The following is a 55,975-nucleotide window of genomic DNA, read 5'->3' as shown; positions in this document are numbered from 1 at the left end:
GGCGTGAACGGCGTCGACGAGAGCAACGTCGCGGCGCACGTCTTGCGTCATACCGCGAATAATCCGCACGATCAGGTGTTCACGCTGCACGCCGAGCTCGAAGGCCAGAAGCTCGCGCCGGTATTCGAGCAGCTGCTCGCGGGCTGGCGCGCGCAGGGACACAGCTTCGCCACGATGGGCGACTATCATGCGACGCTCGACCGCGCGAGCTTGCCGTCTTATCCGGTGACGTGGGGCGAGATCCCGGGCCGCGCAGGCGAGCTGATCGTGCAGCCGGGCTGAGACGCCGTTTTGCATCGGCGATACACAGCGAACACAAGACAACAACAGGAGAAACCTTCGTGCCAGTCGCAGTCGACCAGCCCGTTCCCGACTTCACCGCGCCCGCCACGGGCGGCGAGTTCACGCTTTCCAGCCTGCGCGGCCAGAAAGTCGTGCTCTTCTTCTATCCGAAGGACAACACGCCGGGCTGCACCACGGAGAGTCTGCAATTTCGCGACCACTACGACCAGTTCAAGGCGGCCGGCGCGGAAATCGTCGGCATCTCGCGTGACAGCGTGAAGTCGCACGACAACTTCAAGGCCAAGCTGGAGCTGCCCTACACGCTCGTCTCCGACGCCGACGAAGCCATTTGCTCGCTGTTCGACGTCATCAAGATGAAGAAGATGTACGGCAAGGAAGTGCGCGGCATCGAGCGCTCGACCTTTCTGCTCGACGCCGACGGCGTGCTGCGGCGCGAGTTTCGCGGCATCAAGGTGCCGGGGCACGTGGAGGCCATCGTCGAGGCTGTACAAGCCATTTGAGGCACGTTATATTGATTCGCAATGAGCGCCTGTCCACCCCATTCCTCAAGCCTTTGCGCGAGCCGCCGCATGCCGTTTGGCGCGGTCGGCATGGACCCGGGCTATGTGGAACGGGCACGGCGCAGGCGCTCTGAAAGAGAAGTCAGCCGCTGGTTCCGGTAGCCGGAACGGCGGCTTTTTTATTGGTGTCGCGCGCTTCCTCGCTTTTGTCGTGGGCGCGACGCAACCTCAAGGAGCAGATCGAAACCTAGGCGAACCGGCGTTTTCGACAACGAAGCGCGCCACCGGGCGCAAACTGCGGCACACGTAGCTTACGGGCGGACGAGCAGGATGCGACAGGCGGCGCACGATACACGACCCGATTCCTTTCGAGGGAACACCATGCCTTTGCCTACCGCCCCGGCCAAGCTCGGCCATCTCCTTCCGGCCGAAGAGTACAAGGCCAAAGCCCGGCCTTCGAAGCAGCCGAAAAAACAGGCTGCGGCGAGCGACGACGACGCCATCGGCTCGGTCGAGACCGTCGCCGCCGAGCGTCCCGCAGCTGCGAATGCGGCCACCACGCTGCGCTCCATCGCCAGTGACGTGCTCGCGCAGGCGCCGCAGGACGCATCCGCCGAGACGCCCGCCGCTGCCGCGCCGGGCGCGCCCGTTGCGCGCGGCCGTCGCACGAAGCAGACTGCCGCTCTCTTGCAGCCGGTGCCCGCTGCGCGCCAGAAAGAGGAAGAGACGAGCGAGGAAGCCCGTCCCGTCAAGCGCGAGGCGCGCGCGGACGCGCCTGCCGCGACGCCGGCCCCGAGCGCCGCGCCCGCCAAGGACGCGCGCACGCAGAACAAGCGCCGCCAGCGCGGCGCGGTCGAGGAAGAACTGCGCAAGCTCTTCGTGCTCGACACCAACGTGCTGATGCACGACCCGAGCTCGCTTTTCCGCTTCGAGGAACACGACGTCTATCTGCCGATGATGACGTTGGAAGAGCTCGACAATCACAAGAAGGGCATGTCGGAAGTGGCGCGCAATGCGCGTCAGGTGAGCCGCACGCTCGACGCGCTTGTCGCGCACGCGGGCCAGATGTCGGAGGGCATTCCGCTTGCCGCGCAGGGCAACCGCGACGCGCTCGGCCGCCTGTATTTCCAGACGACGCTGACCGATATCGAGCCGGTCGAAGGCCTGCCTATCGGCAAGGCGGACAACCAGATTCTCGGCGTCGTGCGCGCGCTGCAGAAGGAGCGGCCGGATCGGCAGGTCGTGCTGGTGTCGAAAGACATCAACATGCGCATCAAGGCGCACGCGCTCGGCCTGCCCGCCGAGGACTACTTCAACGATCAGGTGCTTGAAGACAAGGACCTGCTCTATTCCGGCGTGCGCGCGCTGCCCCAGGATTTCTGGACGAAGCACGCGAAGGGCATGGAAAGCTGGCAGGACACCAAGACCGGCACCACGTATTACCGCGTGACCGGGCCGCTCTGCCCGTCCATGCTCGTCAACGAGTTCGTCTATCTCGAGCCGCAGAACGGCGAGCCATCGTTCCACGCGGTCGTGCGCGAACTCAACGGCAAGACGGCGCTGCTTCAGACGCTGCGCGACTACGGGCATCACAAGAACAATGTGTGGGGCATCACGGCGCGCAATCGCGAGCAGAACTTCGCGCTGAATCTCTTGATGAATCCGGAAGTCGATTTCGTCACGCTGCTCGGTCAGGCGGGCACCGGCAAGACGCTGATGGCGCTCGCGGCCGGCCTCGCGCAAGTGCTCGACGACAAGCGCTACAACGAAATTATCGTGACGCGCGCGACGGTGCCGGTCGGCGAGGACATCGGCTTCCTGCCGGGCACCGAGGAAGAAAAGATGCAGCCGTGGATGGGCGCGTTCGACGACAACCTCGAAGTCCTCCAGAAAACCGACGATGCCGCCGGCGAATGGGGCCGCGCAGCCACGCAGGAATTGATCCGCTCGCGGCTTAAGGTCAAGAGCATGAACTTCATGCGCGGGCGGACGTTCGTCGATAAATACGTGATCATCGACGAGGCGCAGAACCTGACGCCCAAGCAGATGAAAACGCTCGTCACGCGCGCCGGTCCGGGTACGAAGATCGTGTGCCTCGGCAACATCGCGCAGATCGACACGCCGTATCTGACCGAAGGGAGTTCGGGGCTGACTTACGTCGTCGACCGCTTCAAGGGCTGGACGCACAGCGGCCATGTGACGCTGGCGCGCGGCGAGCGTTCGCGACTGGCGGACTACGCTTCGGACATTCTGTAAAGCACGCGCACTTCAATGCGACGGCCCGGCGGAGCGATCCGCCGGGCTTTTCTTTGTCCGCGCGTTCCGCTCTCGCAACACTTATCGCACAAAGTTAAAGTGAAACCTCACGATGTCTTGCCGCACGGCCGTGCGGCGGGCTAGTATCGGCGGACTGTCTTCTCTTCGGCGAGCGCGCTCGCTCGGCTTCAATGCGTCGAATCTGGCTACCGCTTTTCGTGTCCGTCCTGCTTGCCGCGTGCGGAAGCGCGCCGCAACAGGCGGCGCGCAAGCCCGCGGTCTCGGCCGGCACGACGCCGCGCGCGTATAAGCCGCCGTCGGGCTTCCCGAACTTCGTCGATCACAGCGTCGGGCGCGAGGAAATTTCCATTCAGGCGATGTCGCTCGTCGGCGTGCCGTATCGATGGGGCGGCAATACGCCGGAGGCAGGTTTCGATTGCAGCGGGCTCGTGCGCTATGTCGTTGATCGCGCCGCGTCCGTGAATCTGCCGCGCACGACCGCCGAAATGAGCGGGCGCGGAGAATCCATCGAGCCGGACGAAGTCGCGCCCGGCGACCTGATCTTCTTCAACACGACCGGGCGGCCGCATTCGCATGTGGGCATTTATGTCGGCAAGCTGCGTTTCGTGAATGCGCCGTCGACGGGCGGCACCGTGCGGCTCGATTACCTGACGAATCCTTATTGGGCGAAGCGGTTTGACGGCATTCGCCGCGTCGCGCCGCCGAAGACGGCGCCGACGCCGTTCGATGCGCCGACGTATGTGGCGTCGCGCGGGGCGGATTCTGGGGAGCCGGCGTATGCGCGTCAGCCGATGCCGGCAACGGCCAGTGTCGCTGCCGTCGAGCGACCGTCGACGTCGATCGGCGCGGCGCAGCTGCAAACGTCTATGGCTTCGGCATATGCGAGCCGGGCGCCTGTCTCAGCGACGACGGCTGGTGCTTCCGTCGCCTCGGCCAATGTCCGCCAGAAGCCGGCCGCAATCACCGGCGCGGACTCTTTCGAGCCGCCGCCGGCGTCGGTGAACGCTGCGCAGCGGCAGTGGTCGGCTGGGGCTTCGGCTTACGCCCGCCAGACGCCCGCAGCACCCGCTGGCGCCGATGCCTTTGAGCCGCCGCCTACATCGTTGAGCGCTGCGCGACGGCAATCGTCTACTGGGGCTTCGACTTACGCCCGCCGAACGCCCGCAGCACTCGCTAGCGCCGATGCGTTCGAACCGCCGCCTGCATCGTTGAGCGCCGAGCAGAGGCAATCGTCGGCGACGGCTTCGGCCTACGCGCAGAAAGCGCCCGCAGTGGCCACTAGCGGCGACGCCTTCGAACCACTGCCCGCATCGTTGACCGCCGCGCAGAGGCAGGCGTCTGCTGCGCCTTCGGCCTACACGCGGCAAGCGCCTACCGCAGCCGCCAGCGCGGACGCCTTCGAGCCGCCGCCTGCATCATTGACCGCCGCGCAACGGCAATCGTCCGCTGCGGCTTCGGCCTACGCGCGTCAAACGCCCGCAGCATCAGCCAATGCCGATTCCTTCGAACCGCCACCCGCTTCGTCGAGCGCGGCGCAGCGGCAATCGTCTGCAGCGGCTTCGGCCTACGCACGTCAAGCGCCTGCGGCATCGGCCAATGCCGATGCCTTCGAACCGCCGCCCGCTTCGTTGAGCGCTGGGCAGCGGCAATCGTCCGCTGCGGCTTCGGCTTACGCGCGTCGAACGCCTGGCGCAGCCGCCAGCGCGGACGCTTTCGAACCGCCGCCCGCTTCGTCGAGCGCGGCGCAGCGGCAATCGTCTGCAGCGGCTTCGGCCTTCGCCCGTCAAACATCTGCCGCCGGCGCTGACCCATACGAACCACCGCCCGCATCGTTGAGCGCCGCACAGCGCCAGTCGCAGACAGCCAGCAGAAGAACAATCGCGCCCGCGAGCCAGGCACCCGATCCGATCCAGGCCGCCGCCGATGCCTACGAGCCTCCACCGCCACTCTCACGCGCCGCGCGGCAGCAAGCGCAAGCGGCCATGGCGTCGCAGCCCGCCGAACCGCCCGTGCGCGCGATGCGGGCGTCGACGGGCTCGCTTACTCCGCCGCGCGCCGCATCGAACGACGACCCCATCGCCCGGTTCGCAACAGGCGCCGACTGACGCGACGCCAAGCCGCGCAATGCGACACTCACGCCGTCCTCTGCTATCGTGTCCGATACTTCCTCGACAGCGGCATCAAAGAACCGATAGGAGCGCAAGATCATGGATCTGGGACTGGCCGGCAAGGTCGTGTTGATCACGGGCGGCAGCAAGGGAATCGGCTTTGCGTGCGCGAAGGCGTTTGCGAGCGAAGGCGCGAAAGTCGCCATCGTGTCGCGCGATGCCGCGAATCTCGCCCGTGCGCGCGAACAACTGGCGGCCGACGGTCATCACGTCCACCTCGCGCGCGCCGATCTGCACGAGGCGCATAGCGCGGAAGACGTGGTCGAAGAAGCGAGCGCGGCGCTCGGTCCCATCGATATTCTGATCAACAGCGCAGGCGCCGCCCGCCGCTACGACCCCGATACGCTCGACGCCGCCGCCTACAAGGCCGCGATGGACGCGAAGTACTTCTCGTACGTCTATCCGCAACAGGTCGTGCTCAAGCGCATGGCCGAGCGCCTGCGCAGCGATCCCGGCGCGGAGCCGGGCGCGATCGTCAACATCGTGGGCATGGGCGGCAAGATCGCGACGGACATTCACATCGCGGGCGGCGCGGCCAACGCGGCGCTGATGCTCAACACCGTCGGACTCGCGCATCACTACGCGAAGCTCGGCATTCGCATCAACGCGATCAATCCGGGCGCGACGCTCACCGAACGCGTCGAGGAAGCGCTGCAACTGGAGGCGCAACGACAAGGCGTCACGCGCGATCAGGTGCTCGCCGAAAGTCAGGCCAAGGTGCCGCTCGGGCGTTACGCGAAACCGGAGGAAATCGCCGACGTCGCCCTCTTTCTGGCGAGCCGCCGCGCGAGTTATGTGTCGGGCGCGATCATTCCGATGGACGGGGTGTCGTCGCCGATCATCTGATGCGCCGCGGCCCGCTTTCTAACGCGGGCCGCAGGCCAAAGTTGACTGCTTACAGGAAGCGGTGCCCGAGCCACCAGCCGGCCGCGGCGAGCGCCGAGGAAGCTGGGATCGTCAAAATCCACGCCCACACGATATTGCCCGCGACGCCCCAGCGCACCGCGCTGAACTTCTGCGTCGCGCCCACGCCGACGATCGCGCCGGTGATGGTGTGCGTCGTGGAAACGGGAATGCCGAGGAACGACGCGACGAAGAGCGTGATCGCCCCGCCCGTCTCCGCGCAAAAGCCGCCGACGGGTTTGAGCTTGGTGATCTTCTGGCCCATCGTGCGCACGATGCGCCATCCGCCAAACAGCGTGCCGAGCCCCATCGACAGATAACAGAGCCCGATCACCCAGATCGGCGGCGCGTCAGAGCCCACGGAAGCGTAGCCGGTTGCGATCAGCAGCATCCAGATGATGCCGATGGTCTTCTGCGCGTCGTTGCCGCCGTGCCCGAGCGAATACAGCCCGGCCGAGAGCAATTGCAGCCGCCGGAAACGCCGGTCCACTTTCGACGGCGGCGTGCGGAAATACAGCCACGACACCAGCAGCATGAAGAACGAGCCGAGCACGAAGCCGAGCAGCGGCGAGATGAAGATGAACGCGACCGTCTTCAGGAGCCCGTCCCAGTTCAGCGAGCCCCAGCCCGACTTTGCGAGCGCGGCGCCGACGAGCCCGCCGATCAGCGCGTGCGACGAGCTCGACGGAATGCCGTACACCCACGTGACGATGTTCCAGCCGATCGCGCCCACGAGCGCGCCGAAGATGACGTAGTGATCGACGATGTCGGGGTCGATCGTGCCCCTGCCGACCGTCGCGGCGACTTTCAGGTGAAAGATGAAATACGCGATGACGTTGAACGCCGCGGCGAACGCGACGGCTTGCTGCGGCTTCAGCACGCCGGTTGAAACGACCGTCGCGATGGAGTTGGCGGCGTCGTGGAAGCCGTTCATGAAGTCGAACACGAGTGCGACCATGACGAGCGTAGCGACTGCCCAGATAGCGAGTTGAATCGAATGCATCAGTTGGTGTGGTATTGACCGGCGCTGTACTGACGGCCGGTCTGTGTCGTCATCGCCCGCCGCATCCGATGAGTCCTGCGCGAACGGGCTCGGGCGGCATGATCAGGCGTTTTCCAGCACGATGCCTTCGATGATGTTCGCGACATCCTCGCACTTGTCGGTGATCGTCTCCAGAAGCTCGTAGATCGCCTTGAGCTTGATGAGCGTCTTCACGTCGTCTTCCTCGCGGAAGAGCTTCGACATGGCCGAGCGCAGGACGCGGTCCGCGTCCGACTCCAGGCGGTCGATTTCTTCGCAGATCTTGAGAATTTCACTTGCGCGTTTCATGTCTTCGAGCAGACTCACGGCCTGCTGCACGCGCAGACACGTGGCCGTGCAGATATGCGCGAGCTGGCTCGCTTCCGACGTCACCGCGCGCACGTCGTACAGCGAAATGGCTGTGGCGACGTCCTCCATCAGGTCGAGGATGTCGTCCATCGTCGTGATGAGCTTGTGGATTTCGTCGCGATCGAGCGGCGTGATGAACGTCTTGTGCAGCAGATCGATGGTTTCGTGCGTGAGCTTGTCGGCACGCTTTTCGTTGGTCTGGACGTTCTGCTTGTGAACCTCGGCTTCGTCGAGGTTGTCGATCAGCAGTTCGAGCTCGCGGCTTGCATCGACCATGCATTTCGCGTGCGCGTTAAAAATCTCGAAGAATTTGCCCTCTGTGGGCATGAAACGACCGAACATGAAAGTCCCGATAGATGGGTCAATGAGGCTGACATCAAACCGACATATTGTACCTGCGCCCAGCACCCCGCGCACCGCGCTCGGACGCCGCGTGCATGGGGCTCTGATCGAAGGCTTGACAGTCTTGCGTGAACGAGGCTATTCGCCGCCGTAGAAGCTCTGAACGCCGGCGAAGTTGTCGAACTTCGTGTATTGGCCGTGGAACGTCAGGCGAACCGGTCCGATGGGACCGTTACGCTGCTTGCCGATGATGATTTCCGCGGTGCCTTTGTCCGGACTGTCAGGGTTATACACCTCGTCGCGGTAGATGAAGAGGATCACGTCCGCGTCCTGCTCGATAGCGCCGGACTCGCGCAGGTCGGACATGATCGGCCGCTTGTTCGGACGCTGCTCGAGACCGCGATTGAGCTGCGACAGCGCGATTACCGGCACGTCGAGTTCCTTCGCGAGCCCCTTCAGCGAACGCGAGATCTCGGAGATCTCGGTTGCGCGGTTCTCGCCGCCGCCGGAGCCTGACATCAGCTGCAAATAGTCGACGATGATCAGCCCGAGCTTGCCGCACTGGCGCGACAGGCGCCGCGCCCGCGAGCGCAATTCCATCGGATTGAGGCCACCGGTTTCGTCGATGAAAAGCTGCGCCTCGCTCATTTTCTGCACGGCATGCGTGAGCTTCGGCCAGTCTTCGTCGGTGAGACGGCCCGTGCGCATGCGGTGCTGATCGAGCCGGCCGACCGAGCCGAGCATACGCATGGTCAACTGCGTGCCGGGCATTTCCATCGAGAACACGGCAACGGGTAAGCCGTACTCGACGGCCACGTATTCGCCGATGTTCATCGAAAACGCCGTCTTACCCATCGAGGGGCGCCCCGCCACGATAATCAGTTCGCCGCCGTGCATGCCCGAGGTCATGCGGTCGAGATCGACGAAGCCAGTCGGCGTGCCGGTGACGTCGCTCGGATTCGCCGTGTGGTAAAGCGTGTCGATGCGCTCGACGACCTGCGTCAGCAGCGGTCCGATTTCGAGGAAGCCCTGCGTGCCGCGCGCGCCGTCTTCGGCGATCGAGAACACGCGCGCTTCGGCTTCGTCCAGAATCTGCCGGACTTCCTTGCCTTGCGGATTGAATGCGTCGGCGGAGATTTCATCCGCCACGGACACGAGACGGCGCAGCACCGCGCGGTCGCGCACGATTTCCGCATAGCGGCGGATATTCGCCGCGCTCGGCGTGTTCTGCGCGAGCGCGTTCAGATACGCGAGGCCGCCCACTTCCTCGGCCTTGCCGGCCATCGTCAGCGATTCGTAGACGGTGATCACGTCAGCCGGCCGCGTCGCGGCGATCAGCTTGCCGATGTGCTCGTAGATGATGCGATGGTCGTAGCGATAGAAGTCGCTCTGCGACATCACGTCGGCGATGCGGTCCCATGCCGCGTTATCCAGCAGCAAGCCGCCGATCACCGATTGCTCGGCTTCGATCGAGTGCGGCGGAACCTTCAGCGCGTCGAGTTGCGGATCTTTGGACGGTGCGTTCATGGGGTGGAATTATCGACGAAATCGGCCATGCGGTGTATTGATCGGACAAACAAAAAAGGCAGGAACCCGCGAAGGTTCCTGCCCTTTCTTACTGCTCGCGAAGCCGAAGCCTCGCGTGAAACTTAGGCGTGTTCGCCAAGCACCGACACCGTGACGTCGACCACGACGTCCGTGTGCAGCGCCACTTGAACCGGATGGTCGCCGACCATCTTCAGCGGGCCTTGCGGCAGACGCACTTGCGCCTTTTCCACTTCCGCGAAGCCTTGCGACTTCAGTGCTTCGGCGATGTCCGCGTTCGTGACCGAACCGAACAGACGGCCGTCGACGCCAGCCTTCTGCGAGATCTGAACCGTGAAGCCGTTCAGCTTGTCGCCTTGAGCTTGCGCTGCAGCCAGCTTTTCAGCGGCGTTCTTTTCGAGTTCGGCGCGGCGAACTTCGAATTCGGCGATCGCGTCCTTGGTCGCGCGGCGAGCCTTCTTGCCGGGGATCAGGAAGTTACGTGCGTAGCCGTCCTTGACCTTGACGATGTCGCCCAGGTTGCCCAGGTTGACGACCTTTTCCAAAAGAATGATTTGCATTTTTGGCTATTCCTTATGCGTCGTCTGATTAGGCCTTGTGCAGGTCGGTGTACGGCAGGAGCGCGAGGAAACGCGCGCGCTTGATTGCCGTGTCGAGCTGGCGCTGATAGTGCGCCTTGGTGCCAGTCAGACGAGCCGGCGTGATCTTGCCGTTTTCGCCGATGAAGTCCTTCAGCGTTTCCGTGTCCTTGTAGTCGATGTACTCGACGCCGGCTGCCGTGAAGCGGCAGAACTTCTTGCGCTTGAAGAGCGGGTTTTGTTGCTGACGACGCTTGTCGAATTTCTTACCAGTCGGGCGGGGCATGTTCAGTCCTTTCCAATGTCCTGCAATTCTGTGATGTGAAACACCAGGGTTCGGGAGTTACGGCCTTTCTTCGCCAGAAAGCCGGTGAAGCGCGTTTCGACGCCCATCGGACAGCTTTCCAGCCTGCCGCTCGCTTCTCCGGCGGCGACCGCGGGCAGTGTCAGTTCGATCTTCCGGGCGATGCCCGCTTCGACGACTTCCGCCGCGTGTTGCAACGTGCAGCTTGCGATCGGAATGCCGGCGGGCGTGTATCGCACCGGTTCGCGTTCCACGACGCTCGCTGTCAGTTGCAGCCGGTTCACGAGTGAGTTTCGGTTCCCTGGTGGCTTGACAGTGCTGAACTGTCCTTAAGCCTGCGCTTCGGACGGCTGGCTGGCCGCCTTCTTGGCTTCTTCGCGCTGCACTTCCTTCATCATCGGCGACGGGCCGGTTTCGGCCTTCTTCATCTTGACGATGAGGTGGCGCAGAACGGCATCGTTGAACTTGAACGCGTGTTCCAGTTCTTCGAGCGTCGCCTGGTCGCATTCGATGTTCATGCAGACGTAGTGAGCCTTCGCGAGTTTCTCGATCATGTAGGCCAGTTGGCGGCGGCCCCAGTCCTCGATACGGTGGATCTGGCCACCGTGCGACGTGATCGTGCTCTTGTAACGCTCGATCATCGCGGGCACTTGCTCGCTTTGATCGGGATGCACGATAAAGACGATTTCGTAATGACGCATATTCACTCCTTGTGGCTACTTGTGGATTGAAGCCGCCCGAGCGTCGGACCGGTGCGGCAAGTGAGAAGCCAGCGAGTATATAACGTTTGGCGGTCGGACGGCAAGCCAAACCGGAGTTTTCCGACTGACTTTCGCCGCTTTTTCAATCATTTAGCGCGCGTGCATCCGTCTGCCGATGCGCTTCGCCGGGCGGCTCGACCGCGCGGCTCCAATAACCCGGCTGCGCATAGATTTCCTTAAGATAATCAATGAAGTAGCGCACGCGCGCCGGCACGTAGCGTTGTTGCGGATAGACGGCGAGGATGTCGTAGTCGGGCAACTCGTACTCGTCCAGCACGGTTTCCAGTTCGCCCGCCGCCAGTTGGCGCTGAATCTCCCACGTCGAGCGCCAGCCGAGCCCGAGCCCTTCCGACACCCAGCGATGCAGCAATTCCCCGTCGTTGCAGTCGAGGTTGCCGCTCACGCGTACGGTCGCGAGTTTGCCGTTGCGCCGGAAGTACCAGCCGCGGTTCTGCCCGCCTTGCAGGTTGAACGCGAGGCAGTTGTGATTCGGCAGATCGTCGAGCGATTTCGGCTTGCCGTGCTTGCGGAAATACGCGGGCGTGCCGCACACCACGCGCCGGTTGCTCGCCAGCTTCACCGCGACGAAGTTCGGATCGACCGTGCCGCCGATGCGAATCGACAAATCGTAGCCCTCGCGCACCAGATCCACGACGCGGTCGGTCAGATTGAACGACATCTGCAATTCCGGCTTGTCGGCAAGGAACGCCGGCGCGTGCGGCGCGACGTGCATACGCCCGAACGCCGCCGGCGCCGACACGATCAGATGCCCGCCGACCGCGCGCCGCCCCGCCGCAAGTTCGTTTTCCGCCTGATCCCACTCGGCGAGCAGATTCTTGCAGCGGTCGAGGAACGCCGCGCCCTCTTCGCTGACGACGAGCCGCCGCGTCGAGCGGTACATCAGCTTGACGCCGAGACGCTTTTCGAGCGCGTCGATCCGCCGTCCGAGAATGACCGGCGACACGCCCTCTTCCAGCGCCGCGGCCGCGAGGCTGCCGGCTTCCGCAACGCGCACGAATGTCTCGATCTGCTTGAAGCGGTCCATTTCCTTGTCTCCTGTGCCAAGCCGCGCCGCTGCGTCATTCGAAACTTTTTGTTTGGGAAAAAGCGACTCCGACTGATCTTATCAAACCTTTTTCACAATCTTAAAGTGCAACGGAACCCTGCTTCGATGCAGACAGCGATAACGGAAAGAGACTGAAGGAAGGAGACAATCATGGCCAAGATGAGAGCCGTCGACGCAGCCGTCCTCGTGCTGGAAAAGGAAGGTATCGATACCGCGTTCGGCGTGCCGGGCGCCGCCATCAACCCGTTCTACTCGGCGATGAAAAAGTCGGGCAGCATCAGCCACGTGCTCGCGCGCCACGTCGAAGGCGCGTCGCACATGGCCGAAGGTTATACGCGCGCCGCGCCCGGCAACATCGGGGTATGCATCGGCACGTCGGGGCCGGCGGGCACGGACATGATCACCGGCCTCTACTCCGCTTCCGCCGACTCGATTCCGATTCTCGCGATCACCGGGCAGGCGCCGCGCGCACGGCTCTACAAGGAAGACTTTCAGGCGGTCGATATCGAATCGATCGCCAAGCCCGTCACGAAGTGGGCCGTGACCGTGCGCGAACCGGCGCTCGTGCCGCGCGTGTTCCAGCAGGCGTTTCATCTGATGCGCTCGGGCCGCCCCGGCCCCGTGCTGGTTGATCTGCCGATCGACGTGCAGCTCGCCGAAATCGAATTCGACATCGACACCTACGAGCCGCTCCCGGTCTACAAGCCGAAAGCGACGCGCGCGCAGATCGAAAAGGCGCTCGCGATGCTCAACGACGCCGAGAAGCCGCTCATCGTCTCGGGCGGCGGCGTGCTGAACGCGGCGGCCGAAGACCTGCTCGTGCAATTCGCCGAAACGCTGGGCGTGCCCGTCATCCCGACGCTGATGTCGTGGGGCGCCATCCCCGACGATCACCCGCTCATGGCCGGCATGGTCGGCTTGCAGACGTCGCATCGCTACGGCAACGCGACGATGCTCGCATCGGACTTCGTGCTCGGCATCGGCAATCGCTGGGCGAACCGGCATACGGGCAGCGTCGAGGTCTACACGAAGGGCCGCAAGTTCGTTCACGTCGATATCGAGCCGACGCAGATTGGCCGCGTGTTCGGACCGGAGCTCGGCATCGTCTCGGATGCGAAGGCGGCGCTTGAACTGTTCGTCGAAGTGGCGAAGGAATGGAAGGCCGCGGGCAAGCTGAAGCACCGTAGCGCGTGGGTCGCGGACTGCCAGCAGCGCAAGCGCACGATGCAGCGCAAGACGCACTTCGACAACGTGCCGATGAAGCCGCAGCGCGTCTATGAAGAGATGAATCTGGCGTTCGACCGCGACACGTGCTTCGTGACGACGATCGGTCTTTCGCAGATCGCCGGTGCGCAGTTTCTGCACGTGTTCAAGGCGCGCAACTGGATCAACTGCGGTCAGGCCGGCCCGCTCGGCTGGACGATTCCCGCTGCGCTCGGCGTGCGTGCGGCGGACCCGCAGCGCAAGATCGTCGCGCTCTCCGGTGACTACGACTTCCAGTTCATGATCGAAGAGCTTGCGGTCGGCGCGCAGTTCAAGCTGCCGTACGTGCATGTCGTCGTGAACAACTCGTACCTCGGTCTCATTCGTCAGGCGCAGCGCGGCTTCGACATGGACTACTGCGTGCAACTCGCGTTCGACAACATCAACGCGCCGGAACTCGAAGGCTACGGCGTGGATCACGTCGCAGTCGCCGAGGGCCTCGGTTGCAAGGCGCTGCGCGTGTTCAAGCCCGAGGACATCGCCGGTGCGCTGAAGCAGGCACAGGCGCTCGCGGCGGAACATCAGGTGCCGGTCGTCGTCGAGATGATCCTCGAACGCGTGACCAACATCGCGATGGGTACCGAGATCGACGCCATCAACGAGTTCGAAGAGCTCGCCGAGAGCCGTGCCGACGCGCCCACTGCCGTCACGCCGCTCGACTGAAGCATCAACTGACGACCCACTGACCGACCATCGGGAAAAGAACAATGCCGAAATTCGCCGCGAATCTGACGATGCTCTTCAACGAAGTCCCGTTCCTCGACCGCTTTGCGGCGGCGGCGAACGCGGGCTTCAAGGCAGTCGAATTCCTGTTCCCGTATCCATATTCGATCGCTGATCTTAAAACGCGCGTGCAGGACAGCGGCTTGCAGATCGTCTTGCACAACCTGCCTGCCGGTAACTGGGAAGCAGGCGAGCGCGGAATCGCGTGTCTGCCGGACCGCGTCGCCGAGTTTCGCGACGGCGTGCCGCGCGCGATCGAATACGCGAAGGCGCTGAACGTGCCGCAACTGAACTGCCTCGTCGGCATTCCGACAGCAGGCGTCTCGGCGCAACAGGCGCGCGAAACGATCATCGAGAACCTTCGTTTCGCCGCCGACGCGTTGAAGCAAGAAGGCATCCGTCTGCTCGTCGAGCCGTGCAATTCATACGACATTCCGGGCTTCGCGCTGAACCGTTCGCACGAAGGACTCGACGTGATACGCGCGGTCGGCTCCGACAATCTCTTCCTGCAATACGACATCTATCACATGCAGCGCATGGAAGGCGAGCTGGCCGCGACGATCAAGAAGAACCTGTCGTCGATCGCGCATATTCAGCTTGCCGACAACCCCGGCCGCAACGAACCCGGCACCGGCGAAATCAACTACGCGTTCCTGTTCGATCTGCTCGATTCGATCGGCTATGACGGCTGGATCGGCTGCGAATACAAGCCGCTCACGGGCACCGAAGCGGGCCTCGGCTGGCTGCGCTCGATCGCGACGGACAAGGCGCGCGCCGCTGCCTGAACCACGACACAAAGGAGGAGCACACAGTATGGCAACGATCGGTTTCATCGGCCTCGGCATCATGGGCGCGCATATGGCGCGCAACCTCATCAAGGGTGGTCACGCGCTCGTCGTGAACGGCAAGTATCCGGTGCCCGACGATATCCGCGCGCAAACGAAAGTCGTCGCGGACTCGACGGCCGTCGCGCAGGCAAGCGAGATCGTCATCACGATGGTGCCCGACACGCCCGATGTCGCCAACGTCTTGTTCGCCGATGACGGCGTGGCCAACGGCTTGAGCCAGGGCAAGCTCGTGATCGACATGAGCTCGATCAATCCGCTCGACACGCAGGAGTTCGCGAAGAAGATCAACGCGCTCGGCTGCGATTACCTCGATGCGCCCGTGTCCGGCGGCGAAGTCGGCGCGCGCGAAGCGACGCTCACGATCATGGTGGGCGGCCCGGAAAAGTCGTTCAACATCGCGAAGCCGCTCTTCGAACTGATGGGCAAGAACATCTCGCTCATCGGCGACAACGGCGCGGGTCAGACCTGCAAGGTGGCGAATCAGATCATCGTCGCGCTGAACATCGAAGCGGTCGCGGAGGCATTGCTTTTCGCGTCGCGTTCGGGCGCCGATCCGGAGCGCGTACGCAAGGCGCTCATGGGCGGGTTCGCATCGTCGCGCATTCTCGAAGTGCACGGCGAGCGCATGACGAAGCGCACGTTCAATCCCGGCTTCCGGATCGAACTGCATCAAAAGGACCTGAACCTCGCGCTCGACGGCGCGCGCAAGATGGGCCTCGCGCTGCCTCACACGGCGAGCGCGCAGCAGTTGTTCAGCGTATGCGCGGCCAATGGCGGCAAAGCGTGGGATCACTCTGCGCTCGTGCGCGCGCTCGAAATCATGTCGAACTTCCAGGTGGCGGAAGAACCGCAGCAAGCGAAGGCTGCAGCGTAAGTTCGCGCCTGAACCGTGGGGCGTCCCGCGTATGGGCACGCGGGACAAATGCCGCTCTGGGCTGAGGGCGGCAAGTGGGGTCCGAGAGCGGCATCCGGCGGCGCGCCGGGCTAGCCTTGGTCGGTCAGACGGTTTGCCGTCGGGTGTCCGCGTCGGATTGCGTTCAGTAGGTATCGAAGAGGCGTTGCAGCGCCGCAGCGTCTTCCACGCCGGCCGATAGCGCCAGCATCAACAGCACGCGCGCCTTGTACGGATTCAGCGTTCCCGCGCTGATCGTGCCGAGCGCATCGTCGCTGGCTGCGCCGTTGCGCATCACATGTCCGGAGCCGACGCGCGATGCCCGCACGACCGCGACGCCCGACTTCACCGCATCGCTCAGGGCTTCCGCGATGCTCTCGTGCATCGAACCGTTGCCCGTTCCCGCGACGACGATTCCATTCACGCCCGCCGCGACCAGCGCATCGATCGCCACGCGCGAAACGCCCGCGTAGCTCGCGACGATCTCGACCATCGGCCAGTTCTTCGGCGCGGTGAATTCGCTTGCCGTCGTATGCGGTTTCGTGACCGTACGCTGGAATTCCACGCGGCCGTCCTGCACGAAACCGAGCACGCCGGTTTCGGGCGAGCGAAAGGCATCGACGGCATAGGTGCTCGTCTTCGTCACATCGCGGGCGCTGTGGATCTGGTTGTTGAACGCGACGAGCACGCCCTGCCCCAATGCTTGTTTCGACGCCGCGACCGTCACCGCATTGAGCAGATTGAGCGGGCCATCGGCGGATAGCGCGGTCGATGGCCGCATCGCAGCCGTCAGCACGACAGGCTTCGAAGTCTTCACGGTCAAGTGCAGCAAATACGCCGTTTCTTCGAGCGTGTCGGTACCATGCGTGATGACGATGCCGTCGATATCGTTCTGCGCGGCGAGTTCATTGATGCGCGCGGCGAGCGTTGTCCAGAGCGCGAGGCTCATGTCCTTGCTGTCGATGCTCGCGATCTGTTCGGCATGAATTCGCGCGACGGAAGCGAGCGCAGGCACCGCGTCGAGCAGCTTGTCGACGCCGACGACGCCCGCCCTATAACCGGCCGTGGACGCAGCATTACCGGCCTGTCCGGCAATCGTGCCGCCCGTTGCAAGAACGGCAATGCGAGGAAGAGTCTGTGTGTTCATGCCGGCGATTGTAAATCAGCCGGCATGCGCGTTTCAGGCCGCTTCGCGCAGTTGCGCCGCGATTTGCGCTTCGTCGAGTTGCGGCGCGAACATTTCGATAAGCCGGTACGCATACGCGCGCAGGAACGCGCCCTTGCGCAAGCCCACGCGCGTGGTGCTCGCCTCGAAAAGATGTTGCGTATCGAGCGCGACGAGTTCGGTGTCGCGCTTGGCGTCATAGGCCATCGCCGCGACGATGCCGATGCCCATGCCCAGTTCCACATACGTCTTGATCACGTCCGCGTCGATGGCGGTGAGCACGATGTCGGGCATCGCGCCCGCGCTCGCGAACGCCTGATCGACGTGCGAACGCCCTGTGAAATCCTGATCGTAGGTGACGATCGGATATTCGGCGATCTGCTCCAGCGTAATGTCTTTACGCCCCACGAGCGGATGGTCCTTCGGCACCACGACCGTGTGATGCCACGAATAGCACGGAAACGTCACGATGTCGGGATAGCGGTCGAGCGCTTCGGTCGAGATGCCGATATCCGCCTCGCCGTTCACGATCATCTGCGCGATCTGTTGCGGACTGCCCTGCCGCAGCGCCAGATGCACCTTCGGAAATATTTCGGTGAACTGACGGATCACTTTCGGCAACGCGTAGCGGGCTTGCGTGTGCGTCGTGGCGACCACGAGATGCCCGTTGTCCTGATCCGCGAACTGGCGCGCCACGCGCCGCAGGTTTTCCGCATCGAGCAACATGCGCTCGATCAGTTGATGCACCTGCTTGCCCGGCTCGGTCAGGCCGGTGAGCCGCTTGCCGCGCCGAATGAAGATATCGACGCCCAGTTCGTCTTCGAGATCCTTGATCTGCTTGGACACGCCCGACTGCGACGTGTACAGCACGTTCGCGACTTCCGTCAGATTCATGTTCTGACGCACGGCCTCGCGCACGAAGCGCAGTTGCTGGAAGTTCATGGTTCGCCTCTCTTGTCTTGCTGCCGTTTTATGGATGTCTCATTGCGCGGGAAAGACGCGCAGCGCACGCGGCACGGCGCGCACGCCATCGCCGATATCGAGCTTCAGCGCGCGCCACGCTTCCCGATCCAGTTCTGCTTCGAGCACGCCGCCCGCGTCGCCTTCCAGTTCCACACGCACCGAGCCGCCGAGCGTCACCACGCGCCGCACGCCGACCACGATACCGTCGCGATGCGCGAGACCCGCGGCATCGTCGGCGCGGTACAGCGCGAGGTCGTGCGGCCGGACGTAAGCGAGCGCGCGGCCGCTGAAGTGCGCTTGCGCGGCGATGGCTTGCGCCGCGCCATCCGCGACGAAGCCGCCCGCATCGACATGACCCTGAAGGCGATTCGCCGCGCCGAGGAATTCATAGACGAACGATGTCTGCGGATGATCGTACACATCCTGCGGGCTGCCGACCTGCTCCACGCGGCCATGATTCATCACGACGATGCGATCCGCCACTTCGAGCGCCTCTTCCTGGTCGTGCGTGACGAAGAGCGTGGAGATATGCAGATCGTCGTGCAGGCGTCGCAGCCAGCTTCGCAGTTCCTTGCGCACCTTCGCATCGAGCGCGCCGAACGGCTCGTCGAGCAACAGCACTTTCGGTTCGACAGCGAGTGCTCGCGCGAGCGCGATGCGTTGTCGCTGCCCGCCCGAAAGCTCCGAAGGAAACCGCTGCGCGAGCCAGTCCAGTTGCACGAGCTTGAGCAATTCGTGCACTTTCTCGCGGATCACGGCTTCCGACGGACGCTCGCGGCGCGGCTTCACGCGCAGACCGAACGCCACGTTTTCGAACACCGTCATGTGGCGGAACAGCGCGTAATGCTGGAAGACGAAGCCCACTTGCCGGTCGCGCGCGCCCACCTGCGCGACGTCCTCGCCGTTTAGCACGACCTGACCGGCATCGGCATATTCGAGGCCCGCGATCACGCGCAGCAGCGTGGTCTTGCCGCATCCCGACGGCCCGAGCAGCGCGACGAGCTCGCCCGCGGGAAAGTCGAGGGTGACGTTGTCGAGCGCGGTGAAATCGCCGAAGCGCTTTTGCAGATTGCGAACGATGATGCTCATGATGTGTCCTTTGCCTTAGTTCGTGGCGCCTGCATCGGCGAGCGATTGCGACATGCGGCGTTCCGCGACGAGCTTGAGTCCGAGCGTCACGAGCGCAAGCAACGCGAGCAGCGAGGCGACGGCGAACGCGGCCGAGAAGTTGTATTCGTTATAGAGGATCTCGACGTGCAGCGGCATGGTGTCGGTTTGTCCGCGAATATGGCCCGATACCACCGACACCGCGCCGAATTCGCCCATCGCGCGTGCATTGCAGAGAATCACGCCATACAGCAGGCCCCACTTCACGTTCGGCAGCGTCACGCGGCGAAAAATCTGCCAGCCCGACGCGCCTAGCACATGCGCGGCTTCTTCCTCGTCGTTGCCTTGCGCCTGCATCAGCGGAATCAGTTCGCGCGCGACGAACGGGAACGTCACGAAGATCGTCGCGAGCACGATGCCCGGCACCGCGAAGAGGATCTGCACGTCGTGCGCCGCGAGCCACGGACCGAACCAGCCTTGCGCGCCGAACATCAGCACGTAGATCAGGCCGGAAATCACGGGCGAAACCGAGAACGGCAAGTCGATGAGCGTGGTCAAGAGCGCCTTGCCGCGGAAGTCGAACTTCGCGATCGCCCACGACGCCGCGAGGCCAAACACGACGTTGAGCGGCACGGCAATCGCCGCCGTCGTCAACGTGAGCTTGATGGCGGACCACGCGTCCGGGTCTTTCAGCGACTCGAAGTAATAGTCGATGCCCTTTGCGAACGCTTGCGCGAACACGGCGACGAGCGGCACCACGAGAAAGAGCGCGAGGAACAGCAGCGCGATGCCCGTGAGCAGCCAGCGCACCGCGCGCGGTTCGGTGACGGGATCGAGCGTGCGGGCATCGCGTGGCGCAGCGGTGTTCATCGCGATGGCTTTCGTATCGGGCGTGCTCATGCGTGGCTCCCTTGCGCGGCAACAGGCTGCGCGGCGTGCGCAGGGATCGCGCCCGTGCGGCTCGTGCGCCGTTGCAGGAACCATTGCAGCGTGTTGATGAGGAGCAGCATCAGAAACGACACGCACAGCATGACGACGGCGAGCGCCGTGGCGCCCGCATAGTCGTATTGTTCGAGCTTCGTGATGATGAGAAGCGACGTAATTTCCGACTTCATCGGCACGTTGCCCGCGATGAAAATCACCGAGCCGTATTCGCCGAGCGCGCGCGCGAACGCCAGCGCGAAGCCCGTCAACAGCGCCGGGAAAAGCGACGGCAACACGACGCGGCGAAACGTCAGCCAGCGCGTCGCGCCGAGGCACGCGGCGGCTTCTTCCTGCTCGCGCTCGAAGTCTTCCAGCACCGGCTGCACCGTGCGCACGACGAACGGCAAGCCGATGAACGTCAGCGCGACCAGCACGCCGAGCGGCGTGAACGCGACCTTGACGCCGAGCGGCGCGAGAAACTGCCCGATCCAGCCGTTGCCCGCATACACGGCCGCGAGCGAGATGCCCGCGACGGAGGTTGGCAGCGCGAACGGCAAATCGACGATGGCATCCACGATGCGCTTCATCGGAAAGGTATAGCGCACGAGCACCCACGCGACGAGAAAGCCGAACACCGCGTTGATGAGCGCTCCGCCGAGCGCCGCGCCGAAGGTCAGCCGATACGACGCCAATACGCGCGGCGATGTCACCGCGCGGACGAACTGCGCCCAGTCGAGCGTCGCCGTCTTCGCGAACGTGGCGGCGAGCGGTATCAACACCACGAGGCTCAGATACGCGAGCGTGATGCCGAGCGTCAGGCCGAAGCCCGGTAGCGCGCTCGGCTTGCGCAAAGTGAAAGTCGTCATCCTTGCTTTCGTCCTGTTCCAGTGCGCCGGGGAGCGCGTGTCATCAAATGCTTATATGACCGGCGGCGTCATGGCGCGCCGCTTCGGCTTGCTTCTCGCGTGTCGCTTGTCGCGGTTACTGCGGTTGATAGATCGAGTCGAAAACGCCGCCATCCGCGAAATGCGTCTTCTGCGCCTTGGTCCAGCCGCCGAACGTGTCGTCGATGGTGTAGAGCTTGATCTTCGGGAACTGCTTCGTGAGGTCGGCCGGCACCTTGTCCGAGCGCGGACGATAGAAATTGCGCGCGGCAATCTGCTGGCCTTCGTCGCTATACAGATACTTCAGATACGCCTCAGCGAGCTTGCGCGTGCCATGCTTGTCGACGACCTTGTCGACCACCGCGACCGGCGGCTCGGCCAGAATGCTCACAGAAGGCACCACGATCTCGAACTTGTCCGGACCGAACTCCTTCAACGACAGAAACGCCTCGTTCTCCCACGCGATCAGCACGTCGCCCTGGCCGCGCTGCACGAAGCTCGTCGTGGCGCCGCGCGCGCCGGAATCGAGCACGCCCGCGTTCTTGTACAGCTTCGCGACGAAGTCCTTCGCGGTTTGCTCGTTGCCGCCCGGCTTGTGCTGCGCGTAGGCCCATGCGGCGAGATAGTTCCAGCGCGCCCCGCCCGACGTTTTCGGGTTCGGCGTGACGATGGAGACGCCCGGCTTCGTGAGGTCGTCCCAGTCCTTGATGTGCTTCGGGTTGCCCTTGCGCACGAGGAAAACGATCGTCGACGTGTACGGCGAGGCGTTATCCGGCAGCCGCTTCTGCCAGTCCGCAGCGACGAGTCCCTTGCCCGCGAGCGCGTCGATGTCGTACGCGAGCGCAAGCGTGACGACGTCCGCCTGCAGGCCGTCGATGACCGCGCGCGCCTGTCCGCCGGAGCCGCCGTGCGACTGCTTGAACGTGACGGTCTCGCCGGTTTCCGCCTTCCACTTCTTGGCGAATGCCTGATTGAAGTCCTGATACAGCTCGCGCGTCGGGTCGTACGACACATTTAGAAACGACGTCTGCGCGTGGGCTTGCGTGCTCGCCGCGACCATCGCGCCGATGCCCGCCGCCGTCAGCGCCAGCGCGGTCAGCGCTTTGCGTGCCCTGGTCCCCAATCCCGCTTTCGTGCTTTGCATTCCCCGTTCTCCGTCTTATCCAATTGACGGAATCAGTCTATCGGCGGGCCTATATGAACAGAAATAATCGTTTTTCAGTCTTTTATATCGAAAGCTGCTAAAGCGGGTCGCCGGCCGTTGCGGGCGGGCGAACGTCGGAGCGTGTTGCGGTTTCGAGCCGAACTTAAAGTAATGCTTGAAAAGCGCCGAATACTGTATAAAAATACAGTCATCTGTTGATCCATACAGTGCACGAGAGGCCCGAGCCAGTGACCAGAACCTCAAAACTTACCGCGCGTCAGCAGCAGGTCTTCGAACTGCTCCAGCGTGCAATCGAGCGCACCGGCTTTCCGCCGACCCGCGCGGAGATTGCCGCTGAGCTTGGCTTCAGCTCCGCTAACTCTGCGGAAGAGCATCTGCGGGCACTGGCGCGCAAGGGCGTCATCGAACTGGCGGCGGGTTCGTCGCGCGGCATCCGGCTGATCGGGGACGCTGGCCGTTCGGAAGACGTTCCGCACCAGTTCACCTTGCCGCACGCGAGCATCATGCAGCTCTCGTTGCCGCTCGTAGGCCGGGTGGCGGCGGGCAGTCCTATCCTCGCGCAGGAGCATATTTCGCAGCACTACGCGTGCGACCCCGCGCTCTTTTCCAGCAAGCCGGACTACCTGCTGAAGGTGCGCGGCTTGTCGATGCGCGACGCCGGCATTCTGGACGGCGACCTGCTCGCCGTTCAGAAGCGCACCGAGGCGAAGGACGGACAAATCGTCGTTGCGCGGCTCGGCGACGACGTCACGGTCAAGCGTTGGAAGCGCCGCCCCGACGGCGTCGAGCTCATCGCGGAGAACCCGGACTACGAGAACATTTTCGTACGGTCGGGCAGCGGAGACTTCGCGCTGGAAGGCATTGCAGTGGGCCTGATCCGCTCGGGCGAGTTCTAGTCAGCGGCGGCAGCGCCCGTTCAAGCATCGCTGCCCGCCTCTTCACGCCACGCACGACGCGGCGCGTTTCGAGTACATCAAGCACGGACGGCAGCCGCTCGCGGCATGCCGCGGTGCGTCCTATCGTCTGGAGAGTCATGATGGAACGTTTTGCCCGTTTGCTGCCCTTTCGCCAGTTCGGCCGTCTGCGTCATCTGCGTGCGTTGATTCCTTGCGGCGCCGCGGCGCCTTCGCGAGCTGAAGCTGCACCGGATCTCTTCGATTCCATGCCCGCGCTGCCGTCTCGCCAGCCTGCGTTCGCGCGCGTGTCGCTGACGCAGACGGTTCACGCGGAGCCGCCGCGGAGCACTCCCGTGCGCGTGTACCGAAGCGAGTCGCGGCTGATCCTCGTCGGCAAGATCGGCGAAGTGTCGCGCATGATCGACCGCTGCATCGACGAAGAGCGCGCCGGTCTGACGGGCGGAACGGTGGCGTGAAGTGGCGGCGAGTTGGGGAATCTGTCGTGCGGCGGCGTGGTCAATCCGGCATTGACCTTCGCTAGAGGCTTGACTGTCGCATGTCCCGCACCGCTCGTTTCATTGTCGCCACGCTCGCCGCCCTATTGCTCGTCGCGGCGCTCGGCTTCGTCTACGCGTCGCCATATATCGTGCTGAACCGCGTCAAGCGCGCCGCCGACGCGCGCGACGCCCAAACGGTCAACCAATACGTCGATTTCCCCGCGTTGCGCGCGAGCTTGAAGGATCAGATCGCCGCGCTGCTCACGCGGCGCATCGATGTGCAGAAGAGCGGCAACCCGCTCGCGATCATCGGCGCGATGATCGGCGCGGCGCTGGTCGGCCCGCTCGTGGATTCATACGCGACGCCGGACGGAGTCGCCGCCATTCTGAACGGCATACCGCCGCGCGGCAATCCCGGCGAACGTCCGCCCGCGGCCGGCCAGGCCGATGCAAACGCGTCGGCGTCCGTGAGCCCGTCCAATCCGGCTCCGCAACCGCCGCAGACGACGGCCGGCTATCGCGGCATCAACACGTTCGTCGTGACGTACCAGCACGGCGCAGGCGACGCCCGCTATTCCGCCATCTTTCACCGCAGCGGCCTGGTGTCATGGAAGCTCGTCGCCGTCGACCTCAACGGCTGACGTGCGATCACCAGCCATCCACGCTCACGCGCCCGCTTCGGCCTTCGCAGGCTTCGCGGCATACGCAGCGGCATCTTCCGCTTCCGCTGATTCGCCTGCCTGACAGACGGCAACCAGAATGCTGCACGACACGCGATCCAGCAAAGGCGTGTTGCCCGCGCCCATCCACCAACGAGCGAGTCCGCTCCGGCAGCGGTGCCCGACGACGACGAGATCGACCTTGAGGCTGTCGGCCAGCGCCGCGATTTCGTCGATCGGATGGCCGAACGCGAAATGCCCCTGCGCCGACAGGCCACGTTCGCGCAGCCACTCGACGCCTTCCTGCAAGATATCGCGCGCCGCGTCTTCGAAGCGCCCGCAGGCCATATCGGTCAGCAATCCGGCGCTCTGCGCGATGCTCGACCGCATGTCGACCACCGCGAGCACGTGCGTTTCCGCGTTGAGGTCGAGCGCGAGGTTCGCGCCCTGGCGCAGCGCTTTGCGGCCCTCTCTGGAGCCGTCGTAGCACAGCAGAATCTTTCTATAGCTTGTCATGATGCCTCCCTGCCGCATCGCGAATTGACTGCGGCGTAACTTCATGATCCTGTGCCGCGCCGGACGTGGCAACGATGGAAAACGCTAACTTCACGCAATAGCGCGCCGAATCCGCGCCACGTTGGACTCGTGACAAGCTGGCCGCGTGCCAGATTGCGACGAAGCCCGTCGCACAAGGCTTCGCGGCTTTCGGCATGCTCGCACGACTCGCCCGGCGCACCGCTTCTGCCCGCGCAAGCGCCGCGCCGGTGCATTCGATTACACTAGCTCGCTGAACTTTCCCCGGCACAAAACGCATGACACAGCGCACCACGCGCGAGCACGCCCCCGAAGCGGCCGTCGCGCCCGCCATCGAATTCAGCGAAGTCATAAAAAGCTACGGCGCGAAGAACGTCGTCGACGGCCTCTCGTTCGACGTGCGTCCCGGCGAATGCTTCGGCCTGCTCGGGCCGAACGGCGCGGGCAAGACGACAACGCTCAGGATGCTGCTCGGCATGACGTCGCCCGATCACGGAAACATTCGGCTCGTCGGCGAACCGGTGCCGTCGCGCGCGCGTTTCGCCCGCGAACGCGTCGGCGTCGTGCCGCAGTTCGACAATCTCGATCCCGACTTCAGCGTACGCGAGAACCTCGTCGTCTTCGGCCGCTACTTCGGCATTGCGGGCGCGCGCATGGACGCGCTCGTGCCGTCGCTGCTCGAATTCGCGCGGCTCGAAAACAAGGCGGATGCGCGCGTCGGCGAATTGTCCGGCGGCATGAAGCGGCGGCTGACCTTGGCGCGCGCCCTCGTCAACGATCCCGACGTGCTGATCATGGACGAACCGACCACCGGTCTCGATCCTCAGGCCCGCCATCTCATCTGGGAACGTCTGCGCTCGCTGCTGGCGCGCGGCAAGACCATGCTGCTCACCACGCATTTCATGGAGGAAGCCGAGCGCCTGTGCGACCGCGTCTGCGTAATCGAAGAAGGCCGGAAGATTGCCGAAGGCCGTCCGCGCGACCTGATCGCGTCGGTGATCGGCTCGGACGTGATCGAGATCTACGGCCCCGACCCGCAGGCGCTGGCCGCCGAACTGCAACCGCTCGTCGAGCGCATGGAAGTGAGCGGCGAGACGCTTTTTTGCTACGTCGACGATCCGCAAGCCGTTCACGCGCGCGTCAAGGGGCGCGAGGGCGTGCGCTATCTGCATCGTCCGGCGAATCTGGAAGATGTTTTCTTACGCCTGACCGGGCGTGAAATGGTGGATTAAACGCGATGGAAACCTTCGATCAACCGCGCGTCGCCAGCAAAAAGCCCAGTGAGACGCACCCGCGCGACGCCGCGCCGCTCACCAACGCGCTGCCCGCGAACGCAACGCACTGGATGTCGGTCTGGCGGCGCAATTACCTCGTCTGGAAAAAGCTCGCGGTCGCCTCGATGATCGGCAACCTCGCCGACCCGATGATCTATCTGTTCGGCCTCGGACTCGGTCTCGGGCTGATGGTCGGTCATGTCGAGGGCGTGTCGTATATTGCGTTTCTCGCCGCGGGCACGGTGGCCTCCAGCGTGATGATGTCCGCGAGCTTCGAGGCGATGTACTCCGGCTTCTCCCGCATGCATGTGCAGCGCACGTGGGAAGCGATCATGCACACGCCGCTCACGCTCGGCGATATCGTGCTCGGCGAAGTGGTCTGGGCCGCGAGCAAGTCGGTGCTCTCGGGCGTCGCGATCATGCTGGTCGCGGGCGCGCTCGGCTACGCGAGTTTTCCGTCGATGCTGCTGGCGCTGCCCGTTATCGTGTTGACCGGGCTGGCGTTCGCGAGCACCGCGATGATCGTCACGGCCATCGCGCCGAGCTACGACTTCTTCATGTTCTATCAGACGCTCGCGCTCACGCCGATGCTGCTGCTCTCCGGCGTGTTCTTTCCGGTCGCGCAACTGCCCGCGCTCGCGCAACATGTGACGCAGGCGCTGCCGCTCGTGCACTCCGTCGAACTGATTCGCCCCGCGATGCTCGGCCGCCCGCTCGACGGTTTCGCGCTGCACGCAGGCGTGCTGGCCGCTTATGCCGTGCTGCCGTTCTTCGTCTGCGCGTGGCTTTTCCGCCGTCGCATGATGAAATGAAAAACGGCGATGGACCGTCGCGGTCCATCGCCGTCTAACGAGCGCTCAGCGCGTCACTTCGCCGGAAACTCCTTGTGGCCGCCGAAGCCGAAGCGCATCGCGGAGAGCATGCGCTCGGGGAACAGATCGGCGTCGCGCGACCGGAAGCGCGTGTACAACGCCGCCGAGAGCACCTGCGCGGGCACAGCTTCCTCGATGGCCGCCTCGATCGTCCAGCGCCCTTCGCCGCTGTCCGCCACGATGGTCGAGAAGTGTTCCAGCCCGCCGTCGCTCGCGAGCGCGCCCGCCGTCAGGTCCAGCAGCCACGACGACACGACGCTGCCGCGCCGCCACACTTCCGCGATATCCGCGAGGTCGAGCGAATAGCGCTCGTTCTCCGGAAGGTCCGTCGATTCCTTGTGCTTCAGAATGTGGAAGCCTTCCGCATACGCCTGCATTAGCCCGTACTCGATGCCGTTGTGCACCATCTTCACGAAGTGCCCCGACCCGACCGGCCCGCAATACATGTAGCCGTTCTCGACGCGCGGATCGCGTCCTTCGCGGCCCGGCGTCGCGGGAATGTCGCCGCGTCCCGGCGCGAGCGTCGCGAAGATCGGATCGAGCCGGCTCACGACGGCCTCGTCGCCGCCGATCATCATGCAGTAGCCGCGCTCCAGTCCCCAGATGCCGCCCGACGTGCCGACATCGACATAATGCACGCCCTGCTCCCTGAACTGCGCGGCGCGTCGAATGTCGTCCTTGTAGAAGCTGTTGCCGCCGTCGATCACCACATCGTCCGCTTGCAGGATCCTGTGCAGGTCCGAAAGCGTGTCCTCGGTGATCTTGCCGGCCGGCAGCATCAGCCAGATCACGCGCGGCGCGGCGAGCTTCGCCACGAGATCGCCGAGATCGTTCGAGCCGGTCGCGCCTTCGCTCGCGAGCGCGTCGGTGGCTTGCGGATTGTGGTCGTACACGACGCATTCGTGTCCGTCGCGCATCAGGCGGCGGCCGATGTTGCCGCCCATGCGCCCTAGCCCTACGATGCCGATCTGCATGTCGATCACTCCCCGGCCGATTTGACGCGCTCGATCTGCTTCTTCGCCGCTTCGTAGACGCCTTCGAGCGTGAAGCCGAACTTCGTCTTCAGCGCCTTCAGCGGCGCGGACGCGCCGAACGTGTGCATCACGATCGTCGCGCCGAAGCGCCCCACGTAGCGATCCCAGCCGAGCGTCGCGGCCTGCTCGACGGCCACGCGCGCGTGCACGTCCGGCGGCAGCACCGAGTCCTTGTATTCGTCGTCCTGCTTCTCGAAGATGTCCCACGACGGCATGGACACGACACGCGCCGCGATCCCCTCGCTCGTGAGCTTCTCCCATGCTTCGACGCACAGCGACACTTCACTGCCGGTCGCGAGCAGCAGCACTTCGGGCTTCTTGCCGCCCTCGGCATCGGCGAGCACGTAGGCTCCGCGCCGCACGCCTTCAGCCGACCCGAACTTCGTGCGGTCGAATGTCGGCAGCGGCTGGCGCGTGACGACGATGCACGACGGCTCCTTCGAGAACGACAGCGCCACGCGCCACGCCTCGCTCACTTCGTTGGCATCAGCCGGACGCAGCGTGCAGAGTCCCGGCACGCCGCGCAGCGAAGCCAGTTGCTCGATCGGCTGATGCGTCGGGCCGTCCTCGCCCACGCCGATGGAATCGTGCGTGAACACGTAGATCACCGGCACTTCCATGATCGCGGAGAGCCGGATCGGCGGCTTCATGTAGTCGCTGAAAATCAGGAACGTGGACGCGAACGGCCGCATGTTCGAGAGCGCGAGCCCGTTGGCGACCGAGCCCATGCCGTGCTCGCGAATGCCGAAGTGCAGGTTGCGCCCGGCGTAGTTGTCATGCTCGAAACTGCCCGCGCCTTCGAACTTGAGATTCGTCTTCGTCGATGGCGCGAGGTCCGCCGCGCCGCCGATCATCCACGGGATGCGCTTCGCGATGGCGTTGAGCACCTTGCCCGACGATTCGCGCGTCGCCATGCCCTTCGCGTCCGCCTCGAACGTCGGGATGTCGGCGTCCCAGTCATCGGGCAGCTTGGATTCGAGCATCTGCCACAGTTGTTTCGCCAGATCCGGGTTCTGCTTCTCGTAGTCGTCGAAGCGTTGCTTCCACTCCGCATGCGCCGCCTTGCCGCGCGCGCCCATGCCTTCGGCGAAGTGCTGCATGACGCCGTCGGGCACGAGGAACTGCGCATCTTCCGGCCAGCCGTAGAACTTCTTCGCGAGCTTGATTTCCTCGTCGCCGAGCGCCTCGCCGTGCGCCGCCGCCGTGTCCTGCTTGTTCGGCGCGCCCCAGCCGATGATGCTCTTCACGACGATCAGCGTCGGCTTGTCGGTCGTCGCCTCCGCTTCCTTCAGCGCGGCTTCGAGCGCGTTTGCGTCGTTGGCGTCGTCGACGTGCAGCGTGTTCCAGTTGTAGCCGCGAAAGCGCGATTCCACGTCGTCGCTGTATGCGAGGTCCGTGTGGCCTTCGATCGTCACGCGGTTGCTGTCGTAAATCCAGATGAGGTTGGACAGCTTCAGATGCCCGGCGAGCGATGCCGCCTCGTGCGAGATGCCTTCCATCATGTCGCCGTCGCCGCATAGCGCGTACACGCGGTAATCGAAAAGCGGCGCGCCCGACTTGTTGAAGTGCGCTTCCTTCCAGCGCGCGGCCATCGCCATGCCGACGCTGTTGCCGAGGCCCTGGCCGAGCGGCCCGGTCGTGGTTTCGACGCCGGCCGTCATCCGGAACTCCGGGTGGCCGGGCGTCTTGCTGTCGAGCTGGCGGAAGTGCTTGATATCGTCGAGCGACACGGCCGGGTTGCCGGTCGGCTTGCCGCTTTCGTCCACTTCCTTGACGCCTGCGAGGTGCAGCAGCGAATACAGCAGCATCGACGCGTGCCCGACCGACAGCACGAAGCGGTCGCGGTTCGGCCAGAGCGGCGCGTCGGGGTCGTAGCGCAGATGGTATTGCCAGAGATGGAACGCGACGGGGGCGAGCGCCATCGGCGTGCCGGGGTGGCCGGAATTGGCCTTCTGCACGGCGTCCATCGACAGCGTGCGGATCGTGTCGATCGTGAGGCGATCCAGATCTTGGGACTGCGGCGTTGCTTGAGACATGAGCGACGACTCCTTTCGCGAAGAGCGCGCTGAGGCACGACGGGCGCCTCAGCGGCAACCAGGACCATCGAGCAAGCGCAGTGCCTTGCTAAAAGGCACCGCGCCCGGGTGCGAGCGGCCGCGCGCAGCCGTTTCATGCTGGCGCGGCGGCTTTCGGCAGGACGCGAACGCGCGGTGTTCGAATGCGCGTTCGGTGTTTCAGCCGGGCGACGCGATGCAACGAAGGCGCACCGCCCGGATAGTGCATGCGGCTTCTGAGCCGCGAAAGTGCTTGAACATCAATGCTGACACATTCGCGGCGCGGCGGCCCGAATCATGCCTATGATTCATAGCCCGACTCACGGCGCGGGATTTGGCTGGCGCTCGTGCAGCGCCTCGATCTCGGCCAGAATCTCGTCGGACAGTTCGATGTCCACGCTCGCGATATTCTCCTGCAACTGCGCCATCGACGTCGCGCCGATGAGCGTGCTCGTCGTGAACGGCCGCGTGTTGACGAACGCGAGCGCGAGCTGCGTCGGGCTCAGACCGTGGCGCTTCGCCAGTTCGACGTAAGACGACGTCGCGGCGATCGCTTGCGGCTTGCTGTAACGCTGGAACCGCTCGAAGAGCGTGATGCGCGCGCCGGCCGGACGCGCCCCGCCCTCGTACTTGCCCGAGAGCCAGCCGAAGGCGAGCGGCGAATACGCGAGCAGACCGATGCCTTCCTTGTGCGTGAATTCGGACAAGCCCAACTCGTAGGTACGATTCACGAGACTGTACGGATTCTGAATGCTGACGATGCGCGGCAGCCCGGCCTTCTCCGCTGCGCGCAGAAACTGCGACACCCCCCACGGCGTTTCGTTCGACACGCCGACATAGCGAATCTTTCCTGCCTTGACGAGATCGCCGAGCGCGGCGAGCGTTTCTTCGATCGGCACCGTGTATTCGTCGTCGATGTACGGATACGCCGAACGGCCGAAGGTCATCGTGCTGCGGTCCGGCCAATGCAGCTGGTACAGGTCGACGTAATCCGTCTGCAGGCGCTTGAGGCTGCTGTCGATCGCCTCGTTGATGTTCTCGCGGTCGAACTGGTTGCCCGCGCCGCGAATGTGACGCGGATTATGCGGCTGGCGCGCGGGCCCGGCAATTTTGGTCGCGAGCACGATATCGCCGCGTTTGCCCGCGTTCTTCGCGAGCCACGTGCCGATGTATTCCTCGGTGCGGCCCTGCGTCTCGGGGCGCGGCGGGACCGGGTACATTTCGGCGGCGTCGATCAGGTTCACGCCTTGCGCAAGCGCATAGTCGATTTGCTCGTGCGCCTCGCTCTCGGTGTTCTGCTCGCCCCAGGTCATGGTGCCGAGCCCGATGAGGCTCACGTCTACGCCCGAATCGCCCAGTTTCCGATACTTCATCGCTTCGTTCCTTTTTGTTGACGCCTGCTGGCGCGGTTCCACGGCGGCATTGCCGACAAGCGCAGAAACTACCATAGGCGCGCGAGGTCTGCTCCGCCGATAGAATGCAAGGCTTAGCGATGCAGCGAAACCGGTTCCGGAGCTTGCAGTTCGCTTGATGTGGCTTACCGATAACGTCTTCCAACGACCAACCACGCAGCCGATGTCATCCTCCACGACGCCCAGCCAGTCCGACGAAGCGAAGCCCGGTTCGTCGCTGATCGTTTCTCTCGTCGCCGCGACTTTCTTCATGGAGAACCTGGACGGCACGATCATCGCGACCGCCATGCCGCAGATGGCGCACTCGTTCGGCGTGCATCCGGCCGACATGAGCCTCGGCATCACCGCGTATCTTCTGACGCTCGCCGTCTTCATTCCGATCAGCGGCTGGGCGGCCGACCGCTTCGGGCTGCGCACGGTGTTCGGCAGCGCGATCGCGGTGTTCACTGCGGCCTCCGTGCTGTGCGGCGCGACGTCCACGTTGCCGGCGTTCGCCGCGGCGCGCGTGCTGCAAGGCATCGGCGGCGCGATGATGGTGCCGGTCGGCCGCCTGGCCGTGCTGCGCGCCACGCCGAAGGACGGACTGATGCGCGCGATCGCCATCATCACGTGGCCGGGGCTCGTCGCGCCGGTGATCGGACCGCCGCTCGGCGGCTTCATCACCACGTATTCGTCGTGGCGCTGGATCTTCTATCTGAACGTGCCGCTCGGTCTGATCGGCTTGCTGCTGACGCTGCGCCATATCGACAACGTGCGCGAAGACGCAAACCGCCGCTTCGATTTCGCGGGCTTCGTGCTGTGCGGCGTCGCCTGCACGACGCTTCTTTACGCGATGGAACTGATCGGGCGCAACGACGCGTCGTGGAGCATAATCGGCGCGCTCGTCGCAGTGGGCGCGGCGGCGGGGATCGCGTCGTGGCGATATCTGATGCGGGCGACGCAGCCGGTGGTCGATTTGTCGGCGCTGAAGGTGCACACCTTCGCCGTGGCGATGGGCGGCGGGTCGCTCTTTCGAATCGCGATCAGCGCCGCGCCGTTCCTCTTGCCGCTGATGTTTCAGGTCGGCTTCGGCATGAACGCGTTCATGTCGGGACTGCTCACGCTCTCCGTCTTCGCCGGCAATCTGGCGATGAAACTCGTCACCACGCCCGTCATGCGGCGCTTCGGCTTCAGGCCGGTGCTGGTGGTCAACGGGCTCATCGCCGCGCTCTCGCTTGCCGCGATGAGCCTGCTCGCGCCTTCGACGCCCACGCTCGTCATCGTCGTCGTCTTGTTCGTGAGCGGCCTGTCGCGCTCGCTCCAATTCACCGCGCTCAATACGCTCAGCTTCGCCGACGTGCCGAAGACGCAGATGAGCGGCGCCTCCGCGCTATCCAGCACGCTGTTTCAGATGTCGATGGGCGTGGGCGTCGCGGCCGGCGCCATCGCGCTGCGCATCGGCGAATGGTTGCACGGGCATGACGCGCACTCCATCGGTCCGGAAGATTTCGGCGTGGCGTTCCTGATCGTGGCGTTGATCGGGGCGCTGGGTGTGATCGATCTGTGGCGTCTTCCCAAGGATGCCGGCGCGCTGGTTTCGGGGCATGTCAAAGGGAAGGCTACGGAGCGTTAGACGCGTGAGAGGCGCGCAATGCGAGCGTTGCCGAACTGGAAGCGTTGGTGGTGTCCTGCAAGGCTCGCACGGGCGGGGACGCTTACAAGACTCAGAACGGTTCAGAGGTTCGGAACGGCCGCTGGTTCGAAGCTCTAAAAAGGTCGCCAGGCACCAAAGGCTCGGAAGGTTTGAGACGCTTTCAAGACTGCCCACAGTTCCAGGGTTCGGAACGGCTGCTGGCTTGGCGCCTCGGAAAGGTCGCCCGGTTCCACAGGCTTGCAAGATCGGACCAGGTTAAAGGTTTGCGCGCTCGCGCCGTAAACCCGCGTATGAACCTGCAAAGTCTCGAATCTCTCGCCGCGTTGAGCGAAGCCGTCGCCGTGATCCGCCATGCGCGCGGGCTGAAGAATCCGGACGACCTGCCGACCGGCACGCCCGAATGGCAAGTCGCCAGCGACGCCTTCGCCGACGACTTCCTGCGCGCGCTCGACGGCGAGCCGACCGTCCGCGCGTGGTGGACGATCTAGGCTTCGCCTCACCCCTAGCGTCTGAGTGAATCCAGCCAGCCGAGCGCAATCGCCGCATTGACGATTACGCCGGCCGTCGCCGCGAGCGCCGCGATCATCGTCCAGAACGCCGACCGGCGCGATGCCTCCGCGGATTCGCGAGCGAGTTGCGCCGCGTCGTTGGCCGACGACACCGACGCGAACATCGCCCGGAACTGTTCGTCCTGACGCGCGGTGTCCTTCGCGTGCAGCCATGCGCGCTTGTGCGCCGCTTCGGGGTCGGCGGAGGGCGCCGCGTCGAGTTGCGCGCGTATCGACGCTTCGCCGGCCGCTTCGTAGCTACGAAACCGCGCCTCTCTCGCTTCGTCCGCGCCTTCTTTCTGATGCTCGGCCATATCCGCTCGCGCGCCGCTTAAGAAGCGCCTAGCGGTCGCTTGACATCGCCTTCAGGCGATCGTTGCCGGCATCGCGCGCGGCGTCGGCCGTGGCGAAGTTGTCTTCGGACACCAACGCGCGCTTGACCTCGCCCGCCGCGAAATCGACGAGCGTGATGACCCACACGAACCCGCCGCCCTGTTCCGCCGTCTGCACGAATGCACGCAGCTTGCCTTCATTCGACGATGCCATCTGATCCTCCACGATCGTCCAAGCGATAGACACTCACGCCTCGAAGTCCAGCCCGCCGAGCAGCACCGACGGCTCCGCCTGCGAGCGCGTCGGTACATCCACTTCGCGGGCGTCCTGCCATGCGCGCAGCTTGTCGCCGAGCGCGTCGAGATAACGCTGCAAACGTGCTTCGCCGCCGGGACGCAGCAATCGCTCGATTTCTTCGTTGTCCCACGTCAGGAAGACGTTCATGTCGAACGGATAACGCCGCGAGCGCGCGCCATCGTCCGACGGCGGCGTGCTCACGCGCAGCCGCGCCGGCTCGCGCGGATTGCCGCCGGCTACGATTTCGACGCGCAATTTCGCATCGACCACGCGGGCCACGCCCTCGGCAATGCGCGGCATGATTTCGGTTTCGAACCTGTGCGCCTGTTCGCGATTCAACGCCTTCCTCTCAAGCCAGATTCAGACGTGCGGCAAGTCTTCGAGCGATTTCTCGATCTGCCCTTCCTGCACGCGCGCCTCGATGCCCACGTGGCCGTTCGAGTACGGCAATGCGGTGACTTTGGGTCCGAGAAACGTGCGGCCGCCTAGCCTGAAGAGCGTGCGCACTTCCTTGCCGCTTTTGATGGCGTCCACGACTTGATGGACGTCGACGATGGCGGTAGGCGCCGTCCAGTCGTTCGTCGCGGAATCGAAGCTGCCCCAGCGCACATTGGTCACGCGGTCGTTGACCCAACGCACGCCGTCGATCGCCAAAGTAGCCATAGCTGTCTCCGTGGTCGTTCGTTCGGGGTGGTGGTGCGTTGATGCTAGCACGGTGCGGGCGCGGTGCGGGGGCTGTGTTTAGCGGCGGAAAAGCAAAAAGCAGAAAGCAAAAAGCAGAAAGCCCGGTCGCGATGACCGGGCTTTTCGTATGAATTCTTTGGGGTGGCTGATGGGACTCGAACCCACGACGACAGGAATCACAATCCTGGACTCTACCAACTGAGCTACAGCCACCGCTGACAACTGCTGATTTGCTACTTCGCTTACTACTTCTCGTATTTGCAAGATTGCCTGCCAATCGAGAAGCGAGATTATACGAACAAAGTATTTGCTTGCCTAGTCCTCTTGAGCATTCTTTTACGATCGACGCGTACTGTCACGACTCGACCGCTTCCGCCGCTTCGCGCAAGTAAGTGCGCGCCTCGTCGAAGATGCTCAGATCGCCCTTCGGAAGCCGGCGGCTGTCCGACAGCGTGCGCCGCCATCCGCGCGCACCCGCGACGCCGCGATATAGCCCCAGCGCATGGCGCGTCACCGCGCCGAGATACGTGCCGCGCGCGAGTTCGGCGCGCGCGTAGTCGATCAACTGGCCTTCGATTTCCTCGCGCGTCGGCACCGGCGTCGTCGCGCCGTAAAACCGCGTATCGACGCCCGCCAGCACGTAAGGATTGTGGTACGCCTCGCGCCCGAGCATGACGCCATCGACATGCTTCAGGTGCTCCTCCACTTCGTCGAGCGTCGTGATGCCGCCGTTGATCGAGATCTCGAGATGCGGGAAGTCGCGCTTCAACCGGTACGCGTAGTCGTACTTGAGCGGCGGAATCTCGCGGTTCTCCTTCGGGCTCAGGCCCTTCAGGATCGCATTGCGCGCATGGACGATGAAAACGTCGCAGCCCGCCTGCGCCACCGTGCCGACGAAATCGCGCACGAACGCGTAGTCCTCGACCGCATCGACGCCGATGCGATGTTTGACCGTCACCGGAATCGACACCGCGTCGCGCATCGCCTTCACGCAGTCCGCGACGAGTTCCGGCTCCTTCATCAGGCATGCGCCGAATGCGCCCCGCTGCACGCGCTCCGACGGGCAGCCGCAGTTCAGGTTGATCTCGTCGTAGCCCCACTGTTCGCCGAGTTTCGCGCTCTTGGCGAGATCGGCCGGTTCGCTGCCTCCCAGTTGCAGCGCGACGGGCGACTCGGCCGGCGTGAACGCGAGATGACGCGCGACATCGCCGTATAGCAGCGCGCCCGTCGTGACCATTTCGGTGTAAAGCCACGCGTGATGCGACACCATACGATGCAGCGAGCGGCAATGGCGATCGGTCCAGTCCATCATGGGAGCGACGGACACGCGGCGGGGACTGGTTTTCGAAGCGGCGGACATGGCAGACGTCTGTTTCAGCTAATCCGCGATTTTACCGCAGCGCGCAATGAGCGGTTCTCGGCGCGCATCCCGAATCTTTCCCCGCGCCCGCTGTCACACCGAACATGCGACGCCCGCGTGCGTCGAGCCTCGCGGAGACTGACATGAAAAGCAAATCGATCGCGGCCGCTGCGCTGCTGTGCGCGGCGTTCGCCGCACAGGCGCAAACCGCGCGACCGGGACCGGACGAAGGCGCGTCCATGGTCAAGCCGCCCAGCGCGCCAGGTTCACCGGCAACGAGCGCTGCGCGTCCCGACAATCCCGACAACATGCCGGTCAAGCGCCCCGCGCCGCCGCCCAACAGCGACCGCATGCTGCATCACAGTCCCGCGAGCGACGCCATCGCGAAGTAGGCATCGGCTCCGGCTGGCGAGCGCGCGCCCCTATAATGGCGCTCGTCCCGATTTTCGCGCGAACCGCGTTCTCGCCTGCCAGCGGTCCAGCCAATGCAAAAACTCATTCTGCCGTTCGTCTCCGGTTTTCTCGCCGCACTCTTTTTTCGCGAATCGACGCTCGCGCTGCTGCATGCAGCCGGAATGATCGACGCCGCCGGCTTTTCGACGGCGCCGTTCCTGCCGCCCGGCATTCCGGAGTTCATCGCCAATGCGTTGTGGAGCGCCGTGTTCGGCGTATTGATGGCGTGGCTGTTGCGCGTCGCGCCGGAACACCGCGCGCCGTGGATCGGTGCGCTCGTGTTCGGCGGCATCGTGCTGACGGCGGTCAGCGCGTTCGTGATCGATCCGGCGCGCGGCATCTGGCCGAGCGGCAACATGCTGCCGCGCCTCGCGCCGGGCTTCATTGCGAACGCTATCTGGGGCTGGGGCGCGCTGGTTTTCATGCGCGCTTTCATGGCGGGTAGCGAGACCGCCTGAACGCAAACACAAGCGGCCAAGCGGCCGCTTCCATCAGTCCTTCAACGACCGCAGCGGATGCGTCGCCGGCGTCCAGGCGCTGTCGAACATGCGCTCGACGTCATCGGGCCGCACGTCTTCTGCGCGCGCCACTTTCCATTGCGGCTGGTTGTCCTTGTCGACGATGCGCGCCCGGATGCCTTCCAGCACGTCGCCCCGCTCGAAGACCGAGCGCGTGAGATCGAGATCGCGGCGCAGCGTTTCGGCCATCGTCGAGAAGCGCGCGCGGTCGACCTGCTGAAGCGACACATCGACGGAGAGCGGCGAGCGCTCGCGCAATGCGGCCGCCGTGGCGTGCAGCCATTCGTTGCCGGATGCCTCCGCGTCCCGCTCCAGCGAAGCGAGAATGGCCGCGCCGTTGCCGGCCGCGAAATGCTTGTCGATGAGCGTACGCGCCTCGGCGAGCGCGCTCGTATCCGGAATCGGCGACACCTTGTACTTCGTAGTCTCGCTCTCGACAAAGCGCACGATCGCGACGCCATCCAGAAAACGCTGATGACGCAGCGATTCGATCAGGCCGGGCAGCGCGCCGTCGTCGAGATACGCGTCGGCCAGGCGGGCATAGAGCGCATCTGCCGGGCCGATGCTCGCGCCGGTGGCGGCGAGATAGCGGCCGATCGCGCCGGGCGCGCGGGCGAGGAACCAGCTCACGCCGACATCCGGAAAGAGACCGATGCGCGTTTCCGGCATGGCCATTTTCGTGGATTGCGTGACGATACGCAGTCCGCCGGTATGATGCGCGCCTTGCGAGATGCCCATTCCGCCGCCCATCACGACGCCGTTCACCACGGCGATATACGGCTTCGGGAACGTGAAAATGGCGTGATTGAGCTTGTATTCTTCCGTGAAAAAGGCGTCGATCGAATCGCGGTCGCCGGCCTTCGCCGCTTCATAGAGAAAACGGATGTCGCCGCCGGCGCAAAACGCGCGCACGTGCGGGCTGTAGACGATTACGGCGCGAATCGCCTGATCGTGACGCCAGGCGCGCAACGCCTCGCCGATGGCGTGCAGCATGGAGGGCGTCAGCGCGTTCAACGCTTTCGGGCGGTCGAGCGCAATGAAGCCGATGCCGTTAGCGGTGTCAATACGAATGTCTTCGGTGGTCATCGTGTCGAGAAGTCGAAACGGTTCGTACGGTCACTTCACTCAGCAGGCGGCGAGCCACGCATCGAGCGACAACTCGACGAGTTCTCTCGCCGCGACGTCGGCGCTTGCCGCGCCGTTCAATTGTAGCGCGGTGATGCCATGCAGGTTCGCCCAGAAAGCCTGCGCGCAGGCAGCCGCAGCCGCGCCGGACGGCAGTCTTACGAGCCGGTTCGCTGCCTGAAGTTCAAGGAACGCGTCCGCTATCAGCGAAAGCATGGCGGCGCTGTCGTCCGACACGTTTGCGCTGTTGGCGTTCGCATGGTCCATGAACATCAGGCGGTACGTTTCCGGCTCGTCGAGCCCGAACTGCACATAGGCGAGGCCCAACGCTCTCAGGCGCGCGGCGGCATCGGCGATGCTCGCGTGCGGCTCGAAAGCCGCCCGCAGTTGCGCATGCCCTTCTTCGCGCAACGCCCGCTCGATTTCCCCGCGATTCCGAAAATGCAGATACAGCGCGGCGGGCGAGTAATCGATCGCCTCCGCGAGCTTGCGCATCGAGAGCGACGCGAGCCCTTCCCTTTTGACAATGCCGCGCGAGACTTCGAGTATGCGCTCGCGCAGCGCGTCGCGCTGCTGCTTCTTATGTCGTGACTGGCGCGTGGGCGCGTCGTCGACACTCATACGAGGCATGGTCGGCTCCGCCCGTTTTGATGCCGCTTTCGAAGACGAGCCGCGTACTGGCGGACTCGCGGACCGGAGACGGTCAGACGATCATCGGACCGTCGTCGTCGCGGCGAGATCCCGATGCCGCGCGATACAGCGGCTCCTCCGAGTCGCCGAGCACGACCGACGAAAACACGATGCAAAAGCCCAGAATCAGGACACCGACCGCCGCCCAGATGAGCCACAGTGCATTGGACTCGACGAGCGCGTGAAGAAAGGAATGAAACATGACGACCCCGCGCGATTTTTATAATGGCTGCTCAACTCATGCAAAGGCTGATGAGCAAGTGACATGCCGAGCGAATCGCATCGCAAGCGGCAGAATGACAGGATCTTACTCCGTTGCTGCGCCGCGGGAAAGCGTGCGCGGCCCTTTCAGGCGCGGCTAAATGGTCGATCAGACGCTTCAAGCCGTTACACGTGCAGCCGCTAGTCGACGATCACGCGCCCCGGCGGAAAGTGGCCGCTTTTCAGCAGCACCGGCATGCCCTGAGTGACCTGCAAATGTTCGCGCGCCACCGCTTCGATGCGGGCGCGGCCGGCATCGAATGCATCGATCCAGCCGGCGCTGTCGAAAGTCTTTGCGCCAAAGTGGTCTTCGAGCGCTTCGACGGAAATCGCGCATGGCACGCGTCGGCCATCGACGAGCGCAGCGAATTCGATCGTGAGATTGGAATCGCGATAATCGGGCGCGTCGGAAAGAAAACGAATGTTCATGAGACTCTCGTGGATCGGGCGGCGGACGGCAGGTGGTGCTCGCACCCGCACGCGGTGAGGTTGACGCACTCGGTTCGGTACGCGGGGACCGCTTGGCTGGCGTGCGCGTGAATCGATTCGCGGTCTATGGTACTCGCGCTCGCGCCGCGGGGTCCAGCGGCGCGACGCGCAGACACCTCAAGGATCGAGCACGTCTTCGTTCACGTCGACGACGAGCAGCGAGCTCGCGAGCGGGTCTGTGTAATTGAAATCAAGCGAACGCGTCATGTCGCGCACGCGCTCGCAGACGCGCTGCCGCGCTTCATCCGACAAAGGCGGATAGTCGCGCAGCACTCGCGCGTCGAAGCGGTAATGCACGCCCCAGCCGATATTGCCCGCATGATTCGCCACCCCGCCCGTGCGCCAGCTTACGAACAGCGCGGGCGCAACGTCGGCTCCGCCCCCGATCTCGATGATGTCCGCGCCGATCGGGAACAGGTCGACGAGGCAGTTCGCGATATCGTAGAGCACCGCATGGCGAAGATGGATCGGGCGCATCACGTCGGTTGCAGCAGTCGGTCGATGTAATCCCGCGCCGCCTTCTCGACGCTTGCGAGCGCTTCGTCTTCGGTGGCGAAGCGTTGCTCGGGACCGAGATCGACGAGCGCCTCGAAGTGACGCGGTTCGTCCGGTCCGTTCTGCGCAAGGCTCACGGACCCGACATAGATCGCCGTGCCGGGCTCACCCGGCTTCGCGTCGTGTGTCGGAACGAGCCGCGCCGATGCGCTGATGTAATAGCCTCGATACGGGCCCGTCACTCTATCGACCATTCCATTGCCTCCGTATGTGTTCCGGGATATGCGTTCGGTCGCGCTCCATCATGCGTTCGACGGCAAATCCAACCGATGCCCCAGTAGCATAAGGCGCGCGACCCGGAAAATAGTTCACGGCTCGTCGGGCCGTGATCGATGACGCGAGTTCGTCGATTCACGCATCGCAAGCATTGCGCCCGCACTGCTTCATGCCGTGCGCTCGGCTTCCTGCATGCGGGCTATGGGACAATGCTCATCCCAAAATACGGCGGCTCCGAACACAACGAGGAAAAGATGAATCGAAACGATCGGCCGATGCGCCGACTCCCGGCGTGCGCAAGCACGATGCCGAAAGCAGTGCGCGCGGCGAGCATTAGCGCGGCCATCGTACTGGTCGCGAGCCTCGGCGCATGCGCTTCGTCGAACGAAGCGTCGCTGATCAATTTGCCGGATGGCCAGACGGGCTATGCCGTCAATTGCAGCGGCGCGGACGCGGGCTCAAGCTGGGCGAGCTGCTATGTGCTCGCGGGCAAGGCGTGCGGCGCGACGGGCTATGACATCGTCTCGAAGGACAATGAGGAAGGCGGGCCGAGCGGCGGCGGAATTAGCAACGTGATCTCGGCGAACGTGAAGAACCGTTCGATGATCGTGAGGTGCAAGTAGAGGCAACCGGCAACGACAAGGCGCGCTCGCCCGCGTGGCCGGACCCTCAGCTATGGTCCAGCGACAGTGCCGCGAAGCTATGGCCGAGCACGGCGCAGAGCGCTTCGACGACCATCTGGTGATCGCCGCGCTGCGGCAAGCCCGACACCGTCACGGATCCGATGACGCCGGCACTCGCGACGCGGATCGGGAAGCTGCCGCCGTGCGATGCAAAATGCGCGGGATCGAGGCCGAACTTGTCGGCGAGCGTGGTGCCCGCCTGTTGCAACGTGAGACCGATGGCATACGAGCTGCGTCGAAAGTGCTCGACCGTCTTCGATTTGCGCTCGGCCCAGCGCGCGTTGTCCGGGCTCGTGCCATCGAGCGCGGCGAAGAAGAGCCGCTGACCGAAGGTGCGCACGTCGATCACCACGGCAGCATCGCGGGCCAGCGCCATCTCGCGCAATTGCGTGCCGAGTTGCCACGCCTGATCGGCGTGAAACTGCGGAAAGACGAGCGTGTTTTCCTGATGCGCGATGGTTTGCAGGTCGTGCGGAATGTCCATGAGCGGCGCCTCTTCGTTAGCGTGGTGGCTGTTGTCGAATGGGGGATTTTGACACGGGCGCGCGCTGGGTGAGCGATTCGATAGAATCTTGAGGCGAGCGCAATGTGGGAACCAACTGCCTATTGAATTCGCTCGGGAATGGCTTCCCACTCATGACCGGCATTGCAGCGCCATAGCATCTTCGCCTCCATGCCACGGTAATCCTGTGTCAGGCACCGCCCCCTCCTCTGCGTGCAGCGAGTGCCTGCATGTCCGCGATGGTCTTGCGATAAACCATGGTCTACAAGTCCCTACCGAGTCTTCTTGAGCTCACGTCTGGTTGTATCTGCCGCTGCGGTGACGATCGATCCCGCAGCGGTGTTCGCGCTCTTCGAAGGCATTAGCGCGAACATGGTAGGCCAACCACTTTTCCGGATAACGGGATTCGCCGTGTCGAATGCTTTAGGTATTGCCTTGGCAACCGCATGTGATCGCGCGGTGGCGCGCTACAACATCAAGTATTTTCGCGGGCTCGAACGCTTCATCAGAAGGGCACACCCTCAAATTCCATGAGCGGATAAAGCGTCTGCTCACCGCCCACGTGCAGCACCAAGCGCGTCGCATGATGGAAGCTCGAATAGCGGCCTACGAAACGACTTAGCACATCGCCGAAGAGCGCGACGTCTCCCGGCCCGGCGAAGGCGGACGCGTCGAGTCGAACATGCACTCGAATCTCGAAGCGCATGTGACCTTTGCCGACTGTCTGATGCTTGGCCAGTCGGACGTCCTCGATTGCGTCGATGCGCCGTTCGGTCCCAGGGTCAGGCGACCAGTCGTAGAGTTCGAGCGCTTCACGTAACGCCGGCGCCCCCGCCATACCGATCATGTTGAGTTCGTTCGCGCCGCCCGCCGTGTAGTGTCCCAGCACGCGCCAGTCATACTCCGGGTGATGGCGCGGCGGATACACCGGCAGGGTCGGCGCAGTCAAATTGCGCACCGATGCAATGCCGGTAAAGCCCGACACCGTCTCGGTGATCGTCGCCTCGGCCAGCGCCATACGTGGCAGGCGACCGTTGTTCGCCAGCGCGCGCACCGTCAGGTACCGATCCGGCTCTGGGCGGTTTTCCTCGCGCTGGGCGTCCGACTGAAAGCGCTCCCAGAGCTGGCCCGAGAGTGTCAGCCAAAGCTCGCGTCCCGTTACACCAAATCGCTTCGAAGTATGGAAGTACCGCTCTGGCTTCTCGTAACGCAGCATCCAGCCGCGGTGCTGGAAACTCGTGAACGCGCCGTAAGCGTGACGGGCGCTATCCTCAGTATCGGCAGCGGTCACCGCGAGCACCTCGTACGGTTCAATGTAGTCGGCCGCGCCCGGTTGCACGAGAACGCGGTGTTCGCGGTCATGCCAGTCCGTGGGCCGCAGCGGCAATGCGTCCACTTCGAACAGGTTGATCACCGGCGTGCAGAAGAGGCGAAAACTCTCGCGACTAATCGGATAGTCGCCGGGCACGCGACCACCCAGTTCGATCTCGAAGCTCATGTGTGACTCGCCCGCCGGCAGCATCGAGGCATCGAAGCCGCACAGATCGACGAAGTGGAATTTCTGCGGAAACACGAAGTACTCGAGCAGCGCCTGTTCGCGGTCCAGACTGCGGTCGCGCTCGCGCTCCGTGACGGGCCACAGCCGTGTGGCGGGTCCAAATCCCGCGGCCTCGAAGCGCACGGCATGGAGCGCCTGTAACTCACCATTGCGTACCGAGGGCAGGCGCAGGCCAATCGAGGCAACGTGCCGTGTCAGCGCTGCATACAGCGCGGCGGCGGCAGGCCGATCGCCGTGCAGATACAGACGGATGCGGGACAGGTCCGTGGCCTCGCGCTGTTCGCCCAGCGATAGCCTGAACGTAAGGCGGATAACCGTGCGCCCGCCATCGCGGGTAGCGACCTGCGCATCATCCACCGAAAGCGGCATCAGTCGCACGGGCTGCGTCGTCCGATAGTGACATCGCACCCGATCGGGACCGACCGGCGCCGAGCGCACGACGGCGCCCGCCGGGATCTGCGCCACGCTCGCGGCTCCGTGTCCAAGCGGCGTGCATTCGATGATCGACAGCGAGGGAACCGCGCGCGCCGCATGTTCGTACAGATTGTCGATCAGCGCTTCGGTGAACTCGGGGTTGCCGTCATCGAGTTTCATACGCAGCCGCGCCATGAGCAGCGCGAAGCCCTCGAACGTCGCACGCACGCTCTCGCTCAGTTCTCCGTAGCGCGTGCCCATGCGACGGGCGGCCTCGGGCTGGGCTGTGGCGAACTCGGCGCATGCCGCGCGTAGATAGCGCATCTCCGCGTCGAAGTACTTGAGGAACGGATTCTCGTGTTCGAGGGCGGAGTGCTTCCACGGGGCGGTCATGGCTGCAACTCCGGTGGCAACGGCGGTAAAGACGGCGGCCCGGCGAGTGTGCCTCCCTTGCCGACGAGGAAGACCCGTTGCGGCATCTTGAAGCCGCGTAGCTTGAGAAGATCAAGCGGTCCTGCGCCGACCTGCGCTTTGAGGTCATAGTGCAGCCCAAAGCCGTTAGCTTGATTGAACGTCAGCGCATAGGTCGTGCTGTCCAGCGGCTTGACCTGAGCGGTGCCGAGCAAGCGCAGCCATGCCCACTCCCCGTTTGCGGCGAACGCCAGGCGCGTCCCTGCGTCGATGGATTCCCAGGTCAACTGCACGTGTCCGTTTTGCCCGTTCCCCGGCCACACGATCGGCGTGTACGTCTCCGACTGATTGAAGTATTCGATCTTCGTACCGTCGATGGTCAGGATGCTTCGTGTGACGTCTGGATTCGGATGCGGCATGATCTGGAAGCGATAGCCGGCTTCTCCTTGCGCATAGAGTTGCGCGCCGAGCGTCGACAACTGACGCAGCGCGGCCAGGAACTCGGGATCGAATTGCAATGTCTGTGGCGCGAGTTCGCTCGGTGCCCAAGCGTTGCCCTGAGGCTGGAGCGTGCCCGCAAGTTGCGTTGTCACGAAGCGCGAGATCAGGCCCGTGTCCGGTTTGATAAATCGGCCCAGCTCGACGAACGAGGCATCGGAACTGGTGTCCGAGAACGGGTAATGGCCATCGAAAGTATTGGCGAAAGGCGCGGCAACCGACACGCGCCACGCTTCATTCAGGCTTGCCGCTGCAGGTTGCAGGATGGTTTGCCACGCGACGTCGAGCGGACGGGCGAACAGCGCGTCGCCAAATCCCGACCACTGCGAGCCGAGGCTCGCGGCGGTGAGCGCTGCATCGTCGCGCGCCTGCGTGAGTTCGGACAGCTTGCCTTGGAACACCGCTTGTGCCATCTGCCGCGCCATCGCCTGCGCGTCGGCGCTAGTGGCGATCTGCTGTAGCTTCAGACGCATGGTGGTGGCCACCGTCAAAAAGTGCGCGAGGCTCACGCCGCTGAAGTCGCCTACATTCATGCTCGCTCTATCGTTGGTTTTACCATTCCCGTTGCCGCTGCCGGTGACCACGTCGTCACCCATCAGCGCCAGCAACGGGCCGAAGGGCTTGTCCAGCGGATTAATTTCCGGCGCGGCTGTCATGTCGGCTTTGCTGCCGATCAAATCCTGGGCCTTGCGCACTAGCGTGTCGGGCGGAGCCTGCGAAGGACGGCCTGCCTGTGCCTGATATTGAACTGATTTCATCAGCGCGATCAGCGGCGAAGTCTGAGCGTCCGTCAGACGGGTGAGCTGCGTGATCGCGTCGCTCAGGTTCGACGCATTGCGCCACTGAATGCTATTGAGCATCGCCTGCCAGGCGGCGGCGTATTCGGCGAAGTACCGAGCACGCAGGCGCTGCTTCACTTCCGCGATGTCCTGCTGCGCTTGCAGCGCCGCGCCCGGCACACGAGCCGCGCGCTCGTCGGCAAGCACCCAATCCGAGGTGACGCGCCCTTCCTTGGCAGCCTTGTCGATTGCCTCGCTGATCATGCCGTCCCACGCGGCGCGCGTGTAGACGCCCGGTACCGTCTGACTCGTCGTGAAGAGACCGCGCGCATCCGCGCCATTGATGAGCGTGGCCAGCGACATGTCCGCGTACTTGCCCTTCGCCTGTTCGAGGACCGATTGATAGAGCGTGTCGTCGGAATTCTGCAAACCGACTTGATTAACGAGCATGTTACGCGCGGCTTGGGTCAGATCGTTCGAGGCAGCAAGCGCCCATTCCGGATGCAAACGCAGATGCGATGCGTAAAACGACGTAAGACGTTGGGAGGTGTCCAACCATTCACCGGCGCTCATGTCGGCGACGGCTGGCCACGCGGCGAGCACTTGTTTGACGAGATACGCGGCGTTTGCATGTTGCGGTTGCGCCAGCATCAAATAGGTCTTGAGCGCCTGATAGTCGCGCTGCTGCTCAGCGGTGCTGGGAAGCGCGTCGGCGCGGGACTGTGCAAGTTGCGTGAGCGTCGCTTCGAGCTGACGGGCGGCCGGATCGCGTAGATTGCGCCCCGCCACTGTGGCATACGAGGGCCATAGCGCCGCGAGGACTTGATCATTGTGGTTCAGACCCGCGCGCAGATGCCACGGTGCGCCGTGCTGCTGGCGATATTCCAGCGCGTCGATTTCTTGTTGCAGCGCGAGCTGCGTGCGCAAGGCTGTAGGCGTGCCCGGCTTCGCGGCAAGCGCGGTTTCGGCTACCGCTTGCGCATTCACCATGACAGAACGGTTGCCGATGAACGAGACGATCAACGCAGCGCACCAGCCCATCGCTGCCATCGTCACAGAGGCCGCGAGCGCGTTGGGCCAGTAGAAACCGACGCGGCGTCCATCGTGCGGCTTCACACGGGCGCCAATCTCGACCCAGATGGATTGCAATGCGCGAGGCTGCTCACTCACCACACGAGCGTGCTTTGAAAGGCGCTCGGCCACATCCTTCGCGATGTCTTCCTGATCAGCGGGCACCGGTGTCGGTACGGTAGGTGCGGCAAAGACGGGCGCGAACATCACGCCCCCTAGCGGTGCGCGCCGCCATTTCGACACGCAATGCGTCTGCCACATGTTCATCACGCGCTCGCGCTGCGCGGTGATGTACTGCGACACCTGAGCAAGCCATACATTCGGCGCGGGCCGCGCGCACAACTCGACGCTTGCATCGGCTGTCACCAACTCGAGCACGCTCAGTTGATGGTTCAGCGACGCTTGTGCAGCTTGTGCATCGGTGTTCAGCCGCACTCTCGTCAATGCGCCGACCGGAGAAAATTCGTCCCGATGCTCACCGCTCGCGGGGACCGCATGAAGAAAGATGATCGGTGCGCCCCAGCCGAGATCGCGAGACAGATTCGAGACCGCGCGCGGCAGTTCGTCGTCGGGCAGCAATGCCTGACCGGTCCGCACCACGGGGATCACCGCATCGACCGGATATCGGCGACGCAAGCGGCGAAGCTGGCGGCGCCAGGTTTGTGCATCGATGCCATTGGGTGCGGCATGGACGAGGACGATATCGCTCGTGCGCATCACGCCGGTTTGTTTCAGGTCCGGCGCCACCGCCTCGATCAGCGCATCGTCGCCCGCGAGCATAAGCCAGGGCATTGCGCCCCGCCAGCGCCAGCCGAACGAATTGCGCAACTCCTCATGAAGATCTTCCAGGCGGGCGTCATATTTGAGCTGCGTCTCGCGCTTCTGCTTGTCTCCCAGACGGTCGATGCGATTCGCCAGTTTCTCGTAGATACCCGCCCAGAGTGCTGCGGCGTGCATCAGCAGCACAATGCCGAGCGCGCCCAAAATCTTGAGAAGCGCCGAGATACGCATTTCGAGCGTGTTCAGCTTCGTGATGCCGGGATAGCCCCACCACGCCAGCGCAGCAAGAACCGCGGCGATCAGCATGGCGGCCAGCGGCACCCCCCAGAGTTTGAGAAAGCCGGAGGATGTGCCTTCGACCTGTTGAGAATCAAGCGACTTCAAATTGCTGCTCGGGGTGGTCATGCGGAACTTGTTGCTGTACGTGGAGAACGACGGCCTGTGTCCGGTCCAGGATCAGGTGCGGACCTGTCGATCCAGATTCGATGGCCGCTGCAATTGAAAGCCACGGCGTGACCGCGCCTGCATCACCCACGACACGATCGAGTCGGCGGTGCGTTTCGTGTGTGATGATGCCGGCAAAGGTGGCTTGTTTGAGTTCGTCGAGCAGCGTGCGGTCATGCTCGGCGTCAAGGCGCGTGATCCACGCGAGGGTGATGTCGCGCGGCTCGGCCTTGCCCCAAAGCGCTGCGTTCAGCGCGAGATCACGCAGCGTTTCAACTTCAGGTCGATCTTCGATCGGGCGATGCACAAAGGCGACCGCTTGCACCGACTCCGGGAGCTGATAGAAGCCCGCGTTCAGCAACACGGCGACGGCAGCCTCGCCGCTTCGTTCAGGCGGCTGCGTGTCGTGCCACGCGTAGGCCAAAACGAGTAGCGCGCGTCGCTCGCGTGCGTCAAGCCAGCCGTCAGCGATCAGCAGGCTGTGCGCTTCGGCTACGGCGGCGCAGTCGAGCGCAGGAAGGCCCGCCAGACGCAGGGCGTCGCGTGCGTGCTGCTGCGCCTGATCAGCGCGATCAAGCGGCGCCAATATGCGCACGAGCGGCGCGTATTCGGGCCCGTACTGGGACAAGGCTTGCAGCGTGGGCACGAGCGGTTCGATAGCACGGGCCAGTTTCAGGACGACCGTGGCGATGCGGGGTGGCGGCTGAAGCGTTAGGAGAGGCGCGTCACTGTCGGGATCGCCGTCGTCCCAGTCGGGCGCAAGCATAGGCTCTTCGGACCACGAACCGTCCTCGAAACGGTTGTGAACGACGTGGCCCACGCCATTGCGCGGCCCTTGTGATTTGAACAACGGCGTCTTCGCCGCGACGACAGCCGAAAGATTCGATGTCACGGACGCCACGGCATAGCCCACGCCCAGCACTTGCAAAGGCTTTCGTGCGACACGCAGACGTTCGGCGAGGCGCTTGGCTCGGGCCCGGTTGCGATTGTGCGCGTGGGTCCACATCGCCTCGTAACCGAGGCGGGCGATACAGAGCAGTACGAGAAATGCGAAATTCGGCACGCCGATAAGGACGCACCAGAATGACGGCCCGCTCGCGGGTGCATTCGCCGACCAGGCAAGCAGCATTAGCGGTACGCCCAACGCGCAGCACGCGAGCCATATTCCCAGCCACGGCAGCAGGCGCGGGCCGTGGGTAGGATACGGATAAGGCATGCCAACAGCGGACAGATCAACCGGCATGCGTCAGGCGAAGCTCACGTTTGGCAGCGATGAAATCAGGCGGCATCCGCACACACAGCGATGATGATGCATCGCGTAGGGCTGGCCGTCCCGGTCGGGAAAGCGCGTGTCGCCTTCGGCAATTGCCGTGTTGCCGTGCAGGTCGCATTGCGCCGTGTCGCCAACGCGAGCGAGTCTGCGGCCCATGAAGGTCGTGAATGGCGAGCCGCTCGTCACTTCGCCGCCGTGTTCGAGTTTGTCGTGTTCGCGGATGGGAGAACGCATGTTGGTTTGCCCTTTACCTAGAAGATCAACCGATCGGCATCACTGATGTTGCCAACATTCGATTTTACCTTTTTGACATCCTCGATCTCAGCACTGTTCAGAGTCTTTTGCCTCAATTCGACGAAATTCCCATCCGGTGCCACTTCCATTGACACCGCTGCGCCAGTGGCATCATCATTCCATTTAAAGCCAATTGCGCGACCCAAAACCAATCGATTGTCTGAAATTGTGTAGAAATATCTGTAGGCCTGGTATTGACCGCTACCTGAAATCAACGTGGAAAAATAACCCTTCATAAATCTGTCGTTTGACAACGCTGGAGCATCACCAAGATCAAGCATCGTTCGCCCGTTAGCTAATATCTTCCAGTAGTGCATTCCGTTCGCATCTCGTCCCTCACCAGTACTTACGCCAACCCCTTGACTCTTGCCGTTATCGAAGTCGATCGACGTATCAATTGACAACTCGTATGCCGGATTCCTATAAATGATTTGCGCGGAAGCGCGCTTCTCGGCGCCCACCAATGTTTCTACGAAAATCTTCCCGCCGCCGTCCTGCTCGGAACATGCGATAGCCGTCACGCGACCATTATTAATTTTTGGAAGCGGTACGTTTACTCGTTGTTCACGGTCACATACAGCATAGGCATGCCCGGAAACCAATGAGAACATGAAAAGAAAACTACCTTATCAATTTGCGTCGCATAGCCTTTTTTTGCCTCCTCGGAGCGTTGCTTCCTTGCGGAAAACGTTGCTTGATCGTATAAGTTAATCATCTTCGAAAACATTAAGAGAATTAATAACGAATCCGAGCAGGCATTGCGAGTTGCTACTTGTACGCTTTCGTGCAGTTAATGGCTTCTTTTCTTCCGCTTGACTTCAAATAGCATTGAGATGGCTTATAAATTTTTTCCTCACCACTCCAAACGTAAATAACTTGAATCTCTGGATAACCAGGTGATGCTTGCGTAGATGTTCTCCACCGCATTGGTTTCAATGTCACACGTTTTCCACTAACTGGCGCAAGACTAGCAACAGGAGGAGATGTCAGTACGACACACCAGCTTTCGTTCGTACGTTTTTCGAAAATTGTCCGAGGTGCGTTTGTACCAGATGTGCGATCCTCAGTAAGCAACATTTCGTCTTTACCATATGCAACTTCGTGCTGAACAATATTCTCGTCTGATGCATAGTCAGGTCCGTACACATCTTTCATACCACTTTCAATCGATCTATAACACGTTCCATAGTGCGAGTCCGCCCATGCGTCCGGCAAACTCAATATGCTTCCAGCTGCAGCAGGACTAGCAGCAAATATAAAGAGTAGGCTAAGGAATCTGCAGTGCATGAAAATGAAATGTCCGGTGGACGGCGAACCGCTTTACTATTCTCCGCCGTGAAGTTATTCGTCTCGTAGGTGGAGGAGCTCCTGGAAATTGCGCAACATGTATTAGCATCTGTCAACCGCGCATAGTTGCGACGAAACTTAAATTACCATTGACATCCTTTGTCCTGCGTGCCGATTACATTTCGATCTAGTAGGAAGCTGGTCTTTCTATGAGTTGAATAGTTGGTATACACCATCGATTCGATATTCGTGCCTTGGCTAATCATCTCATACTCACCGGAAAGTCTGCCGTTCGCCACTTCGAGCCAAACTTCCGTAACCTGAAACGGTGAGTCTTTGCTCAATTCCTCCTCTTGCCTTGCCCTCCACACTAACGGTAAAGCAGACGTCGCCTTCACATATTTCACAAAGCCACTTGAGAATTTCGTCGACCGGTCGAAAAATGAGCGAAATTCGAAGCTCTTCGATTCTCCGCTATTCGATGAAAAGCAATAGACTTCGACCGACACATCGCACCTTGCGGTCAAAGGGATGAATAGAAAAATCGTCGCGAGAATATTAAAAATCGATTTTTTCATGGCACCTTACTCAGCTTTCTGCCGCAAGAGAGATGCTTCAATGCTGTGTGTGGTTTTGTAGAATTTCATTTTCTTCTTTCCCGCTATTGGGTTGCCATCAGCGCTTATGACTGGCTCTTTTTGGCTATTTCGTCGCCAATCGAACGAAATCCGCACCCTATCAGCATCGAACAGATCGTCAAGCAAGATATTTCGTAGATACACCACTGATTGAAGGCGCACGTCTAGACCGTTTAGATTTTCAATTGCGACATAGCCATTTACGTCCTTGCTTGCAATTATTGCGGCGTCTTGGCTAGCACCCGCATCTAGATGCATCAACATATTATGACGTTGCACTATGTAGTAGCAAGCGCTGTCGACGCAATTATCGTAATTGTGGTTCCCATTGTTATCCTTCGCGATGAGGTCGTCGGGATTCCATCCAAGTTTCGCATAGATTGCACCAGCGTTTTCATGGACAAAATTGCGGAATTTCCCGTATTGCTCGTAGTTACCGAAGTGGGTAAGCTGAATCAATCCGCGACCGTAGTACGGACTATATGATGCTCTTTCTCCGCCTATCTCTTTCACAAGCCCCAAGTTCCCCGTTTCCGGAATCACATGAGAGAACAGGTGCAATAAGCGAATGTTTGAGCGTGAGATTCCGTATTTCCGTGTGCCTTTATTAAAAGACTGGACCCAACGGCCGGCGCGCTCATACGCCGTATTCCACGACGTGTTACTCACGCGAAATTGAGTTGCTTGAAGATGTTTCAATTCGCGTGGAAAGCATTGCGCCATTTCTCTCGCGCTGATCCAGCCACATTTCCTAAAGTGACGAATAAACGCCATTGGATGGAAGAACCACAACTTTTTTCCCTCACCTAATGGCGTCTGCCCCATGAACTGAAACTTCTTCACATAATTGATGAAATTTTCATAGCCATGTGGATCCGTACCCTTGCGTTTTCCGAAGAACCCGGTCGGTTCATTCAACTCGCCAAAGCGCTCGTCGTTATCACTCGAATCCCATTCACTTTTAGCGTGGCAGATGAATCCCCTGAGCTTCGCCCGCACGTCGGTATGGCCTTGCACATACGAAGCCACTTGTTGCTCGTGATCGAATTGAGTAGGTATCGTGTCTTGCGAGGAAGCGCGCGTATCTGTCACGCCCACGATTTGACAAAGTGCATCGTATCCGCATAAGCCGTCCCGACCGAAGGGCGTATTGCCATCTTCGATCTTCTGCCAGTTCATGAAGAACGGAAAGTTTGCGTCCGACAGCTTTTGGATGCTGTCGTTGTTTATATCGATATAACCTATCTTGTCGTTCGCGAATGGCATCGCTACCCAAGTAGCGCGCGCCTGAGCCTGCAGCTTAGGCGTGTCCGTGCTCAGAATACGTCCAAAGCGCAGCAGTTCATAGCCATCGCTCGGACAGGTTTCGTACAGGGTGGTGGCTCGCTCGTATAGTTTGTATTCGTATTCGGCGAACGGATCCTGCACGGGAACAGGAGTGAGCGAAACGAGCTTACCGTCGCCATGGTCGATCCACGCCAACATAAACCGCTCGCCGCGATTGAAATACGTTTGAACGTAGAGCGTGCTCTGCGCATCCAACGTCCCCTCATTCAGTGGCGGAAAGAAGGGCTTGGGGTCGTGTCCCTTGGTTTTCAGACCGCCAAGACCCGCCGGCACGCGGACAAATGTCGAGCCTCCCGGGATCACGAAATACGACTGTCCCCAGTAGTCCTTCGATTGTGGCGTTTTAGGCTGCGTCTCACCCAACTCGACCTTGTGCCCCTCCTGCTCGAAATACGCGGTGAAGTCCGCCTCGGTCATAAAAATTTCGAAGTGCAGATGCGGCTCACCGTGGCTTTGACCTCTAAATCCCAACTGATCCTTGCGATATACCTTTTTACCGCCACCTGCTTGCACGCCGCTGGTTTCACTGAGCAGCCACGCGGGCAACGCATTGGGTGAGCTATCCGGCGCAGGATGGTTCGGCTGCGGCACCAGCGCGTTCGTACTCACGAGATCGAGCAAGTGCATGTAGAGCGAGTAAAACGTGATAGTGCGACCCTCGCCCGTGTCCGTTACATGCTTGAGCAGCACAAAGCCGGTGTTGCTGTTGAGCGCATCGGTACCATCGCGATTCTTCTGTCCGTCTGAGATCGCTTTCATGGCCACGCGATAAGCGACGACCTCTCCGTCCGCGATCGCACGCACTGGTTCGAGTTGGCCTGCGCCGCCGGACGGTACCAGATGCATGCCGCAATGCCAGCGGCGATCGAAGGCGATCGGGAACACACCGCTATGCGACAACTCAAACGTGTCAACCACATCCATCATTGGATCGGTCTTCCACTTCTCGGCGGGCATGTTGAGGCCTTCCGCCGGAAGGAATGGGGGGCTGATAATCATGAATTAGCGTGACTGAATGTATTGTTCTACGATTTTTAGTTCGCTCTGAGGCAAGTCCGGCAAGGTTGGATTCAAGCTGTCCGCCCCCTCAAACGTGAACGATCCCGCCTTGATCTTGAAATCCCCCGGACAGATCACCTGGACGCTCCCGTTCTCGATCTTGATTGCCGCGCCGCCGCTTGCGAGCACCGCCTTCGTCTTGCCGTTCACCAGCACGTTGGCATTCGCACTGGACACATGCAGTTGCTGATCGGCGAACAGATCCATAGGCGCGTCCTGCGCCTGAACTTCGATCTTCCCCTTCGAAAACATCCGGATGCCCAGTTTGTGCGCGCACAACGAAATCAACTCTCCCGCCACCATACGCAGCCGCCTCGTGATGCTCGCATCCATGTCTCGGCCCGCCGTGACGATCACGTTCTCCCCTGCGGAGTGTTGAGCCGACTTTGGGGTGGTAAAGGCCATGCCGCCCGGCGCACTGGCCAATAGTCCCGCGTCGCGAAGCTGATCAAGGCCATCAAGCAGCGCCGCCTGTGCGCCCTTGTCAGCCGGATCGCCCTTGGCTTGCATGGTCGCATCCGCCAGTTCCGTCACGCGCTGCAACGCGGCCTTCAACTGCTGAACGGCTGCTGGCATGTCAAGGTGGGGAGTGTCCACGCCCGCTGCAGCATCGGCCGAGACGAACAACCCTTTCGCCCCGCGCATCGTGCCCCACCCCTGCGAAGTGATTTCAAATCCTTCCCCTCGAGGGCGCTTCCTACTGTCGAGCAGATAACCTTGATTGAACGCCGTCTGGCCGTACACCGTGGCAATGCGTGCGCTTTCCTTGCCCTGCAGATCGTTGAAGACGGTCTCCGCACCGCGCAACGGCGAGCGCCAGATCGCGTAGCTGAACATCGCATCGGCGCCGTGCACCACGTCCGGATGCGAATAGTCATGCAGTGCGCCGATGATGTGCTGACGGTCGACGTCGGCATGTGCCGCCCCCAGCAAAACTTCCGTCGTGGGTAGCAACGGCGAATGAAAGCCTCCCTGATACGACGAGGACGGACGCAGCAGGCGCAGCTTGAGAAGTTGTTTGTCGCTATTGGCCGTGCCCTGCAAAAACTTCGGCAGCACAGGATATCGACCATGTTCATCCATACAGCCGTAAGGCGACGAGTCAAACGTTGTAACAACGCCGACGATGGGTCCCTTCAGAAATCTCCAGTCCCGCTCGTAGACGAATTCGGGCCGGTAGGCCAGATGCGCGGGCATCGCCTTGAAGCGGACAAACGCCGGCTTGGTGCGGCTGCCCTTCATCGTCATCGACACCACCACGAATCCGTACGGGGCGCTCGTCAACTTCGTGTTGGTCAGCTTCACCACCACGCCCGGCGCCACGCCCTTGGCGTTCGTCGTACCCGAGACCGTTGTCTGCTTGGCGATCTGCTCGTCGCGCCGCGTCTGCGCCAGCGCCTGACCCTGCCGCGGCGTCAGATGAAATTCCGCGCTGCGGTTGATCTGCCCGAACACCGAACGGTCGTCGGCCTCATCCGAGACATGCGCCGTGGCCCGCAGTGCGTCTTCCGGCGTGCGGTAATTGCGCTCCCACAGTTCGATCGTGGCCGGCACCAGCGTGCGCGTTTCGCTGACCGATAAGGTCGCTTCGTGCCAGTTGCTGTTCAGACCGGAATCGGAGAGCAAGGGCACGTCGATCGAGCGCACGTAGGCCCGCGGATTGTCGGTGAATACAAGGACGTCGAGTTGGCCATCCTTGCCGCGCCCCTGTTTATAGAACCAGCAGATGCCCTTACGTTTCGCGTGACGGGTGATGAAGTTCCAGACGGACTCCTCGTACATCACCACCTGTTCCATCTTCTCCTGCGCGCCTTCCAGATGAAACTCGATATCGAACGCATCAACGTTCTTCCGGTCTACGAGCAGTTGCGTGACCAGGTCCTGGAAGGTCACGTCCTTGAAAACGTCAGAACCTTGTATTCGCTTGCCAAGCGCGGCAAATCTCGGCTCGATGCGCAGTTGATAAGTCGCCTCGTCGCGGTTCGCGCCGACACGTTTGCAACGCGTGACGATCCCATTGAAGGTTGCGGCCGCATGATCGACCGGCTCGATGTAATCGACCGAAGGCACCGCCACCCGCTCGTCGATCTGCAGGCCCGCGCGCCGACCGACCAAGAGCTTGCCGTCGATATCGAGTTGCGGTGAGGTCACGGTCACTTCGACTCGATAGTCATCACAGAGCCCCGCTTTGATCTTGAACTTGAACACATCAAGATCAAGGTCGAGCGTCCCAATCCATATGCTCAGATGCTGAGTGAGGCGCGCACTCGGATGGCGTAGCGCGTCTACCAAGTCTTTCGTTACTGCGTTCATTCGCATCCCTATTCAATAGGACGGAACGATAAGAAAAAGTCTCGTCCGGAGCGTCCCGACAAGGAATTTAGGGTTCGAAGATAAGGATGTCAATTCAATCAACTGACTTTTTTGATGAATCGGAATATTCGTAGTTTTCGATGATCCATCCAAGCGGTA

55 protein-coding genes, 1 tRNA gene and 1 pseudogene (1 of these 57 cut by a window edge) are annotated in these 55,975 nt (G+C 62.8%); 19 read left to right on the top strand and 38 right to left on the bottom strand.

What is annotated here, in order from left to right:
* The 5 genes and pseudogenes from JYK05_RS06065 to JYK05_RS06045 form a co-directional block, all read left to right on the top strand.
* Positions 1-282, top strand: partial view of a polysaccharide deacetylase family protein gene (locus JYK05_RS06065; RefSeq protein ID WP_206468092.1) — the end only. Its footprint begins 615 nt before the window's first position; only the last 282 of its 897 coding nucleotides appear in the window; its start codon lies off the left edge, out of view; its stop codon occupies positions 280-282.
* A 59-nt stretch (positions 283-341) separates the two neighbouring features.
* Positions 342-803, top strand: a complete 462-nt coding sequence (locus tag JYK05_RS06060; RefSeq protein ID WP_206468091.1) for a peroxiredoxin — start codon at positions 342-344, stop codon at positions 801-803.
* 381 nt (positions 804-1,184) lie between these two features.
* On the top strand, positions 1,185-3,059 hold the full coding sequence (locus tag JYK05_RS06055) for a PhoH family protein (protein ID WP_206468090.1): 1,875 nt from the start codon (positions 1,185-1,187) through the stop codon (positions 3,057-3,059).
* Positions 3,060-3,250: 191 nt separating this feature from the next.
* Positions 3,251-4,312, top strand: a pseudogene (locus JYK05_RS06050) (NlpC/P60 family protein); the annotation flags it as partial.
* 975 nt (positions 4,313-5,287) lie between these two features.
* The gene (locus JYK05_RS06045; protein ID WP_175940244.1) at positions 5,288-6,094 is read left to right on the top strand and encodes an SDR family oxidoreductase; all 807 of its coding nucleotides are present in this window, start codon (positions 5,288-5,290) and stop codon (positions 6,092-6,094) included.
* 49 nt (positions 6,095-6,143) lie between these two features.
* Here the strand turns inward: JYK05_RS06045 and JYK05_RS06040 are convergent, their stop codons facing one another.
* The 8 genes from JYK05_RS06040 to JYK05_RS06005 all read right to left on the bottom strand — a co-directional run bounded on the left by JYK05_RS06040 (position 6,144) and on the right by JYK05_RS06005 (position 12,116).
* Positions 6,144-7,154 (bottom strand): inorganic phosphate transporter, encoded by a 1,011-nt coding sequence (locus tag JYK05_RS06040; protein WP_175940243.1) that lies wholly within the window; start codon positions 7,152-7,154, stop codon positions 6,144-6,146.
* Positions 7,155-7,256: 102 nt separating this feature from the next.
* Positions 7,257-7,883 carry a DUF47 domain-containing protein gene (locus JYK05_RS06035; RefSeq protein ID WP_175940242.1) on the bottom strand — a complete coding sequence of 209 codons (627 nt, stop codon included), beginning with the start codon at positions 7,881-7,883 and terminating at the stop codon, positions 7,257-7,259.
* 138 nt (positions 7,884-8,021) lie between these two features.
* Complete coding sequence (locus tag JYK05_RS06030; protein WP_175940241.1) at positions 8,022-9,410, bottom strand: replicative DNA helicase; 1,389 nt, start codon at positions 9,408-9,410, stop codon at positions 8,022-8,024.
* A 122-nt stretch (positions 9,411-9,532) separates the two neighbouring features.
* On the bottom strand, positions 9,533-9,988 hold the full coding sequence (gene rplI / locus JYK05_RS06025) for a 50S ribosomal protein L9 (RefSeq protein WP_175940240.1): 456 nt from the start codon (positions 9,986-9,988) through the stop codon (positions 9,533-9,535).
* Between the two features lie 28 nt (positions 9,989-10,016).
* Positions 10,017-10,292: a 30S ribosomal protein S18 gene (gene rpsR / locus JYK05_RS06020; protein WP_007000150.1), complete on the bottom strand. Its 276-nt coding sequence runs from the start codon at positions 10,290-10,292 to the stop codon at positions 10,017-10,019.
* Between the two features lie 2 nt (positions 10,293-10,294).
* Positions 10,295-10,594, bottom strand: a complete 300-nt coding sequence (gene priB / locus JYK05_RS06015; RefSeq protein ID WP_159836079.1) for a primosomal replication protein N — start codon at positions 10,592-10,594, stop codon at positions 10,295-10,297.
* Positions 10,595-10,639: 45 nt separating this feature from the next.
* Entirely contained in the window at positions 10,640-11,011 is a 372-nt protein-coding gene (gene rpsF, locus JYK05_RS06010) for a 30S ribosomal protein S6 (RefSeq protein WP_061117413.1), read from the bottom strand.
* A gap of 142 nt (positions 11,012-11,153) precedes the next feature.
* Positions 11,154-12,116: a LysR family transcriptional regulator gene (locus tag JYK05_RS06005; protein WP_206468089.1), complete on the bottom strand. Its 963-nt coding sequence runs from the start codon at positions 12,114-12,116 to the stop codon at positions 11,154-11,156.
* A 171-nt stretch (positions 12,117-12,287) separates the two neighbouring features.
* On the opposite strand from JYK05_RS06005, the gene gcl reads away from it, so the two are divergent.
* From gcl to JYK05_RS05990, 3 genes are read left to right on the top strand one after another with little or no spacing between them, the layout of a single operon-like run.
* The gene (gene gcl / locus JYK05_RS06000) at positions 12,288-14,063 is read left to right on the top strand and encodes a glyoxylate carboligase (RefSeq protein ID WP_206468088.1); all 1,776 of its coding nucleotides are present in this window, start codon (positions 12,288-12,290) and stop codon (positions 14,061-14,063) included.
* A gap of 44 nt (positions 14,064-14,107) precedes the next feature.
* Complete coding sequence (gene hyi / locus JYK05_RS05995) at positions 14,108-14,908, top strand: hydroxypyruvate isomerase (RefSeq protein ID WP_206468087.1); 801 nt, start codon at positions 14,108-14,110, stop codon at positions 14,906-14,908.
* 28 nt (positions 14,909-14,936) lie between these two features.
* Positions 14,937-15,845, top strand: a complete 909-nt coding sequence (locus tag JYK05_RS05990; RefSeq protein ID WP_175940236.1) for a 2-hydroxy-3-oxopropionate reductase — start codon at positions 14,937-14,939, stop codon at positions 15,843-15,845.
* A gap of 163 nt (positions 15,846-16,008) precedes the next feature.
* Here JYK05_RS05990 and JYK05_RS05985 read toward each other — a convergent pair whose 3' ends face one another.
* From JYK05_RS05985 to JYK05_RS05960, 6 genes are all read right to left on the bottom strand, one after another.
* Positions 16,009-17,010 (bottom strand): asparaginase, encoded by a 1,002-nt coding sequence (locus tag JYK05_RS05985; protein WP_206468086.1) that lies wholly within the window; start codon positions 17,008-17,010, stop codon positions 16,009-16,011.
* A 33-nt stretch (positions 17,011-17,043) separates the two neighbouring features.
* Entirely contained in the window at positions 17,044-17,970 is a 927-nt protein-coding gene (locus JYK05_RS05980; RefSeq protein WP_206468085.1) for a CysB family HTH-type transcriptional regulator, read from the bottom strand.
* Between the two features lie 39 nt (positions 17,971-18,009).
* A complete protein-coding gene (locus tag JYK05_RS05975) occupies positions 18,010-19,080 on the bottom strand; it encodes a sulfate/molybdate ABC transporter ATP-binding protein (protein WP_175940233.1) in 1,071 nt (356 codons plus the stop codon).
* 15 nt (positions 19,081-19,095) lie between these two features.
* Positions 19,096-19,998, bottom strand: a complete 903-nt coding sequence (gene cysW / locus JYK05_RS05970; protein WP_206468084.1) for a sulfate ABC transporter permease subunit CysW — start codon at positions 19,996-19,998, stop codon at positions 19,096-19,098.
* A complete protein-coding gene (cysT, locus tag JYK05_RS05965) occupies positions 19,995-20,888 on the bottom strand; it encodes a sulfate ABC transporter permease subunit CysT (protein WP_206468083.1) in 894 nt (297 codons plus the stop codon). Before cysT ends, cysW begins: the two co-directional genes overlap by 4 nt.
* Before the next feature lie 115 nt (positions 20,889-21,003).
* Positions 21,004-22,050: a sulfate ABC transporter substrate-binding protein gene (locus tag JYK05_RS05960; protein WP_206468082.1), complete on the bottom strand. Its 1,047-nt coding sequence runs from the start codon at positions 22,048-22,050 to the stop codon at positions 21,004-21,006.
* A 248-nt stretch (positions 22,051-22,298) separates the two neighbouring features.
* On the opposite strand from JYK05_RS05960, the gene lexA reads away from it, so the two are divergent.
* The 3 genes from lexA (at position 22,299) to JYK05_RS05945 (ending at position 24,105) form a co-directional block, all read left to right on the top strand.
* Positions 22,299-22,967 carry a transcriptional repressor LexA gene (lexA, locus tag JYK05_RS05955; RefSeq protein WP_175940229.1) on the top strand — a complete coding sequence of 223 codons (669 nt, stop codon included), beginning with the start codon at positions 22,299-22,301 and terminating at the stop codon, positions 22,965-22,967.
* 140 nt (positions 22,968-23,107) lie between these two features.
* On the top strand, positions 23,108-23,443 hold the full coding sequence (locus JYK05_RS05950; RefSeq protein WP_206468226.1) for a hypothetical protein: 336 nt from the start codon (positions 23,108-23,110) through the stop codon (positions 23,441-23,443).
* A gap of 80 nt (positions 23,444-23,523) precedes the next feature.
* Complete coding sequence (locus JYK05_RS05945; protein WP_206468081.1) at positions 23,524-24,105, top strand: DUF2939 domain-containing protein; 582 nt, start codon at positions 23,524-23,526, stop codon at positions 24,103-24,105.
* A 24-nt stretch (positions 24,106-24,129) separates the two neighbouring features.
* Here JYK05_RS05945 and JYK05_RS05940 read toward each other — a convergent pair whose 3' ends face one another.
* Complete coding sequence (locus tag JYK05_RS05940; protein WP_175940227.1) at positions 24,130-24,639, bottom strand: universal stress protein; 510 nt, start codon at positions 24,637-24,639, stop codon at positions 24,130-24,132.
* A 296-nt stretch (positions 24,640-24,935) separates the two neighbouring features.
* Here JYK05_RS05940 and nodI point away from each other — a divergent pair, with 296 nt between their 5' ends.
* Together nodI and JYK05_RS05930 are read left to right on the top strand one after the other, a co-directional pair.
* On the top strand, positions 24,936-25,889 hold the full coding sequence (gene nodI / locus JYK05_RS05935; protein ID WP_175940226.1) for a nodulation factor ABC transporter ATP-binding protein NodI: 954 nt from the start codon (positions 24,936-24,938) through the stop codon (positions 25,887-25,889).
* 5 nt (positions 25,890-25,894) lie between these two features.
* The gene (locus JYK05_RS05930) at positions 25,895-26,743 is read left to right on the top strand and encodes an ABC transporter permease (protein WP_206468080.1); all 849 of its coding nucleotides are present in this window, start codon (positions 25,895-25,897) and stop codon (positions 26,741-26,743) included.
* A 53-nt stretch (positions 26,744-26,796) separates the two neighbouring features.
* On the opposite strand, the gene gnd is transcribed toward JYK05_RS05930, so the two are convergent.
* The 3 genes from gnd to JYK05_RS05915 form a co-directional block, all read right to left on the bottom strand.
* Complete coding sequence (gene gnd, locus JYK05_RS05925) at positions 26,797-27,798, bottom strand: phosphogluconate dehydrogenase (NAD(+)-dependent, decarboxylating) (RefSeq protein ID WP_241269886.1); 1,002 nt, start codon at positions 27,796-27,798, stop codon at positions 26,797-26,799.
* Entirely contained in the window at positions 27,783-29,873 is a 2,091-nt protein-coding gene (gene tkt / locus JYK05_RS05920) for a transketolase (RefSeq protein WP_206468079.1), read from the bottom strand. The genes gnd and tkt overlap by 16 nt, the downstream gene beginning before the upstream one ends.
* Before the next feature lie 338 nt (positions 29,874-30,211).
* Positions 30,212-31,264 carry an NADP(H)-dependent aldo-keto reductase gene (locus tag JYK05_RS05915; RefSeq protein ID WP_206468078.1) on the bottom strand — a complete coding sequence of 351 codons (1,053 nt, stop codon included), beginning with the start codon at positions 31,262-31,264 and terminating at the stop codon, positions 30,212-30,214.
* A 202-nt stretch (positions 31,265-31,466) separates the two neighbouring features.
* On the opposite strand from JYK05_RS05915, the gene JYK05_RS05910 reads away from it, so the two are divergent.
* Together JYK05_RS05910 and JYK05_RS05905 are read left to right on the top strand one after the other, a co-directional pair.
* Positions 31,467-32,915 carry an MFS transporter gene (locus tag JYK05_RS05910; RefSeq protein WP_206468077.1) on the top strand — a complete coding sequence of 483 codons (1,449 nt, stop codon included), beginning with the start codon at positions 31,467-31,469 and terminating at the stop codon, positions 32,913-32,915.
* 311 nt (positions 32,916-33,226) lie between these two features.
* Positions 33,227-33,424, top strand: coding sequence for a hypothetical protein (locus tag JYK05_RS05905; protein WP_175940220.1), 198 nt, complete (start codon positions 33,227-33,229; stop codon positions 33,422-33,424).
* Between the two features lie 14 nt (positions 33,425-33,438).
* On the opposite strand, the gene JYK05_RS05900 is transcribed toward JYK05_RS05905, so the two are convergent.
* The 6 genes from JYK05_RS05900 to dusA form a co-directional block, all read right to left on the bottom strand.
* The gene (locus JYK05_RS05900; protein ID WP_175940219.1) at positions 33,439-33,798 is read right to left on the bottom strand and encodes a hypothetical protein; all 360 of its coding nucleotides are present in this window, start codon (positions 33,796-33,798) and stop codon (positions 33,439-33,441) included.
* A 28-nt stretch (positions 33,799-33,826) separates the two neighbouring features.
* Positions 33,827-34,030, bottom strand: coding sequence for a hypothetical protein (locus tag JYK05_RS05895; RefSeq protein ID WP_175940218.1), 204 nt, complete (start codon positions 34,028-34,030; stop codon positions 33,827-33,829).
* Between the two features lie 33 nt (positions 34,031-34,063).
* Positions 34,064-34,453, bottom strand: coding sequence for a DUF5594 family protein (locus tag JYK05_RS05890; protein ID WP_175940217.1), 390 nt, complete (start codon positions 34,451-34,453; stop codon positions 34,064-34,066).
* 21 nt (positions 34,454-34,474) lie between these two features.
* Complete coding sequence (locus JYK05_RS05885) at positions 34,475-34,777, bottom strand: hypothetical protein (RefSeq protein WP_206468076.1); 303 nt, start codon at positions 34,775-34,777, stop codon at positions 34,475-34,477.
* Positions 34,778-34,935: 158 nt separating this feature from the next.
* Positions 34,936-35,011 (bottom strand) — tRNA-His (locus JYK05_RS05880).
* A 142-nt stretch (positions 35,012-35,153) separates the two neighbouring features.
* Positions 35,154-36,158, bottom strand: coding sequence for a tRNA dihydrouridine(20/20a) synthase DusA (gene dusA, locus JYK05_RS05875; protein WP_206468075.1), 1,005 nt, complete (start codon positions 36,156-36,158; stop codon positions 35,154-35,156).
* Positions 36,159-36,301: 143 nt separating this feature from the next.
* Between dusA and JYK05_RS05870 the strand changes: the two genes are divergently transcribed.
* Together JYK05_RS05870 and JYK05_RS05865 are read left to right on the top strand one after the other, a co-directional pair.
* Complete coding sequence (locus JYK05_RS05870) at positions 36,302-36,550, top strand: hypothetical protein (protein WP_206468074.1); 249 nt, start codon at positions 36,302-36,304, stop codon at positions 36,548-36,550.
* Positions 36,551-36,643: 93 nt separating this feature from the next.
* Entirely contained in the window at positions 36,644-37,069 is a 426-nt protein-coding gene (locus JYK05_RS05865; RefSeq protein ID WP_206468073.1) for a hypothetical protein, read from the top strand.
* A 33-nt stretch (positions 37,070-37,102) separates the two neighbouring features.
* On the opposite strand, the gene JYK05_RS05860 is transcribed toward JYK05_RS05865, so the two are convergent.
* The 6 genes from JYK05_RS05860 to JYK05_RS05835 form a co-directional block, all read right to left on the bottom strand.
* Entirely contained in the window at positions 37,103-38,215 is a 1,113-nt protein-coding gene (locus JYK05_RS05860) for an enoyl-CoA hydratase/isomerase family protein (RefSeq protein ID WP_175940212.1), read from the bottom strand.
* Positions 38,216-38,254: 39 nt separating this feature from the next.
* Positions 38,255-38,884: a TetR/AcrR family transcriptional regulator gene (locus tag JYK05_RS05855; protein WP_241269855.1), complete on the bottom strand. Its 630-nt coding sequence runs from the start codon at positions 38,882-38,884 to the stop codon at positions 38,255-38,257.
* Positions 38,885-38,957: 73 nt separating this feature from the next.
* On the bottom strand, positions 38,958-39,146 hold the full coding sequence (locus tag JYK05_RS05850; protein WP_175940211.1) for a hypothetical protein: 189 nt from the start codon (positions 39,144-39,146) through the stop codon (positions 38,958-38,960).
* 200 nt (positions 39,147-39,346) lie between these two features.
* Positions 39,347-39,634 (bottom strand): DUF1488 domain-containing protein, encoded by a 288-nt coding sequence (locus JYK05_RS05845; protein ID WP_175940210.1) that lies wholly within the window; start codon positions 39,632-39,634, stop codon positions 39,347-39,349.
* Positions 39,635-39,811: 177 nt separating this feature from the next.
* Entirely contained in the window at positions 39,812-40,171 is a 360-nt protein-coding gene (locus tag JYK05_RS05840) for a hypothetical protein (protein WP_241269885.1), read from the bottom strand.
* Positions 40,171-40,443, bottom strand: coding sequence for a hypothetical protein (locus JYK05_RS05835; RefSeq protein WP_175940208.1), 273 nt, complete (start codon positions 40,441-40,443; stop codon positions 40,171-40,173). Before JYK05_RS05835 ends, JYK05_RS05840 begins: the two co-directional genes overlap by 1 nt.
* Before the next feature lie 327 nt (positions 40,444-40,770).
* Between JYK05_RS05835 and JYK05_RS05830 the strand changes: the two genes are divergently transcribed.
* Positions 40,771-41,088: a hypothetical protein gene (locus JYK05_RS05830; protein ID WP_371826416.1), complete on the top strand. Its 318-nt coding sequence runs from the start codon at positions 40,771-40,773 to the stop codon at positions 41,086-41,088.
* A gap of 46 nt (positions 41,089-41,134) precedes the next feature.
* Here JYK05_RS05830 and JYK05_RS05825 read toward each other — a convergent pair whose 3' ends face one another.
* Positions 41,135-41,632 (bottom strand): heme-degrading domain-containing protein, encoded by a 498-nt coding sequence (locus JYK05_RS05825; protein WP_206468071.1) that lies wholly within the window; start codon positions 41,630-41,632, stop codon positions 41,135-41,137.
* 303 nt (positions 41,633-41,935) lie between these two features.
* Here JYK05_RS05825 and JYK05_RS05820 point away from each other — a divergent pair, with 303 nt between their 5' ends.
* The gene (locus tag JYK05_RS05820) at positions 41,936-42,184 is read left to right on the top strand and encodes a hypothetical protein (protein WP_206468070.1); all 249 of its coding nucleotides are present in this window, start codon (positions 41,936-41,938) and stop codon (positions 42,182-42,184) included.
* Here the strand turns inward: JYK05_RS05820 and tssF are convergent.
* The 7 genes from tssF to JYK05_RS05785 form a co-directional block, all read right to left on the bottom strand.
* Entirely contained in the window at positions 42,156-44,015 is a 1,860-nt protein-coding gene (tssF, locus tag JYK05_RS05815; protein WP_206468069.1) for a type VI secretion system baseplate subunit TssF, read from the bottom strand. The two genes, JYK05_RS05820 and tssF, sit on opposite strands and share 29 nt — an antisense overlap.
* Entirely contained in the window at positions 44,012-47,566 is a 3,555-nt protein-coding gene (locus JYK05_RS05810; protein WP_206468068.1) for an ImcF-related family protein, read from the bottom strand. The genes tssF and JYK05_RS05810 overlap by 4 nt, the downstream gene beginning before the upstream one ends.
* Positions 47,532-48,848 (bottom strand): hypothetical protein, encoded by a 1,317-nt coding sequence (locus JYK05_RS05805; RefSeq protein WP_206468067.1) that lies wholly within the window; start codon positions 48,846-48,848, stop codon positions 47,532-47,534. Before JYK05_RS05805 ends, JYK05_RS05810 begins: the two co-directional genes overlap by 35 nt.
* Positions 48,849-48,851: 3 nt before the next feature.
* The gene (locus JYK05_RS05800) at positions 48,852-49,112 is read right to left on the bottom strand and encodes a PAAR domain-containing protein (protein ID WP_206468066.1); all 261 of its coding nucleotides are present in this window, start codon (positions 49,110-49,112) and stop codon (positions 48,852-48,854) included.
* A 17-nt stretch (positions 49,113-49,129) separates the two neighbouring features.
* Positions 49,130-49,783 (bottom strand): hypothetical protein, encoded by a 654-nt coding sequence (locus JYK05_RS05795; RefSeq protein WP_206468065.1) that lies wholly within the window; start codon positions 49,781-49,783, stop codon positions 49,130-49,132.
* A 1,260-nt stretch (positions 49,784-51,043) separates the two neighbouring features.
* Complete coding sequence (locus JYK05_RS05790; protein WP_175940198.1) at positions 51,044-53,443, bottom strand: M23 family metallopeptidase; 2,400 nt, start codon at positions 53,441-53,443, stop codon at positions 51,044-51,046.
* Positions 53,444-53,446: 3 nt separating this feature from the next.
* A complete protein-coding gene (locus JYK05_RS05785; protein WP_206468064.1) occupies positions 53,447-55,816 on the bottom strand; it encodes a type VI secretion system Vgr family protein in 2,370 nt (789 codons plus the stop codon).
* Between the last annotated feature and the right edge of the window lie 159 nt (positions 55,817-55,975).

This window comes from Caballeronia sp. M1242 (assembly GCF_017220215.1).
Taxonomy (GTDB): Bacteria; Pseudomonadota; Gammaproteobacteria; order Burkholderiales; family Burkholderiaceae; genus Caballeronia.
This window is presented reverse-complemented; position numbering and strand designations above follow the sequence as displayed.

Excerpts from the sequence above, each read along its gene's own strand:
- JYK05_RS06055 (WP_206468090.1), top strand. The coding sequence starts at position 1,185 with ATGCCTTTGCCTACCGCCCCGGCCAAGCTCGGCCATCTCCTTCCGGCC.
- JYK05_RS06045 (WP_175940244.1), top strand. The coding sequence starts at position 5,288 with ATGGATCTGGGACTGGCCGGCAAGGTCGTGTTGATCACGGGCGGCAGC.
- JYK05_RS06040 (WP_175940243.1), bottom strand. The coding sequence starts at position 7,154 with ATGCATTCGATTCAACTCGCTATCTGGGCAGTCGCTACGCTCGTCATG.
- JYK05_RS06035 (WP_175940242.1), bottom strand. The coding sequence starts at position 7,883 with ATGTTCGGTCGTTTCATGCCCACAGAGGGCAAATTCTTCGAGATTTTT.
- JYK05_RS06030 (WP_175940241.1), bottom strand. The coding sequence starts at position 9,410 with ATGAACGCACCGTCCAAAGATCCGCAACTCGACGCGCTGAAGGTTCCG.
- rplI (WP_175940240.1), bottom strand. The coding sequence starts at position 9,988 with ATGCAAATCATTCTTTTGGAAAAGGTCGTCAACCTGGGCAACCTGGGC.
- rpsR (WP_007000150.1), bottom strand. The coding sequence starts at position 10,292 with ATGCCCCGCCCGACTGGTAAGAAATTCGACAAGCGTCGTCAGCAACAA.
- rpsF (WP_061117413.1), bottom strand. The coding sequence starts at position 11,011 with ATGCGTCATTACGAAATCGTCTTTATCGTGCATCCCGATCAAAGCGAG.
- JYK05_RS06005 (WP_206468089.1), bottom strand. The coding sequence starts at position 12,116 with ATGGACCGCTTCAAGCAGATCGAGACATTCGTGCGCGTTGCGGAAGCC.
- gcl (WP_206468088.1), top strand. The coding sequence starts at position 12,288 with ATGGCCAAGATGAGAGCCGTCGACGCAGCCGTCCTCGTGCTGGAAAAG.
- hyi (WP_206468087.1), top strand. The coding sequence starts at position 14,108 with ATGCCGAAATTCGCCGCGAATCTGACGATGCTCTTCAACGAAGTCCCG.
- JYK05_RS05990 (WP_175940236.1), top strand. The coding sequence starts at position 14,937 with ATGGCAACGATCGGTTTCATCGGCCTCGGCATCATGGGCGCGCATATG.
- JYK05_RS05985 (WP_206468086.1), bottom strand. The coding sequence starts at position 17,010 with ATGAACACACAGACTCTTCCTCGCATTGCCGTTCTTGCAACGGGCGGC.
- JYK05_RS05980 (WP_206468085.1), bottom strand. The coding sequence starts at position 17,970 with ATGAACTTCCAGCAACTGCGCTTCGTGCGCGAGGCCGTGCGTCAGAAC.
- JYK05_RS05975 (WP_175940233.1), bottom strand. The coding sequence starts at position 19,080 with ATGAGCATCATCGTTCGCAATCTGCAAAAGCGCTTCGGCGATTTCACC.
- cysW (WP_206468084.1), bottom strand. The coding sequence starts at position 19,998 with ATGAGCACGCCCGATACGAAAGCCATCGCGATGAACACCGCTGCGCCA.
- cysT (WP_206468083.1), bottom strand. The coding sequence starts at position 20,888 with ATGACGACTTTCACTTTGCGCAAGCCGAGCGCGCTACCGGGCTTCGGC.
- JYK05_RS05960 (WP_206468082.1), bottom strand. The coding sequence starts at position 22,050 with ATGCAAAGCACGAAAGCGGGATTGGGGACCAGGGCACGCAAAGCGCTG.
- JYK05_RS05950 (WP_206468226.1), top strand. The coding sequence starts at position 23,108 with ATGGAACGTTTTGCCCGTTTGCTGCCCTTTCGCCAGTTCGGCCGTCTG.
- JYK05_RS05945 (WP_206468081.1), top strand. The coding sequence starts at position 23,524 with ATGTCCCGCACCGCTCGTTTCATTGTCGCCACGCTCGCCGCCCTATTG.
- JYK05_RS05940 (WP_175940227.1), bottom strand. The coding sequence starts at position 24,639 with ATGACAAGCTATAGAAAGATTCTGCTGTGCTACGACGGCTCCAGAGAG.
- nodI (WP_175940226.1), top strand. The coding sequence starts at position 24,936 with ATGACACAGCGCACCACGCGCGAGCACGCCCCCGAAGCGGCCGTCGCG.
- JYK05_RS05930 (WP_206468080.1), top strand. The coding sequence starts at position 25,895 with ATGGAAACCTTCGATCAACCGCGCGTCGCCAGCAAAAAGCCCAGTGAG.
- tkt (WP_206468079.1), bottom strand. The coding sequence starts at position 29,873 with ATGTCTCAAGCAACGCCGCAGTCCCAAGATCTGGATCGCCTCACGATC.
- JYK05_RS05915 (WP_206468078.1), bottom strand. The coding sequence starts at position 31,264 with ATGAAGTATCGGAAACTGGGCGATTCGGGCGTAGACGTGAGCCTCATC.
- JYK05_RS05910 (WP_206468077.1), top strand. The coding sequence starts at position 31,467 with ATGTCATCCTCCACGACGCCCAGCCAGTCCGACGAAGCGAAGCCCGGT.
- JYK05_RS05905 (WP_175940220.1), top strand. The coding sequence starts at position 33,227 with ATGAACCTGCAAAGTCTCGAATCTCTCGCCGCGTTGAGCGAAGCCGTC.
- JYK05_RS05900 (WP_175940219.1), bottom strand. The coding sequence starts at position 33,798 with ATGGCCGAGCATCAGAAAGAAGGCGCGGACGAAGCGAGAGAGGCGCGG.
- JYK05_RS05895 (WP_175940218.1), bottom strand. The coding sequence starts at position 34,030 with ATGGCATCGTCGAATGAAGGCAAGCTGCGTGCATTCGTGCAGACGGCG.
- JYK05_RS05885 (WP_206468076.1), bottom strand. The coding sequence starts at position 34,777 with ATGGCTACTTTGGCGATCGACGGCGTGCGTTGGGTCAACGACCGCGTG.
- dusA (WP_206468075.1), bottom strand. The coding sequence starts at position 36,158 with ATGTCCGCCGCTTCGAAAACCAGTCCCCGCCGCGTGTCCGTCGCTCCC.
- JYK05_RS05870 (WP_206468074.1), top strand. The coding sequence starts at position 36,302 with ATGAAAAGCAAATCGATCGCGGCCGCTGCGCTGCTGTGCGCGGCGTTC.
- JYK05_RS05865 (WP_206468073.1), top strand. The coding sequence starts at position 36,644 with ATGCAAAAACTCATTCTGCCGTTCGTCTCCGGTTTTCTCGCCGCACTC.
- JYK05_RS05860 (WP_175940212.1), bottom strand. The coding sequence starts at position 38,215 with ATGACCACCGAAGACATTCGTATTGACACCGCTAACGGCATCGGCTTC.
- JYK05_RS05855 (WP_241269855.1), bottom strand. The coding sequence starts at position 38,884 with ATGCCTCGTATGAGTGTCGACGACGCGCCCACGCGCCAGTCACGACAT.
- JYK05_RS05850 (WP_175940211.1), bottom strand. The coding sequence starts at position 39,146 with ATGTTTCATTCCTTTCTTCACGCGCTCGTCGAGTCCAATGCACTGTGG.
- JYK05_RS05845 (WP_175940210.1), bottom strand. The coding sequence starts at position 39,634 with ATGAACATTCGTTTTCTTTCCGACGCGCCCGATTATCGCGATTCCAAT.
- JYK05_RS05840 (WP_241269885.1), bottom strand. The coding sequence starts at position 40,171 with ATGCGCCCGATCCATCTTCGCCATGCGGTGCTCTACGATATCGCGAAC.
- JYK05_RS05835 (WP_175940208.1), bottom strand. The coding sequence starts at position 40,443 with ATGGTCGATAGAGTGACGGGCCCGTATCGAGGCTATTACATCAGCGCA.
- JYK05_RS05830 (WP_371826416.1), top strand. The coding sequence starts at position 40,771 with ATGCCGAAAGCAGTGCGCGCGGCGAGCATTAGCGCGGCCATCGTACTG.
- JYK05_RS05825 (WP_206468071.1), bottom strand. The coding sequence starts at position 41,632 with ATGGACATTCCGCACGACCTGCAAACCATCGCGCATCAGGAAAACACG.
- tssF (WP_206468069.1), bottom strand. The coding sequence starts at position 44,015 with ATGACCGCCCCGTGGAAGCACTCCGCCCTCGAACACGAGAATCCGTTC.
- JYK05_RS05810 (WP_206468068.1), bottom strand. The coding sequence starts at position 47,566 with ATGACCACCCCGAGCAGCAATTTGAAGTCGCTTGATTCTCAACAGGTC.
- JYK05_RS05805 (WP_206468067.1), bottom strand. The coding sequence starts at position 48,848 with ATGCCGGTTGATCTGTCCGCTGTTGGCATGCCTTATCCGTATCCTACC.
- JYK05_RS05800 (WP_206468066.1), bottom strand. The coding sequence starts at position 49,112 with ATGCGTTCTCCCATCCGCGAACACGACAAACTCGAACACGGCGGCGAA.
- JYK05_RS05795 (WP_206468065.1), bottom strand. The coding sequence starts at position 49,783 with ATGTTCTCATTGGTTTCCGGGCATGCCTATGCTGTATGTGACCGTGAA.
- JYK05_RS05790 (WP_175940198.1), bottom strand. The coding sequence starts at position 53,443 with ATGATTATCAGCCCCCCATTCCTTCCGGCGGAAGGCCTCAACATGCCC.
- JYK05_RS05785 (WP_206468064.1), bottom strand. The coding sequence starts at position 55,816 with ATGAACGCAGTAACGAAAGACTTGGTAGACGCGCTACGCCATCCGAGT.